This is a genomic window from Arthrobacter sp. 2MCAF15, from assembly GCF_052115605.1.
GTDB lineage: Bacteria > Actinomycetota > Actinomycetes > Actinomycetales > Micrococcaceae > Arthrobacter.
In genome coordinates, this window is sequence record NZ_JBFRGZ010000001.1 from 403,058 (window position 1) to 460,728 (window position 57,671).

At 66.4% G+C, this 57,671-nt stretch carries 43 protein-coding genes and 1 riboswitch (2 of these 44 running past the window's edge); of the genes, 28 read left to right on the forward strand and 15 right to left on the reverse strand.

All coding sequences use genetic code 11. The features are described from left to right. From wecC to AB4089_RS01810, 7 genes are all read left to right on the forward strand, one after another. Window positions 1-1,172: the 3' portion of a UDP-N-acetyl-D-mannosamine dehydrogenase gene (wecC, locus tag AB4089_RS01780; protein WP_441407603.1), read on the forward strand. 139 nt of this gene lie to the left of the window's left edge; the window shows 1,172 of its 1,311 coding nt (coding positions 140-1,311); its start codon lies beyond the left edge, outside the window; it ends in the stop codon at window positions 1,170-1,172. 13 nt (window positions 1,173-1,185) lie between these two features. Beyond that, window positions 1,186-2,001, forward strand: coding sequence for a hypothetical protein (locus AB4089_RS01785; RefSeq protein ID WP_441407604.1), 816 nt, complete (start codon window positions 1,186-1,188; stop codon window positions 1,999-2,001). A gap of 4 nt (window positions 2,002-2,005) precedes the next feature. Next, window positions 2,006-3,928, forward strand: coding sequence for a glycosyltransferase (locus AB4089_RS01790; protein WP_441407605.1), 1,923 nt, complete (start codon window positions 2,006-2,008; stop codon window positions 3,926-3,928). Between the two features lie 12 nt (window positions 3,929-3,940). Then, entirely contained in the window at window positions 3,941-6,226 is a 2,286-nt protein-coding gene (locus AB4089_RS01795; protein ID WP_441407606.1) for a glycosyltransferase family 2 protein, read from the forward strand. Then, window positions 6,223-7,206: a hypothetical protein gene (locus tag AB4089_RS01800; protein WP_441407607.1), complete on the forward strand. Its 984-nt coding sequence runs from the start codon at window positions 6,223-6,225 to the stop codon at window positions 7,204-7,206. The genes AB4089_RS01795 and AB4089_RS01800 overlap by 4 nt, the downstream gene beginning before the upstream one ends. Window positions 7,207-7,407: 201 nt before the next feature. Next, window positions 7,408-10,488 carry a glycosyltransferase gene (locus tag AB4089_RS01805; RefSeq protein ID WP_441407608.1) on the forward strand — a complete coding sequence of 1,027 codons (3,081 nt, stop codon included), beginning with the start codon at window positions 7,408-7,410 and terminating at the stop codon, window positions 10,486-10,488. Window positions 10,489-10,535: 47 nt separating this feature from the next. Further along, window positions 10,536-11,648: a hypothetical protein gene (locus tag AB4089_RS01810; protein WP_441407609.1), complete on the forward strand. Its 1,113-nt coding sequence runs from the start codon at window positions 10,536-10,538 to the stop codon at window positions 11,646-11,648. Between the two features lie 97 nt (window positions 11,649-11,745). Here AB4089_RS01810 and AB4089_RS01815 read toward each other — a convergent pair whose 3' ends face one another. After that, window positions 11,746-13,098 (reverse strand): hypothetical protein, encoded by a 1,353-nt coding sequence (locus AB4089_RS01815; RefSeq protein WP_441407610.1) that lies wholly within the window; start codon window positions 13,096-13,098, stop codon window positions 11,746-11,748. 364 nt (window positions 13,099-13,462) lie between these two features. Here AB4089_RS01815 and AB4089_RS01820 point away from each other — a divergent pair, with 364 nt between their 5' ends. Together AB4089_RS01820 and AB4089_RS01825 are read left to right on the forward strand one after the other, a co-directional pair. Further along, window positions 13,463-14,737, forward strand: coding sequence for an ATP-grasp fold amidoligase family protein (locus AB4089_RS01820; protein WP_441407611.1), 1,275 nt, complete (start codon window positions 13,463-13,465; stop codon window positions 14,735-14,737). A 207-nt stretch (window positions 14,738-14,944) separates the two neighbouring features. Beyond that, window positions 14,945-16,291 carry a UDP-glucose dehydrogenase family protein gene (locus tag AB4089_RS01825; RefSeq protein WP_441407612.1) on the forward strand — a complete coding sequence of 449 codons (1,347 nt, stop codon included), beginning with the start codon at window positions 14,945-14,947 and terminating at the stop codon, window positions 16,289-16,291. A gap of 132 nt (window positions 16,292-16,423) precedes the next feature. Here AB4089_RS01825 and AB4089_RS01830 read toward each other — a convergent pair whose 3' ends face one another. The 5 genes from AB4089_RS01830 to AB4089_RS01850 all read right to left on the reverse strand — a co-directional run bounded on the left by AB4089_RS01830 (window position 16,424) and on the right by AB4089_RS01850 (window position 20,839). Next, window positions 16,424-17,296: a glycosyl hydrolase gene (locus AB4089_RS01830; protein WP_441407613.1), complete on the reverse strand. Its 873-nt coding sequence runs from the start codon at window positions 17,294-17,296 to the stop codon at window positions 16,424-16,426. A gap of 260 nt (window positions 17,297-17,556) precedes the next feature. Then, window positions 17,557-18,279 (reverse strand): glycosyl hydrolase, encoded by a 723-nt coding sequence (locus AB4089_RS01835; protein ID WP_441407614.1) that lies wholly within the window; start codon window positions 18,277-18,279, stop codon window positions 17,557-17,559. Between the two features lie 393 nt (window positions 18,280-18,672). Beyond that, the gene (wecB, locus tag AB4089_RS01840) at window positions 18,673-19,818 is read right to left on the reverse strand and encodes a non-hydrolyzing UDP-N-acetylglucosamine 2-epimerase (RefSeq protein ID WP_441407615.1); all 1,146 of its coding nucleotides are present in this window, start codon (window positions 19,816-19,818) and stop codon (window positions 18,673-18,675) included. Window positions 19,819-19,872: 54 nt separating this feature from the next. Continuing rightward, the gene (locus tag AB4089_RS01845; RefSeq protein WP_441407616.1) at window positions 19,873-20,187 is read right to left on the reverse strand and encodes a hypothetical protein; all 315 of its coding nucleotides are present in this window, start codon (window positions 20,185-20,187) and stop codon (window positions 19,873-19,875) included. A gap of 76 nt (window positions 20,188-20,263) precedes the next feature. Then, window positions 20,264-20,839 carry a YdcF family protein gene (locus tag AB4089_RS01850; RefSeq protein WP_441407617.1) on the reverse strand — a complete coding sequence of 192 codons (576 nt, stop codon included), beginning with the start codon at window positions 20,837-20,839 and terminating at the stop codon, window positions 20,264-20,266. A 210-nt stretch (window positions 20,840-21,049) separates the two neighbouring features. On the opposite strand from AB4089_RS01850, the gene AB4089_RS01855 reads away from it, so the two are divergent. The 5 genes from AB4089_RS01855 to rsmD all read left to right on the forward strand — a co-directional run bounded on the left by AB4089_RS01855 (window position 21,050) and on the right by rsmD (window position 29,291). Beyond that, window positions 21,050-24,058 carry a hypothetical protein gene (locus AB4089_RS01855; RefSeq protein WP_441407618.1) on the forward strand — a complete coding sequence of 1,003 codons (3,009 nt, stop codon included), beginning with the start codon at window positions 21,050-21,052 and terminating at the stop codon, window positions 24,056-24,058. A gap of 152 nt (window positions 24,059-24,210) precedes the next feature. Continuing rightward, window positions 24,211-25,251 carry a thiamine-phosphate kinase gene (gene thiL / locus AB4089_RS01860; protein ID WP_441407683.1) on the forward strand — a complete coding sequence of 347 codons (1,041 nt, stop codon included), beginning with the start codon at window positions 24,211-24,213 and terminating at the stop codon, window positions 25,249-25,251. A 22-nt stretch (window positions 25,252-25,273) separates the two neighbouring features. Next, window positions 25,274-26,374, forward strand: coding sequence for a DAK2 domain-containing protein (locus tag AB4089_RS01865; RefSeq protein ID WP_441407684.1), 1,101 nt, complete (start codon window positions 25,274-25,276; stop codon window positions 26,372-26,374). After that, window positions 26,364-28,616, forward strand: coding sequence for an ATP-dependent DNA helicase RecG (locus AB4089_RS01870; protein WP_441407619.1), 2,253 nt, complete (start codon window positions 26,364-26,366; stop codon window positions 28,614-28,616). The genes AB4089_RS01865 and AB4089_RS01870 overlap by 11 nt, the downstream gene beginning before the upstream one ends. Window positions 28,617-28,655: 39 nt before the next feature. Then, window positions 28,656-29,291: a 16S rRNA (guanine(966)-N(2))-methyltransferase RsmD gene (gene rsmD, locus AB4089_RS01875; protein WP_441407620.1), complete on the forward strand. Its 636-nt coding sequence runs from the start codon at window positions 28,656-28,658 to the stop codon at window positions 29,289-29,291. Window positions 29,292-29,304: 13 nt separating this feature from the next. Here rsmD and AB4089_RS01880 read toward each other — a convergent pair whose 3' ends face one another. Both AB4089_RS01880 and AB4089_RS01885 read right to left on the reverse strand, forming a co-directional pair. Next, the gene (locus AB4089_RS01880) at window positions 29,305-30,090 is read right to left on the reverse strand and encodes a spermidine synthase (protein WP_441407621.1); all 786 of its coding nucleotides are present in this window, start codon (window positions 30,088-30,090) and stop codon (window positions 29,305-29,307) included. A gap of 2 nt (window positions 30,091-30,092) precedes the next feature. Next, a complete protein-coding gene (locus AB4089_RS01885) occupies window positions 30,093-31,304 on the reverse strand; it encodes an aminotransferase class I/II-fold pyridoxal phosphate-dependent enzyme (RefSeq protein WP_441407622.1) in 1,212 nt (403 codons plus the stop codon). Window positions 31,305-31,352: 48 nt separating this feature from the next. Here AB4089_RS01885 and coaD point away from each other — a divergent pair, with 48 nt between their 5' ends. The 5 genes from coaD (at window position 31,353) to mutM (ending at window position 34,534) form a co-directional block, all read left to right on the forward strand. After that, window positions 31,353-31,853 carry a pantetheine-phosphate adenylyltransferase gene (gene coaD, locus AB4089_RS01890; protein WP_390204783.1) on the forward strand — a complete coding sequence of 167 codons (501 nt, stop codon included), beginning with the start codon at window positions 31,353-31,355 and terminating at the stop codon, window positions 31,851-31,853. A gap of 174 nt (window positions 31,854-32,027) precedes the next feature. Then, window positions 32,028-32,552 (forward strand): YceD family protein, encoded by a 525-nt coding sequence (locus AB4089_RS01895; RefSeq protein WP_441407623.1) that lies wholly within the window; start codon window positions 32,028-32,030, stop codon window positions 32,550-32,552. Between the two features lie 36 nt (window positions 32,553-32,588). Beyond that, window positions 32,589-32,792: a 50S ribosomal protein L32 gene (rpmF, locus tag AB4089_RS01900; RefSeq protein ID WP_056738282.1), complete on the forward strand. Its 204-nt coding sequence runs from the start codon at window positions 32,589-32,591 to the stop codon at window positions 32,790-32,792. A gap of 21 nt (window positions 32,793-32,813) precedes the next feature. Then, the gene (rnc, locus tag AB4089_RS01905; protein ID WP_441407624.1) at window positions 32,814-33,536 is read left to right on the forward strand and encodes a ribonuclease III; all 723 of its coding nucleotides are present in this window, start codon (window positions 32,814-32,816) and stop codon (window positions 33,534-33,536) included. Between the two features lie 8 nt (window positions 33,537-33,544). After that, the gene (gene mutM, locus AB4089_RS01910; protein ID WP_441407625.1) at window positions 33,545-34,534 is read left to right on the forward strand and encodes a bifunctional DNA-formamidopyrimidine glycosylase/DNA-(apurinic or apyrimidinic site) lyase; all 990 of its coding nucleotides are present in this window, start codon (window positions 33,545-33,547) and stop codon (window positions 34,532-34,534) included. Here mutM and AB4089_RS01915 read toward each other — a convergent pair. Genes AB4089_RS01915 through AB4089_RS01925 form a run of 3 tightly spaced genes read right to left on the reverse strand, consistent with a single transcriptional unit; the run spans window position 34,470 to window position 39,243 of the window. Then, window positions 34,470-35,564: an NAD-dependent epimerase/dehydratase family protein gene (locus tag AB4089_RS01915; RefSeq protein ID WP_441407626.1), complete on the reverse strand. Its 1,095-nt coding sequence runs from the start codon at window positions 35,562-35,564 to the stop codon at window positions 34,470-34,472. The genes mutM and AB4089_RS01915 overlap by 65 nt on opposite strands. Next, window positions 35,561-38,227: an alpha/beta fold hydrolase gene (locus tag AB4089_RS01920; RefSeq protein WP_441407627.1), complete on the reverse strand. Its 2,667-nt coding sequence runs from the start codon at window positions 38,225-38,227 to the stop codon at window positions 35,561-35,563. The genes AB4089_RS01915 and AB4089_RS01920 overlap by 4 nt, the downstream gene beginning before the upstream one ends. Beyond that, complete coding sequence (locus tag AB4089_RS01925) at window positions 38,221-39,243, reverse strand: 3-oxoacyl-ACP synthase III (RefSeq protein WP_441407628.1); 1,023 nt, start codon at window positions 39,241-39,243, stop codon at window positions 38,221-38,223. Before AB4089_RS01925 ends, AB4089_RS01920 begins: the two co-directional genes overlap by 7 nt. Window positions 39,244-39,512: 269 nt before the next feature. Here AB4089_RS01925 and smc point away from each other — a divergent pair, with 269 nt between their 5' ends. Further along, window positions 39,513-43,127, forward strand: coding sequence for a chromosome segregation protein SMC (smc, locus tag AB4089_RS01930; protein WP_441407629.1), 3,615 nt, complete (start codon window positions 39,513-39,515; stop codon window positions 43,125-43,127). A 54-nt stretch (window positions 43,128-43,181) separates the two neighbouring features. Beyond that, a complete protein-coding gene (gene ftsY, locus AB4089_RS01935) occupies window positions 43,182-44,399 on the forward strand; it encodes a signal recognition particle-docking protein FtsY (RefSeq protein WP_441407630.1) in 1,218 nt (405 codons plus the stop codon). A 98-nt stretch (window positions 44,400-44,497) separates the two neighbouring features. Here ftsY and AB4089_RS01940 read toward each other — a convergent pair whose 3' ends face one another. Then, the gene (locus tag AB4089_RS01940; protein ID WP_441407631.1) at window positions 44,498-46,231 is read right to left on the reverse strand and encodes a hypothetical protein; all 1,734 of its coding nucleotides are present in this window, start codon (window positions 46,229-46,231) and stop codon (window positions 44,498-44,500) included. Window positions 46,232-46,368: 137 nt separating this feature from the next. Beyond that, window positions 46,369-47,619 (reverse strand): MFS transporter, encoded by a 1,251-nt coding sequence (locus AB4089_RS01945; protein ID WP_441407632.1) that lies wholly within the window; start codon window positions 47,617-47,619, stop codon window positions 46,369-46,371. A gap of 248 nt (window positions 47,620-47,867) precedes the next feature. Between AB4089_RS01945 and AB4089_RS01950 the strand changes: the two genes are divergently transcribed. After that, window positions 47,868-49,238: an ammonium transporter gene (locus AB4089_RS01950; RefSeq protein ID WP_441407633.1), complete on the forward strand. Its 1,371-nt coding sequence runs from the start codon at window positions 47,868-47,870 to the stop codon at window positions 49,236-49,238. Continuing rightward, on the forward strand, window positions 49,235-49,573 hold the full coding sequence (locus AB4089_RS01955; protein WP_028276847.1) for a P-II family nitrogen regulator: 339 nt from the start codon (window positions 49,235-49,237) through the stop codon (window positions 49,571-49,573). Before AB4089_RS01950 ends, AB4089_RS01955 begins: the two co-directional genes overlap by 4 nt. 122 nt (window positions 49,574-49,695) lie before the next feature. On the opposite strand, the gene AB4089_RS01960 is transcribed toward AB4089_RS01955, so the two are convergent. After that, on the reverse strand, window positions 49,696-51,084 hold the full coding sequence (locus AB4089_RS01960; RefSeq protein ID WP_441407634.1) for a glucose-6-phosphate dehydrogenase: 1,389 nt from the start codon (window positions 51,082-51,084) through the stop codon (window positions 49,696-49,698). A 152-nt stretch (window positions 51,085-51,236) separates the two neighbouring features. On the opposite strand from AB4089_RS01960, the gene ffh reads away from it, so the two are divergent. Together ffh and AB4089_RS01970 are read left to right on the forward strand one after the other, a co-directional pair. Beyond that, on the forward strand, window positions 51,237-52,826 hold the full coding sequence (ffh, locus tag AB4089_RS01965; RefSeq protein ID WP_441407635.1) for a signal recognition particle protein: 1,590 nt from the start codon (window positions 51,237-51,239) through the stop codon (window positions 52,824-52,826). Between the two features lie 70 nt (window positions 52,827-52,896). Further along, the gene (locus AB4089_RS01970; protein ID WP_441407636.1) at window positions 52,897-53,631 is read left to right on the forward strand and encodes an alpha/beta fold hydrolase; all 735 of its coding nucleotides are present in this window, start codon (window positions 52,897-52,899) and stop codon (window positions 53,629-53,631) included. Here the strand turns inward: AB4089_RS01970 and thiC are convergent. Next, the gene (gene thiC, locus AB4089_RS01975; protein ID WP_441407637.1) at window positions 53,628-55,448 is read right to left on the reverse strand and encodes a phosphomethylpyrimidine synthase ThiC; all 1,821 of its coding nucleotides are present in this window, start codon (window positions 55,446-55,448) and stop codon (window positions 53,628-53,630) included. The genes AB4089_RS01970 and thiC overlap by 4 nt on opposite strands. Further along, a riboswitch (TPP riboswitch) is annotated at window positions 55,444-55,551 on the reverse strand. Its footprint overlaps the gene before it by 5 nt. A 78-nt stretch (window positions 55,552-55,629) precedes the next feature. Here thiC and AB4089_RS01980 point away from each other — a divergent pair. The 3 genes from AB4089_RS01980 to AB4089_RS01990 all read left to right on the forward strand — a co-directional run. Beyond that, window positions 55,630-56,130, forward strand: a complete 501-nt coding sequence (locus AB4089_RS01980; RefSeq protein ID WP_441407638.1) for a GNAT family N-acetyltransferase — start codon at window positions 55,630-55,632, stop codon at window positions 56,128-56,130. Between the two features lie 3 nt (window positions 56,131-56,133). Continuing rightward, the gene (locus tag AB4089_RS01985) at window positions 56,134-57,216 is read left to right on the forward strand and encodes an amidohydrolase family protein (protein ID WP_441407639.1); all 1,083 of its coding nucleotides are present in this window, start codon (window positions 56,134-56,136) and stop codon (window positions 57,214-57,216) included. An 80-nt stretch (window positions 57,217-57,296) separates the two neighbouring features. Then, window positions 57,297-57,671, forward strand: partial view of a VOC family protein gene (locus tag AB4089_RS01990; RefSeq protein ID WP_441407640.1) — the start only. 501 nt of this gene lie beyond the right edge of the window; only the first 375 of its 876 coding nucleotides appear in the window; the start codon lies at window positions 57,297-57,299; the stop codon falls past the right edge of the window.

Here is a 57,671-nt window from a genome sequence, read left to right on the forward strand (position 1 = left end):
GAGAGGTTCCCTTCGTGGAACCCGACATGGGTGTGGTGGTCTCAGGAGCGGTGAGTCTCGGGAACCTCGTCGCCATGACCACCGTGCCTTCGGCCGACGCGTTCATCATTGCTGTGCCCACCCCGCTCGCGGAGGGCAACGGCGCAGACCTCTCCTACCTCCGCAGCGCCCTCGAAGCACTCGCGCCAAGACTTCGCGGCGGCGAACTCGTGGTCTTGGAATCGACGTCGCCTCCGGGCACCACTGAACGCCTGGGTGCCTACCTTATGGAACTCCGGCCGGACCTGTCGCTCGACGCTGCCCCCGGACGGAACCATGTCCATATTGTGCACTCCCCGGAGCGCGTCCTGCCGGGCCGGATTATGGTCGAAATGGTCACCAACGACCGTGTGATCGGAGGCCTCACCGAGGAGGGCGCCCAGCTGGCCAAGCGGCTGTACGAGGTGATCTGCCAGGGCGAGATCCTGCTCACGGATGCCACCACGGCCGAGATGACCAAGCTGGTGGAAAACACCTTCCGTGACGTCAACATCGCCTTCGCCAACGAGCTCTCGCTGATCTGCGACAACCTGGGCATTGACGTCTGGAAGCTGATCGAGCTCGCGAACCACCACCCCCGCGTCAATGTCCTTCGCCCCGGACCAGGCGTCGGCGGGCACTGCATCGCCGTGGATCCTTGGTTCATCGTCGACGCCGTCCCGGAGCACTCCGGCCTGATCCGGACGGCCCGCGAAGTCAACGACTCCAAGCCGCACCACGTGGTCCGGCAGGCCGTGGAGGCACTGGCCGACCAGCCTGCGGCCACCGTGGCCGTCCTCGGCCTGGCGTTCAAGGCCAACATCGACGACGTTCGCGAGTCGCCGTCGGTGACGATTGTCCAGGAACTGGTCCGGCAGTTGCCTAAGAGCACCATCCTGGTGGTCGACCCGAACGTCGAAGAACTCCCCACGGCGCTGACGGCGTCCGGCCTCTCCCGCCTCCACGGCATGGAAGAAGCTGTAGCCGCGGCAGACCTCGTCCTGCTTCTGGTGGACCACGATGAATTCCTGACCCTTGACATCCTTTCCCTGGCGGGCAAGCAGGTCATCGACACCAAGGGTATTTGGAATGAGCACGAGCTTGTCGACTACGGCCGGCCGCACACGCCCGTGGGGGCCAGCGTAAGTGGATAGGGGAAGTCACGCCGTGTCAGCGTCCATTGAAGAAGAGCTGCGCAATGCCGGCTTTGCACTCAAAGCCCTGCACGCGCCGCGGCGCCAGACTCCTCTGGTCCGGATTCTGATCCGGGCCGCGAAGGCAACGGATCTGGAGATTGCAGGGACCGTCGGGTCGCTTTTCGGCTCCGCTTGCCAGGACTTCGCCGTCGACATCCTTGTTGAGGACGGCCGCCGTCCCAAACTGGAGGAATGGCTTGCCACCGACCACCGCTTTTCGTTCCTCGGGACCGACGTACAGCACATTGCCGAGGCCGACCACACGCTGGTGCTCAGCGCGGGAACGGCCCTGGGCCTGCACTCGCTGGAGGCGATGCTCGACAGCCTGCGGCAGACGCAGGCACTGGTCCTCCGGGCTTTGGTGGACGGGCAGCCCGGCGCCATCGAACTGTGGCGGACAGCCACCCTTCGTGAGCTGCGGGAAGCCGGTGATCCTGAAAAGTCCGCGCGCAGCGCCGGCGGCGAACGCTGGGTTTCCGGCAGCGCCCTGGGCCTGCACGACTTCCGGCGGCCCAAGCCCAAGCTGCACCTGCGCAAGGGGGCCGCGGCAACCCTTGACCTCAATATCGTGGTCCGGGACCTGGCCGACAGCGCCACGCGTGTGGACTACGAACAGAAAATCCGGCTCCTCGAGGCCCGGCTGAAGAAGTCAGAAGTCGAGCGCCGCCGCCTGGAGCAGGGGCTTGCCCCGAACCGGGGCGTCTCACGCGCCCGCGCGATTGCCCGCAAGGGTCCGGCCTACATCCTTGGCCGGCTTATGGCCCGCTCAGGCCGGGCGGGGATCTAGCAGGATGCAGATCAAGAGCGTCGTCGTTGGCTCCGCCGGGCACTCCATGGCGGAGCTGGCGTTGGACCTTGGGCTGGACTATGCCCGCACGGACTGGGAGCACCGCGATCCCCGGAACGGATCCGAATGGGAACACGCCGTTCCGGCCGATCAATTGTGGTGGGACCACTACGTTGTGCAGGCGGAGTCGCTCGCCGAGGCCCGGACGATGCTCCCGTTGTTCCGCAGCGAAGGACGGGCGCAACGCTTCGTGCTGGTCGTCCGCGGACTGTTCCCCGCCGCCGACCTGCCGGTCTGGACTCCACGCAGCCTCCAGATCAAGGCCGGCACCTCGGCCATGACGGTGCCGGGGCTCGGCTTCGCAGTCGTGGTCGAAGGCGGCAAATGGGTGAACGTGCATGCTGCGGCCGTTGCCGCCTTGGGCTGCTGCTCGCCTGCTGCGCCGCGGCCCGTGCTGGGCGGACTGCGTGTGGGCATCACCGAACCCGCCGACAGCGTCTGGCTCGCCGGGGACGCACTCGGCAGCTTCATGACGGAACAGCTCCTGCAGCCAGAGCCGGACGACATCTATGCCGTCGACGTGCTGATCGGGCCCGGCGAGCTCACCCAGCAGCTCAGCCGGCAAATCGCTGACCAGCCCGCAAGGGTCACGCCGCCGGTCTGGACCCCGCCTGGAACCGTGCTGCCCCCTGTCGATACCGCCGTCGTATCGCCCATGGGGTTCCTGCCGTACCCGGACAAGCCCACGCGGGCGCTCCAGCCGGGCGACCTCGGCTATGGGGGAGACCTGAGCGAAGCCGACCTCGCCGCCCTGCGGCCGCACGACTACCTCGAGGTGGACGGAACCCGCTTTGGCGGTCTGGACTGGCAGCTGGCGCGGCGCCTGAGCCAGCTGGCCGTCGCTGGCGTCCCGCTGCTGGTGCGGGCGTTGCCCGCCCCGGTGCGGTCCCTGCTCGGCCACCAGCTGGTGGACTGCCTTCAGGCTTTCGACGCCGGTGATCCGCGGGTGCTGCGGGAATCGAAGTCGATCGAGCTGCGTCGGACGGCCCTGGACATCTACAGCCCGAAGGCCGTCTGGAACACTCTGCTCTGCCAGCTGGGCGGGCCGCTGCTTCCCTCGCCTTCCGTGAGCGTGGTCCTGGCCACCCGCCGGCCCGAGAAGCTGGCGTCCGCCCTGGACCAGCTGGCACGCCAGAGCTGGGAAGCCTTGGAAGTGGTGGTGGTCCTGCACGGCTTCGATGCCGAACTGCCCGAGGTCCGGCGCGCCGTCGAGGCGTATCCCGGCGAGCTGCAGCTGCGCTCCGTTCCGGCCGACATGATTTTTGGCGACGTGCTGAACGCCGGCGTCCGCGCCGCCAGCGGCGATCTCGTCTGCAAGATGGACGACGACGACTGGTACGGCCCGCACCACGTGCGCGACCTCGTCCACGCAAAGGACTTCAGCGGCGCCACCTTGGTCGGGGCCCAAGTCGAATTCGTGTACCTGGAAAGCCTGGACATCACCACGCGCCGGCCTCCGCTCGGCGAGCAGTACTCGGACCATGTAGCGGGCGGCACCATGATGATCGGCAGAGACGAGCTGCGTCAGCTCGGGGGATGGCGGCCCATCCATCGCGCCGTTGACCGCTGCCTCCTGCAGGCGGTCCAGGTCGCCGGGGGACTCATCTACCGCTCCCACGGCCAGAACTACATGATGCAACGCCACTCCGGCGCGGACTCACACGGCGGACACACCTGGAATCCGGAGGACAGCATCTTCCTCCAGAGCGTGGCCGAACAATGGGACGGGTTCCAGCCGCCGCCGCAGATCGGTTCCGTCCCGGGTGCCGGGGGCGGCACAAGGCTCGAGGACATGCGCAGCCACTTCGCCCGCATGCCCGATCCCGCAGCCTCCCAGTCCTCTCACACCACCTACCCGCATGTTTAGAAGGCTCAGCGAATGAAGTTTCAACAAGCTCTCCGCAGAATTGCGCGCCTGTCCCCGAAGAAGAAAGCCGCCGCCGCTTCTTTCGCCGTCCTCTTTGCCTTGGTAGTGGTGGCTGCGTACGCACGTAGCCCTTGGCTGCTGGGCCTTATGGTCGTGGTTTTCGTAGCTGCGCTGGCCGTCGGCGCCCTGTATATGGACCGGTTGCTGAAGGCATCCCGGCGAGCCACTAAGCGCGCTAAGGCGGCACATTCCAAGCTGGCTTCCACGCCGCGCCCCGGAGCCCTCGTTGAGTGGGGGGCGCGCTCCCGGATCCCGGAGGCGCGGCTTGCCCAACGTTTGACCAAGCTGCATTCCGTTGACGGGCGCGATGTCCTGGTCAGTGCGGCAACCAAGGGCCGGTGGGGCTGGCGGGACATGGCCGTTGCCCTGGAAATGTATCGGATAGGCGGTAATAGCCGACGTGGCGTTGAGCCCGTCCTGGCCAAAACACCCCGGACAGTCCTGCTGCACCTGGGCGACCTGTGCTTCCGGCAGAACATTCTCCAGGACGACATACTCAATGCCTCCACGCTGTACAAGTATGTATTCCAGCGGCTCGGCGCCAAACCGTTCCAGAACAAGCGGCGTGGGGAGTTCTTCCTCGACGCCCTGGCCAGGACCGGGCAGGGGGAGGAAGTCATCAGGCTGCAGGGTCTCTACAATGCCGACGAAATGAACGCCAACGACCTCCACCTCTACAGGGCCAACGCGGCTAACCCGTTTAAGGACAATTCCGTCGACGTCGACGATTGGCTCGCCGGGATCAACGAAATTTACGAGCGGGCTGGGCTGTCCAAGCTTTCGCTGGCCGAAGGGTCGGCCCCGGCGTTCCTCCGGCTGAAAACGGATACGCCGGATCCGGTGACGGACGGACCCCTCGTCAGCATCGTCATGCCGGTCTACAAGCCGGACGAGTACACGGATCTCGCGATCCAGTCAGCCGTCAACCAAAGCTACCGCAACATCGAAATCATCATCGTTGACGACGGCTCCGGTGGTGACGCCGCTGAGCGGCTCAACAAGTGGCTGCCCGTGGATGGGCGTATCAAGGTGGTGCTCAACGAGGCCAACTCCGGAGCCTACACGTCGCGGAATGTTGGCTACTCCATGGCTCAGGGCGAGTTCATCACGATTTTCGACGGCGACGACTGGCAGCACCCGCAGAAGATCTCCCTCCTGGTCCGGGCCGCCCTGGATCAGACGGACGGCAGGCTCGTCTCTGCTCCCTGGACGCGCGCCGATGAGGACCTATTCTTCCACTACCGCGGATGGCGTGGCGCCTTCATCACACCGGCTCATGTATCCACCATGTTCCACACTCCCACTATCAGGGAGCGCCTGGGCCACTGGGATTCCGTCCGTAAAGCGGCGGACACGGAGTTCATTCTCCGCTACCAGGCCCTCGTCAACGGCGAGGAGCCCTTCGAGGTCTGCGAGGCGCCGTTGACGCTTTCCCTCGTTGGCACGTCGAACCTTTCCATGGAAGATTTCCGCCTCGGCTACAGGTCGCCGGACCGGGTTTCATACCGTGACTCGTATGAGCACTGGCATAAGAAGATCCAGACGGGCGATCATTCCGGCTTCCTGGACTTCCCCCTTGCTGAAAGGGAGTTCCCGGCACCGCCGCGGTTCCTGCCGTCGGGTCCACAGCAGGCGGAGATGGAACTCGATATGTTGCTTGTCGGCGATTTCGGTGCTGATTCCTTAGTTTCGAATCTGATGCTCGAACACCTGGCGGCTGGGATGGGGACGGCACAAACGATAGGCCTTATGCATTATCCGAGCCTCCTTCACACAGCTGCGATCGAAAGTTCATACTCCGATGAACTCATGGACGCCTTCCATGACGGGCGACTTATCCGGGTCGAGGTGACGGACCGCGTGCGGTCTGCGGCCGTGAATATCTACGATCCCACGGCTTTCCAGTACAGCCGGGAGTTGCGAAGCGGACACGTTGCGGGCCGTGTGTCCGTATGGACGGACGAGCCGCCCTATAACTGGGAAACGGACGAACACAAGTACGAGGTTGGCACAGTGGAACGCAACCTTTTGTCCGTGTTCGGCGGTTCCGTACAATGGATTCCGCTCAACGAACGCACCATGCGGGTCATCACGGAGTCCGGACATGGTCAGAAGTCCATCGGTGACCACGTGGCGCCGAGCGACCCGCTGATCGTTCCCGACATCGCGGTGGAGGATGCTCCGCTTTCACTGACAGGCTCCACTGCGGGACGATTCGAGGCAGGAGAGATTCCGTGAACTTGCAGGACGTGACCCCGGACGAGTGTTGGGACGAGCGAAACGCCGTCGAGATTCGCCGGTATGCCTCGGCTGCCAGCATTGACCACGCGGCATCTGGGGCCTACGAATTCGTAGTGCCGGCCAGTTCCGGCGGACGTCTGGATATCACCGCACTGTACATTCCCAGGGCGTCCAAGACGCTGATCGTCAGCTTTCACGGCTCGCTGCAGCGGTCCAAGTTCACACTTCCGCGTTTCGAATGGCGGAATTCCCTTGCCTCGTTTGAAGTCGCGCAACTCTTCGTTGCTGATTCAAGCTTGCACGTCAATAGAGCCATGGCGCTGGCCTGGTACATCGGAACTTCGGAGCAGGATTTTAGCTCGGACGTGGCTGACCTCATCAAGGACATCGCCTCGGCGGCGGGGTACGAGAGGATTCTGTTGACAGGGTCCAGCGGTGGAGGATTTGCCGCGCTGGCGATATCCCGCCAGATCGACGGCTCAACGGCGGTCTGCTTCTCACCGCAAACCCGCGTGGGGGACTACCGCAACTCCGTGGTCAGAACCTTCTATCGCGCATGCTTCCCGGGGCTGGGGGGATACGCTGCAGTAGAAAAAGCTCACCGTTCACGATTTGACCTGCGCCATCTGTACGCAACGACGCCTGATAACAACTTCGTTCGGTTCGTTCAGAACACGCGGGACACCGACCACTACAGCAAGCACTACACGCCGTTCGCCGACTCGCGTAAGGTTGATCCCTCCATCGGCGGCCTCGATGCGTCCGGCCGGATCGAATTTGTGCCTCTGGCATTGCAGGATGGTCATCTGCCTCCACCCCGGGGACGGTTCCGACAGCATCTCCAAGAAGCACATGCAACGTTCTTCGGCGCAGAGCTCGCAGTTTTGGAGGAAGAGGTTGAAAAGCCCGGGATCCCTGTCTCCAGCAACGTGTATCGTCGCGGCCTTCTGAAGTTTTTGACCAGAAACAACCACTGACACAAATAAAAGGGCAACGGTTTGAGGCCACAGTCGCGGAATGAGAAACATCAGAGGGATGTCAGCGTCACTGGGGAGGATGGCAGCCCTCAAACTCGCTGATTGCGAAACTCTCAGCGAGTTCATAGTTACTTGTGTTGACCGCTTCGTCCCATAAACGGCTGTCGGCAACGATTAGATCAAATGAAGGAAATGCGACAAATGAATGCTTCGACCCAGGCGCTTGCCCCTATTTCGGCCCGCAGTCAGCGGTTAATCAACACAGAAGTGTTTGATGCCGAGTACTACGCCGCGGAAAGCGGGAAGGACTTCGAGACTAAGCAGGCTGCTGCTCGTCACTTTGTTCAATATGGCATGAAAGCCGGTCTCAGCTTCCACCCCTTGTTTGACCTTGGAATGTTTCCAGCGCCCGTTCGTGATCGATACAAGGCTGGGGATGTCGAGTTTCTACTCTCTTACCTGCGCAGTTCCGAGTCGCGGGAGCATGTCTGGTCTTGGTTGTTCGATCCTGCCGGCGTCAAAGAGCCGGGTGCAGAAGGGTCATTGCTTCTATCCAGATACCGTGCCGGGAAAATACGAGACCTTCCGGTGCCGGACAAATTGCCGGGTTCCGCCCCTGCGTGGCTAGACGTGCGGGCACTGATGATTGCCCACGCCCACGCTTCTAAGGCATACGAATTGAGCAAGAAGCCCCTGCGCTTCACCTCGTGGTCGGAGACCGTAGAACGAAAGTGGCTTCAAAACGTCCAGAATGTTCCCGCAGCTACTACCGGGACGGCCACCGTCGTGAGCATTGTGATGCCCGCATGGAACCGGGAAGTGGCGATTCGAGGTGCCATTGACTCAGTGCGCCAGCAGAGCCTGGGGTCTTGGGAACTCATCGTCGTCGACGACGGCAGCACGGATGGGACCCGCGATGTAGTGCGCGACTACGCACGCCTGGACAGCCGGATTCGCTTGGTTGAAGCGGATCACCTGGGCGTCTGCGCAGCCCGTAACCGGGGTATTGAAGAAGCTGCGGGCGAGTTCCTGGCCTTCCTGGATTCCGATAACACCTGGCGCCCCGATTTTCTCACGAATATGTGTGCGGGGCTGAATGCCAGTGGTGGCAAGGCCGCCTACTCTGCAATCCGCATGCTGAATGCCCGCGAGGAATTCACGGGCCAGCCGATCACGACCAGCCAGCTCCTGGTACGGAATTACGTAGATCTCAATGTTCTCGTGGTGAAGACCTCATTCATCCGAGAACTTGGTGGTTTCGACAATTCCCTCCGCCGGTGGGTCGATTATGACCTCGTCTTGCGAATTGCCGAGACAGCCAGCATCGAGTACTTCCCCTTCATCGGTTGCGATTACGTCGACGATCACAACGAGGACAGAATAACGCGCAGGGAGTCGGCGAACTGGGAATTCGCGGTACTTGGCAAGAATGTGCTGGGCCGGTTTGTCCCGGATTCCGTCACTGATCGACTGCAAGCGCCGTCCCTGTCGGTCGTCATGCGCATCACTGAGAGCATCGACGTGGCTATTCGGAATATCCGCAGAATCCAGGAGACCATCGACGCCGACGCGATCGAACTGATAGTTCTCGACGAAGTCCAGGGTTTCCGCACGTCGCTTCGTCTGCGTGCAGCTCTCGCCGGCCTGCCCGGCTTGAAGTACATCAAACTGCCGCGACGCTACACAGAAGCAATTGCCTACAATATTGGCTCCGTCCACGCCGCCGGCTCGAATCTCTTGTTCATCAAGGAAAGTGTTGAAGTCCGCGCCGGCACAACGGAAAAGCTCGTAGAGCAGCTTAGCGACGCATCAGTAGCTGCTGTGCAGCCGCTCCTGACCGATCCCGCAGGCGTCGTCGTCTCCGCCGGCGCCGGAATTCATCGCAATAGCCTCGCCATCCCCCTGTTCCGGGGCCTGAACATCGCCGATGCCCGGCGCCACAGCGGCCGGGGGGTGGACGAATTGGCAGCTGCCGCCTTCATGGTCCGCACGGAAGCCTTTGAGCTGCTGGGCCGCTTCAACGCGATCTTTGCCGGCGAGGCGGCAGTCACCGATTTCGTGCGGAGGCTCAGCCGCGCCGAAGCCGGAGAGTTCGTCGTCGTGGGCGCCGCGGTCGCAGTAGATCATTCGGCGGATGCATTCGCGGAGCACCCTTCACTGGCCGCAGCGGATGTTGGTTGGCTGAGTGCGTCCAAGGAACCCACCACGCCGATGGATGCCCACTACAGGGACATCGGCCTGGACATCCTTGCATTCGTTGCGCCACGAAACCCAAGGCTCCAGCCTGCGGCGCCGATTGTCGCCAGACGGACCTCCGGGTCGGATCCCGCGGCGAGCTTGCGCTGGGCAATCAAGATCGGCGCCGAGTTTAGTATTGGCGGAGACCGGTGGGGCGACGTTCCGTATGCGGCCGACCTTGCAGCGGCCCTGACTGCCCGTGGCCAGGAAGTTGTGGTCGACAGGGTTGGGGCCCTTGCCCGTCCTTCAAACCATTTGGACGACGTAGTGGTGGTCATCCGCGGCCTGCACCGCTGCGATCCCCAGCCAGGTAAGACAAATATCCTCTGGGCCATCAGCCGTCCGGACTTGATTGACCGGGAAGAACTCCTTGAGTTCGACGTCGTGTTTGGTGCGTCCCGAATCTGGTGCGAGTATGTCCGCAGTGAATGGGGGATCGAAGCCCAGTACCTGCCGCAGGCCACGAACCCGAGTCGGTTCCACCCGACGGCCGCGACCGAGGAAAGCCCACGGTACGACCTTACGTTCGTTGGGGGACCGCGGAAACCGATTGGGCGCAAGATCGTCGCCGATTGCGTTGAACTTGGCCAGAATGTCAGCGTTTGGGGCCCACGCTGGGAGCAGTTCATCCCGGCAAACATGGTCGTGGCCGATTTCATCGACAACGACGAACTTGCTGCCGTGTACAGGTCGTCCGCGGTTGTCCTCAATGACCACTTCGAAGACATGGCGCGGTGGGGGTTCGTCAACAACCGACTCTACGACGCCGTGGCCTCAGGCGCACGGGTGATCAGCGATGACGTTGACGGCATCGATGAGATCTTCAAGGGAGCGGTCCGGACATATACTTCGACGGAGCAGCTTGCCGAAATCCTGGCCGATCCGAGCGGTTTCCCGGATGATTCGGAGATGGCTGCCATCAGCCAGATGATCCGGGACGAACATAACTTCGACAAACGAGCCGAGACTCTGCTTGGGGTAGTCCGGGAACACAGGAAATCGGCGTCGGATAGTGCCAGAAACGATCTCACGCCTGCGCTGTAGATACGACTATTCTTTAGGGCTACGGGAACCAATGGAGAGACCCGCACATGAATAACAACACATCGCCGCTTCCGCACGTCTTCATCTCCCAAGCCCATTTGGTAAGTTACGGCGGTTCGGAAATGGTCACCTTGGAGCTTGCAGAGCATTTCGCTGCTGAGGGCTCTCAGGTGACCATCGGAACCTGGAGCATCGGCAAGCCTGTCCTATCGCATTTGACGGATCGTGCCAATATTGCCTACTTCGATATTGACGACGACCGGCTTTCAAATCTGCTGCAGAGCAATCCACCGCAATTGGCATGGATTCATCACCAGATCGTCCCTCAATGGCTCCTTCGGAATCCGGGTAAAACGGCGTTTGTGTTCAATCACATGTCGTCTGTCCACCCATTGGAATCGTCATGGTCCGCGGTCGTTGAGGGCAGGCTTGCGGGCCTGCACCTGTATAACTCTGCAGAGACGCTTGAGGCGCATCTCGCCGACGGCGCAGCAGCGTTTGACCCGGGACGCTTGAAGGTGTTTGCCAATCCCGCTCCTGACGACTTTGGGGCAGTGGCCAGGCCGGGCCGGGGGCGGACGCAGTTGATCGGCGTCGTCTCCAACCACGTCCCTGACGAGCTTGGCGTCGTGATGGAAAACCCTCCGGCCGGCGTGGAATTCCTGCCGATAGGCAGCGGTGGGGTGGTAAACTCGGTCGCCGCCCGCGTCACTCCTGAGACTCTGGTTGCCCTAGACGGCGTGGTAACAATCGGCAAGACCGTGCAGTACGCGATGCTTGCTGGCGTGCCTGTCTACTGTTACGACAAATTCGGTGGCCCCGGATGGCTTGACGCGAAAAACTTTGACTTGGCGGAATTCCACAACTTCTCGGGCAGGGGCTTCTCCGTCAAGAGTCCGGAAGAGATTGGAAACGAACTGTCCGGTGGTATTGAAGCGGCGAGCGATTTTGCCGTCGAGTTGAAATCCCGGGACCTGTCGAGATTCACGCTGTCGTCTGCCCTTCAAGATGTGCTGTCCACGTTGGATCAACGACCGGCGCAGACTTCGAGGCTGGAAGCAGTCGAAGCGATGGCACATTCCCGGCAGCAGAAGCTGGTCGGACACTATGTGAGGAACTGGCTCCGGGCAACCCAGAAACTTGCCCAAAGCACGAACTAGGCCCTTAGCGAGTCCCCGCAGCAAAACGGGATCTACCTTTGCCATCGTTACCGAAGACCCCGACAGATTGAACCTGCCGGGGTCTTCGGCTTCATGGCTAGTCGGTGCCTGGAATCCGGGGCGGCCGTACGAGGAACCGTTCGATTGACTGTGCGATGACAAAGTCAGGACGGACGTCCCTGACGTATTCCATGTCGACAGTATTCTCCCACTTGAAGTGGTACTCGCTGAATAGCCTGGCGAACCACCAGCTCAACCGGGTGGGGCTTGTAACACTACCGAAGAATGAGTTGCCAAAGACCACCACTTTCTTCTTGATCGGCGCGCTCTGGTTAGTCCAGATGTTGTGAGAACCCACGAAATTTCCCGGGCTGTGGGAGAATACAAGTTCGATCTCTGGATCCCCCAACGTTCCAGGGGCAGGAATATGCTGTTTGTCCCAGAGCGGGATATCGAAGAACTTTGGGGCCAGATCGCCGTTGCGGTAGATGGTTCCCGTCAGTTCGACTCTATCAAGGATGGCTGGATCGCAGCCCGGGAGCCGATCCAGAAGCAGGCGTGTCATTGCCAACGTGCCGGCCGGCGAACAGTGGGTGTCGTTCCGCTGCCAGGCTTCTAGGTCATCGGACCAGTCCTCGAACATGCTCAGGAAACTCAGGTAGTTGGGTTCATTTTCCATGAGTTCATCGAGGCGACGGTACAACGGAGTCGGGCCGGTTACTGCCAGAGGTGCGAGGTGCCGCAGGGCAGTCAATTTCTCAGGGATGACGACCTGAAGGAACGGGATTCCCAGATCGTCCAGGACGGCGCTGTTGGCGCGGATCGCCGAGGCCCACATCGCGGCCCTCTTTTCCAGTAGTTCCGCCTCCGCTGCGTCTTTGGGCCCCCTGTACTGGTCGCGCAGCGCGTTGCTGCCGCCCGTGAGGAAGAGGTGGCCATCCTTGCCAATCTGTCCGACGTCGTCACTGGACCGCAACCCGACCGGAAACCCAAGATAAGAGAGTTCGCCGGCCTCCGACGACGCCCTCACTTCCGCGAAGTGCTTTGACAGAGTGCGTTCTTTGACCTCCAGGGCCTCAAGGATCACCTCTCGTGATCCCCTGACATTGGCGGCCGCGGTCCGGACGAAATCTGCCAGCAAGTGGTGGTAGGCGCTGCCACCCAGCGGAATGAAACTCCTTACACCTTCGGCCGCCGCGGCTACTTGGTGGGCGTTGGCCAAGACGTTCTGACTCTGGAGAGGTGTCTCAAGAGTCAGGGTGAAGGACCTGTTGGCCAACCCCAGGGCAGAACGGACATCCGCGCGCTCGGCGCCGAAGACAGTTGTTCCAGTTTGTTTGCCATCGAGATCGAGCCAGAGATCCGGGTCTTCTCCGTCCTCTCCGACTTGAACCCAGCCAGTGAGCGACAGCTTGTCCGGTGAGATTGAATCGACGTAGCCTTTGAGCATTTTTCCTCATCACTGTTTTTCAGGATTCGATTGTTCCACACCAACGGTGGGCCACCGGCCTGGCGACGGGCGCTCCAGCCGCGGCCAGTGTGCCGCTAACATGCTGGGGCGCCACGGCGCGCCTGAGTGCCTGCCAGGCGCGCGCACAACACGTCCGCCGTCAGCGTAGGATATGCGTTGAGATCACGCCGATAGTCTGATGGGTCAATTCCGTCCAGTACTCTGCTCGGATGCTCCGCCACCGCCGCATCGCAGGGAGATCCTGATGACCGCACCCAGCGCAGAGTGCTGGTTGACACTCCTCCGAACGGCGGTCGGCTGCACACTGTCCGCCTGCGCACGAAAGTAAGAGAAGGAACTGCACATGGACGGGATTTCGTTCCTGGGTCTGATGCGCCGAAGGTTTAATCAGCGAAATGATCCTGGATTGGATCCTGTGCCGTGGGAACTTGATGACAAGGAAACGGCGTACAGGTACGTGGAGCAGGCCGGATATGCCGTCCCCCGGTATGTGCGGACGAGCAGCGCGGCCGAGGCATTGGCAGCAGGGGAACAGTTCGGGGACCGGTTCGTCATCAAACAGCCGAACCGCCATTCGGCTTCCGGCGTCTACGTACTTGAGAAGCTCGGCGAGGGCACCTACCTCGACCTCCTGAGGATGAAGGTCTTGGCTGCTGCCGATATCAAGGCAGTGGGTGACACGCCCGAATACTGGCTCGCGGAGGAATGCATTCCGTCACTGCCGGCGGGCAAGCCCGTTCCGTTGGACTACAAGGTCTACGCCTTCCGGGGACAAATCAGCCACATCACCCAGATCGACCGGAATGTCTTCCCGCCACGGGTTGCCCTGTTCGACGGAGCATTTATCCCACTCGAGCTGGGGAGGGACTATTCGATTGACGAGAATCGATGGTTGACTGAGCAGCACGTCCTCCCACGATTCGCGGGGGCCATCCTGGAAATGGCGTCAACGCTGTCCCAGAGCCTCGACACGCGTTTTGTTAAGGTGGATTGTTACGACGGGCCTGACGGTCCCGTCTTCGGAGAGTTCACCTTCGCCTCCGGCGGTGATGACACGGGCATGCTCCGGTACAGCGAACGCATCATTCGAGCCCTCGATGCCGCTATGCTGACCGGCCGTGTTGCAGCCTTGTCCGGGTTCGACATCGACCTCAACAAGTTCCGGGAGGATCTGTCCCGAAACGCGACGTTGGTGGCCGACGAGCACCTCCTGACGAGGCTCTCCGGCGGTGCGTCGCAGGGCGACGCCCGCTATGCACAACTTTTGCCTGCTTTGCTTTCGCAGGATTCAACAAGGGCCGTGTTTAGCTTGGCGGCTTACGTTATCGGTCACCTCAGCGGCGATGGCAGGCAGGCATTTAACATCCAAGCGGCTCTCCGTCGCGGCGGCAGGCATATATATGGAACGCACCGGCTGGCTGAGTTCGAGGAAGCCGCGATCGCCTTCCACGATGAGCGGGCAGCAGGAAATCCATGGCACGCCGCGCGGGCCGCGGAAGTCCGTTTGGCCTCGGGTGACCAGTCGGCACTGGAAACTCTAAGGGCCCTCGCAAGTGGCGGTTACGAACACGCTCGGCTTGTTGTGGCCCGCCATACGGCCGCGCACGCGACAGCATAGACCGAAACGCTAAACCCATCACATTGAACCGAGACACCGAACTGGAGTGCCTCCGTCTGCGGCGTTTCGCAGAGCCCATGTTTGTGACATTGATCACCGGTAGAGTCGCGACGAGACCCTTCCTGCGTGATGACGATATAGTGGTCGCGTTTGGTCGCGCCATCTGCGACCAAGACAACGACATTTACTGCAGCTACTGGGGGACTAGTGACACTTCGACTAACCGTTATCGGTACGGGATACCTCGGCGCGACCCATGCGGCATGCATGGCTGAACTGGGATTCGAAGTCCTGGGCGTCGACGTTGACAAGGAAAAGATCGACAGCCTCAGCCGGGGCGAATTGCCCATCCACGAGCCCGGCCTGCCGGAGCTTCTGCGCAAGCACACGGAATCCGGCCGTCTGCGCTTCACCACCTCGTTCGAAGAAGCCGGCGCGTTCGGTGACGTCCACTTTATCGCCGTAGGCACCCCGCAGCGCGCCGGAGAGCACGCTGCGGACATGACTTACGTTGACGCATCCGTGACGGCGATCGCCCGCGCTGCCACGAAGGACTCCCTGATCGTCGGCAAGTCCACCGTTCCTGTCGGTTCCGCACGTCGTCTCAAGGGCCTCGTGGCCGAAGAATCGCGCGACGGCGTAACGGTCAACTTCGCGTGGAACCCCGAGTTCCTGCGCGAGGGCTTCGCCGTGGAAGACACTCTGCGGCCGGACCGCCTGGTCATCGGAACCGACTCCGAAGCTGCCGAGGCCACGCTGCGCGAAGTCTACGCCGACGCCATTAGCCGCGAGACCCCTTTCATCTCCACGGACTTTGAGACAGCGGAATTGGTCAAGGTGGCCGCAAACGCCTTCCTCGCGACCAAGATCTCCTTCATCAACGCATTCTCCGAGGTCACGGAGACAGTTGGCGGCAATATCCGCACGCTGGCTGATGCCATTGGCCTCGACGCCCGGATCGGCCGCCGCTTCCTCAACGCCGGCATCGGCTTCGGCGGTGGCTGCCTGCCCAAGGACATCCGCGCGCTCCAGGCACGGGTCTCCGAACTCGGCCTGGACAGCACCATGCGCTTCCTGAACGAAGTCGACGAAGTCAACCTCCGCCGTCGTGACCGTGCGGTCCACGTTGCCGAGACGCTGCTGGGCAACGTGGAGGGCAAGCGGATTGCCGTGCTGGGCGTGGCGTTCAAGCCCAACAGCGACGACGTCCGCGACTCACCGGCGCTGGATGTAGCAGCCAGGCTCTTCAACAGCGGAGCCGACGTCAGCGTCTATGACCCCGCGGCCAACGCCAACGCCGCCAAGCGGTACCCGCGGCTAAACTACGTGGACTCCCTGGCCACGGCCGTGGCGGACGCCGACCTGGTCATGCTCTTGACCGAGTGGCCCGAATTCGTGACTGTTGATCCCGTGGAGCTGGCGGCAGCGGTTTCGCACAGGCGCATGTTTGACGGCCGCAACGTCCTGGACCACGAAAAGTGGAACACTGCAGGCTGGGATATCGTTTCGCTCGGCCACAAGAGCGAACTGCTGGAGCTTGCCGCAGCTAACTAGTGCGACTGTAGCCACCCAGACGAAGACTAAGCCCGGTCGAATGAATCCGTTTTCATTCGACCGGGCTTAGTCTTTTCCCTGCTGGTAGGCGATGTGGAGGGTCCGCAACCTCTGCGGAGGCTCTTTAGCGCGTCACAGAGACGCGTAGAGCCTGCCGGTGGTGGTTAGGGAGCCGTTCGTGTGGAACAGGGCTGAGCAGCCCATTTTCGGGTCCCCAGCGGGCCTGGTTTTCCACGCAAATCGCTCCACGAAAGGCATCGCACGCAGGCCGGCGACTGTGGCGCGCATGAAGTCTTCAGTCTGGGACCGGGAGTAAATGCTGGGCCGGGTCGATGTGGCGTTCCAGTCGGCCACTGCGTACTCAGTCACCCAGACCGGCTTGCCGTACCGCTCATGCAGTTCCGTCACCTTGCTGAGGAAGTCGTCCGCCTTGGGCCAGGCATAGCGATGCATGGTCATAAAATCGACCCGCAGCCCCTTCTGCTTGGCCTTCGCCATGAACTCCGCAAGCCAAGGGCTCGCCGTACCMGCAGGCGCCGGGGATCCGAGCCTCAGCCCGGTCGCCTGAAGTTTGGGCCACAGGCGGATGGCCTCATCCACGGACATGTTGGCTTGGGATCGGTTGTCGGGCTCGTTAAAGCCCAGGAGGTGCTTGGTCTTCGTTTGGGTCAGTTGACGCGTGACCCAGCCGATGGCGTCCTGCTCCAGCAGGGTCCTTGCGCTCTTGACCATGGGGACAAAAGGTGGGTTGGTGGTGACGTTGTAGTGCGATCCCCAGGTGTAGTGCCAATCCAGCTTGAGGCTCTTGATTTGCTGAAGCGCCAGGGCGTCTTTCCCGCCCCACCCAAACCCCTTGAGCGTGTCAGCGGGCAGAGTGACGGCCGGGACAGTCGGGATTCCAGCCGGGGCCGTGGCTGCCTGTGCCGTTCCGGCGTTGGAGGCCAGCAGGGCACCCGGCGCAGCCATTGCGGCCAAGGGGATGGTGAGAAACTTACGGCGTTCCATGAGTTCCTTTCGAGGAAGGTTTGGCGGAGGTCCACGGCTGGTGCAGTGACAGGAAGGCCAGCAGCGGGTGCGTCACGGTGGATTTTGCTCACGCAGCGGCGGCGTCGACCGGTGACTGCTCTGGCCCGTGTGGTCCCTGCTTCAGTTGTGGCTGGTGTCAACCTAGCACGGGAAATGCTCAGGAAAGTCGCGGTTTTACACAGCAAATACGCAGGTTTCCGTCCGCCCTGGGGCGGCCCTCTGCGCAGGGGAGAAAGATGCTAAAGGGACCGGTAGAGCTCGCCCGTGGGGGAAAGAGCCCCGTTGCTCCGGAACAGGGCGGAGGCTCCCATAATGGGATCGTCATGGGCCCGTGTTTTCCAGGCAAAGCGCTCCACGAAGGGCATTTCCCGGAGCCCGGCGACGCTCTCACTCATGAACGCCAGAATTTCCTTTTCCGTGTACCGGGTGGGCGACTTTGCGGTGGCCTTCCAGTCGGCGACGGCGAATTCGGTGATCCAAACTGGTTTCCCGTAGCGTTCATGCAGTTTCTGCACCGTTTTGAGGAACGAGTCTGCGCGGGGCCCCGCATAGTGATGCATTGTGACGAAGTCCACTCGCAGGTCCTTGGCGGCGGCGCCATCCATGAACTTTTTGAGCCAATCGCCGAGGGCCTGAACAGGCGACGGAGACCCGAGCCTGAGACCGGAACGTTCCAGTTGGGGCCACAGCTTTAGGGCGGCGTTGGCAGACATATCCGCCTGGCCCTCATGGTCGGGTTCGTTGAAGCCGAGGAGATATTTAGCCCCCGTCCACGGCACTTCAGACCGCACTTGCTCAACGCCTTTCCGCTCCAAGGATCCCCGCCCCCAGATCATCGGCACAAATTCAGCGGTATGGGTCGAAGCTGGCCGGAGGGGCGGATAACCCGGTCCCCAATTGTAAAACCAGTCCAAGTCCAGGGAATTTAGCTCCTCGAAGCCGAATCCGTCGAACCGCGGCATCCCCATGCCCTTGCCGGCATATCCGGGCCGGGGCCGACGGGTTATTGGTGTGGACGGCGTCGGTGTGGAAGTAGTTGGTGCGGACGGCGTTGGTGTGGACGGAGCTACGCTCGGGGTTGACGGCGGTTGGGGCCCCGGGAGCGTATTCGGGGTGCACGCTGCCAAGGCGGCGGCGCCGACGGCGAGGGGGACAGTGAGAAAGGTCCTGCGGTCCATGTGCACCCCCTGGCATCGTGGCGGAATCCGGTCAGAATCCAAGGAAGCCAGAGCTGCAGGAGGAGAACGCAATTCCATCAACCCGCATCCTTGCCCGCTGAACACTCATTCTTCCACGAATGATCGACCAGGTTCGACTCGCCGTCCGAGATCCGGACCCGGTGCGGCCGGCGGCCGCTACGCCCCGCTGAACTCCGCGGTCCGGTAGCCGACGCCGAGTAACTCCTCGATCGCTGCCACCGTCCGTGCGGCGGCCTTGCCATCGCCGTAGGGGTTCACGGCGTTGGCCATGGCGGCAAAATGCGCGGAATCGTGCAGGAGACGGGTCACCTCGGTGACAATGCGCTCCTCGTCCGTGCCGATCAGCTTCACGGTGCCGGCGTCGAGGGCCTCGGGCCGCTCCGTGTTGTCCCGCATCACCAGGACTGGCTTGCCGAGGCTGGGGGCTTCCTCCTGCACTCCGCCGGAGTCCGTCAGGACGATGTGGGCCCGGGACAGCATCCGGGTGAATTCGCCGTAGGCCAGCGGCTCCGTCACCAGCACATTGGCCTTGCCCTCCAGCGCGGGAAGCACGGCCTCGCGCACTACCGGATTCTTGTGGACGGGGAGGAGGACCACGAGGTCCGGTTCGGCGTCGGCGATCCGGGCCAGCGCCCGCCCCACGCTGCGCATTGATTCGCCCTGGTTTTCGCGCCGGTGCGTGGTGACCAGCAGGATCCGGCGGCCGCTGGCGTCCAGTTCCTCCAGCCGCGGATCCGTAAAGGGGAGTTGCTTGTCCACCGTGGTGAGGAGTGCATCAATAACGGTGTTGCCGGTCACCACGATGTCCTCGGCGCTGATGCCTTCCCGCAGCAGGTTTTCCCTGCTCGTGGAGGTGGGCGCCAGGTGCAGGCGGGTGATCTGGCTCGTGATCTTGCGGTTGGCTTCCTCGGGGAAGGGCGAGAGCAGGTCACCGCTACGAAGCCCTGCCTCGACGTGCACCACCGGGATGCCGTGGTAGAACGCCGCGATGGCTGCGGCCGTGGAGGTAGTCGTGTCGCCCTGGACGACGACGGCGTCTGGACGGGTGGTGGCGAACAGCTTTTCCAACCCGTCGATGGTCCGCGTCATAATAGCCGACAGCGACTGCCCCTGTTGCAGGATGTTCAGGTCGTGGTCGGGAGCAATGCCGAACAGCTCGTTGACCTGATCCAGCATTTCGCGGTGCTGGCCCGTGACCGTCACGATGCAGCGGAATAGTGGAGACTCCTGCAACGCGCTGACGATCGGCGCCATCTTGATGGCCTCCGGCCTGGTTCCGAAAATCGGCATGATGCTGTGCATGGATGTTCCTGTTCCCCAAGGGTGTGCGAGCGGTTGGAATGGTTATTGGCGGATTCAGCCGAACAGCAGGGCCAGCAGGATGACCGGCACCGCGATGGCGACAAAGACTACGGCCAGGAGGGCCACCCGCCGTTTGCGCCGGTTCATGTGGTCACGGACGAGCTGCTGGGCTTCTTTGTCCTGTTTGGCGTCCTGGTTGGCGGTTTCCTCGTCTGCAGGAGCGGGCTGAGGCGGTGGAACGGAGACCGGGATCGGTTCCGCGCCCGGCACCAAAAAGGTGTCCGGGATCTCCGTGTGCATGCGCCGCCTGCGCAGGTGCCGGGGGGCGGCAACCAACGGGGGAGCGCCGTGGGGAGAGTGTTCCAGCATGTCCTCCTCGCCTCAGTCAGATGCCTGAACCGGCTGACCAGTTCAATCGGATGAGGTTCAATTGTTACATTTCCGCTCACTGATTCGCGCATTCCGGCCTGAGGGAAACGTCCAAGAGGCCCCCCGTTTCGATCACAAACCGCCGTATCCATTGGCCCGCGTCAAGGTCCGGATGTGAGGCAACCATCTGTACATCCGCGCCCGTGCACTGTTTGATTAGCCGGCCTGCGCGGGTGACGTGGTAGCTCGAGGTCACAACCGTGACAGACCTCCAGCCGTTGGCCTTGATCAAGCGGGAGATGGCCTGGGCCTCGCCCCGTGTGTCCATGTCCGGGGGGCGGAAGCAGATGACGCTGGGGTTCGGAAAGGCTGTGGAATTGCACGCCTCATCCGCCGCACGGTTGCCGAACGTATCCGTGTGCGAGATCACCAAAACCGGGATGTTGTATTCAGCCTGGATCTGGCGGGCCACCGGAAGGCGTTCGCTGGCTGCGCCGCCCAGCATGATGACGGCGTCGGTCCGGTGGACGCTGAGCGGATCCACGTTGACGAAGAGTTGAACGGCAATGACCAGGTACAGCATGAGGCCACCGACGGCGAAGGCAAGCACCCTGCGGGTGGCGGTATTCACCGCGGTGACTGAAGGAGGCACGGCTAAGAGTTTGGCACGCGGTTTTCGGGTGGCGAAATGATGCGCAGATCCTGCGCAAGAACTTACTAAGAAAAATGCGTGATGCAGTTGTGATTACAGGGATCAAAGTTAGTGGGGTGACAGACGTGAATTGGCGTTTATGCTATAGGCACCTTCCGTCGCTCCCACCGCCAGGTCACCACCTGAGGTCCCACCCCTAAGCGAGCAATCTTGCGAAAACTGAACATAGCGGCAACCGTGATTGCCGCCGTGATGCTGGCAGCAGCCTTGCCTCAAGCCGCTGGGGCCGCCGTGCAGATACCGGCCGCCGCGGCGTCGGCGGTACCGGCGTCGACCGCTGCGCTTTCCTCAGTCACTGCGTCGGTGGGCGCTTTTCCGGCGGTGTCGGACCCGAGTCCCCAGGGACAGGCGGTGGATGACTTTGTCCGGCCCGAGCCGCCGGCCAACCGGGCGAAGGCGGAATACACCTACGTCAGCGCTCCGCTGGCGGGCACCTTGAAAACCACCCTGGTGACCGTGCAGCTTGCCGACAAGTCGGCCGCCGAAACGGACGCGGCAGTTCCGATCGCTGCGGCGAAGGCTTCGCTCAGCGCCGCCAACCGCTACTGGGCCTACGCCACGGCCGGCCGGGTGGACATTGCGCTGACGTCCTCACGTCAGCTGCACAAGTCGGCCGCCACGTCCAAGCAATCACCGTCGCAGATCGTGGACATCGTTTCCCAGGAGCTGGGCTGGACGCAGAGTTCCTACACTGCGTTGGTTATCTTCATCCCGGGTTCGTACCTCACAAACGGTGCCGCGGGCATGACGTACAGCAACGGCAACATTGGCGGCCGCATTTTGATGCCGCAGGACAGCAGGCTCTCAACTCCTGTGCTGACGCATGAGTTCGGGCACGCCTTGGGCATGGATCACGCCAACAGCCTGCTGTGTGGCAGCGGGGCCATGGACGTGGCCTCCGGCCCCTTCGCCGGTTTCGCGGATCCCACCTGCAGCATCAAGACCTACGGCGACAACCTGGACCTCATGGGGATCTCGCACTGGGACATCATGCCAGAAATCAGTGCCAGCTTCTGGGAAATGGGGCGGTTCGGCAACGGCAATGAGATCGCCAACTTGGGCACTGTGTCTGCCCCCCGGACGGTAAGCCTCAAGCCGTGGGCAGGAACCGGTGCCAACCGGGCCGCGAAATTCACGGACCCGAAATCAGGGGAAGTCTATTTCCTCGAGCTCCGCGCGCCCGTGGGCTATGACGCCGTGGTTGCCCAGGCCGGGAACCGCGGGGTGAAGATCACCCAGCAGGGCGGAGGCAATTCCTCGATCCTGCTGCCGCCCGATACCCGCGCATCCGCCTTCAACGGTTACTACAGCAACACGCAGGCCTGGCAGGCCGGACAGACATTTGTCACGCACGCCGGCACCAAGGTGAGCATCGACGCGGTCAGCGACACCGCGGCCACCGTGACCATCCGTCCGCCCGGGGCCCCCGCCAAGGGCTCTTTCGACAGTGCCACGCTCGCCATCACCTCTTCCGGTGCCAACCTGAACGTCCGCGGATGGTCGGTGGATCCGGCGTCGACGTCCACCTCCACCCAGGCGCACGTTTACATCACGGCCCCCGACGGGAGCACAAAAGGCTATCCCTTCAATGCTGACAAGCCGCGCGCCGACGTCAACACGGCACTGGGCATCAGCGGAAACCACGGTTTCCAGGAATCGATCCCCGTCAAGGTGCCAGGCACATACCAGGCCTGTGCCTATGCCATCGGCACCTTTGACAACACATCCCTGGGCTGCCGGACCCTCACTCTGGCCGGCACTCCCGCGCCCGAGGGATCCCTGGACGAGGTCAGCACCGCAATGGTGTCCGGCAGCCCGTCCATCAAGCTCCGGGGCTGGGCCCTTGACCGGGGCAATGCCAGCGCCTCCATCCCGGTCCACGTCTACGTGACCACTCCTTCGGGAACAACCACCGGCCAGGCGTTCACCGCCAACGTGCAGCGCCCGGACGTCAACAAGGCCCTGGGGGTGAGCGGGACGCACGGCTTTGCGATCTCCGTCCCGGCTGTTGAGACCGGCACGTATCGGGTCTGCGCCTATGCCATTCCGGTCGCTCCGCTAGCCGCGGGCAACACCACCCTGGGCTGCCGGAACGTCCCCGTGGCCGTCAGCGACCCGCCGACCGGCTACCTGGATTCCGTATCCTTCATCAACTCCGGTTCGTCGGCCCGGTTGGACGTAGCAGGCTGGTCCTACGATTCGGGCGTCCCGTCGGCGTCCATTCCCATTCAGCTGTATGTCACGTCCCCGGACGGCAGCACAAATGTGGTGAAGACCACGGCCAATGCCGCCAGGAGCGATGTCAACGCCGCCATGGGGATCGGCGGATCACACGGCTACGCAGCGTCCATCAACGTCACGAAGGCGGGGACGTACCGCGTCTGCGCCTACGGGATCGCGGTGGCCAACCTTACCAAGGGCAACGGCATGCTGGGATGCAGCAACGCCACAGCGGTGGCCGCCGCGGCGCCGGTCGGCTACTTGGATTCCATCGTCGTGGAGACCAAAACGCCGTCCGCGGTGATCACGGCAGCCGGCTGGAGCTACGAACCCGGCACGCCGGCGGCCTCCAACACAGTCCACATCTACGTCACGGGCCCCGACGGCAAGACCAAGGGCTACCCCTTCACCGCGAACGGGATACGGCCGGATGTCAATACCGCTTTCTCGCTGACAGGCAAGCACGGGTTCCAGAACAGCATTCCCATCACACTCTCTGGCAAGTACCACGTGTGCGCGTACGGCATTTCGGTCAGCCCGCTCAGTGCAGGCAACACCCTGCTTGGCTGCCGGGATGTGGTGGCGCAGCCTGCCGCTCCGGTCCGGGGCTACCTCGACACCGTCCGCCTGGCCGGAACGAGTACCAGCAAGTCCGTCATCGCGACCGGCTGGGCCATGGACCCCGGATTCACCAGCCGGAGTGTCCCGGTGCGCATTACCGTAAAGTCCCCGGGCTCGATCTCCACGAGCTACAGCTTTACGGCCAACGTCTCCCGGCCGGATGTGAACCGCGCACTGAACGTGACAGGAAACCACGGATACCGGGCCACCATGCCCGTCAAGGCCCGCGGCAAGTACACGATCTGTGTCTCGAGCGCCGGAACGGGCGTCCTGCGCACCGGCGTGTCCGGCCTCGGCTGCCAGTCCCTCACCTACTAACGGAACGGATGCATGCCGAAAGGCTCCCGCGAGCCTGCCGGCCCGGCTGTGTCGGCCCCTCGCGGTAGCGTAGGGCTGTGCCCGATACTCCTGTGCCCGAAACCCCTGTGCCCGAAACCCCGCGTCCCCAATCCCCGACGGCGGACACCGCCTTGACCGTTGCGGAACTCTCGGAGTCCCAGCTGCTGGAGCGCATCTTCCCGCGCCTCASGGCCGTGGAWCCCGCCWTCTCSGAGTCCACCGGCGCGWCGGAGCCGGMGGCGTACCTGCTGCTGGGGCCGGGGGACGACGCCGCCATTGTCGCCGCGCCGGACGGTAGGACCGTGGTGAGCATTGACACCCAGGTGGTGGACCAGGACTTCCGGCTCGAATGGAACAACGGCTACCGGACCACCGGGTACGACGTCGGCTGGAAGGCCGCCGCCCAAAACCTCAGTGACATCAATGCCATGGGAGCCCGGGCCACGTCCCTGGTGGTGAGCCTGACCATGCCGCCGGAAACCCCCGTCTCCTGGGTGGAAGATTTCGCCGACGGCCTCATGGCCGGAATCAGGGGGCTGGGTGCGGAAGCCTGCGCGGTGGCCGGGGGAGACCTGGGCCGCGGCCGCGAACTGGCCGTCAGTGTGGCGATCCTGGGGACCCTTGACGGCGGGGAAGCCGTGCTCCGGTCCGGAGCCCGGCCCGGCGACACACTGGCCCTGGCAGGAACAGTGGGCCGGGCCGCCGCCGGGCTGGCGCTGCTGGAATCCGACATCCCGGTGGGGGACCTGACCGCCGGCCAGCGCTCCCTCATGGACACCCAATGCAAGCCGCAGCCGCCGCTCGCGGCCGGACCCCTGGCGCGTGAAGCCGGCGCAACGGCCATGATGGACATCTCGGACGGACTGGTCCGGGACGGAAACCGCCTGGCCGCCGCCAGCCACGCAATGCTGAACCTGGACGCCGCCGCCCTCAAGGAGTTGGCCGTTGCGCTGCTGCCTGCGTCGGAGTTGCTGGGAGCAGACCCGCTGTCCTGGGTCCTCGGCGGCGGCGAAGACCACGGGCTGCTGGCCACATTCCCCCAGGAGGTTCAGCTCCCTCCCGGTTTCACTGCGATAGGCTCGGTAGAGGCCCCTGCACCAACCGAAAGCACGGGAGTAACGATCGCGGGCAGGCCCGCTGACGCTGTGGGATGGGATCACTTTGCAGACTAAGATTGCCGCCAACGCGCAAGCGATGAAGCGGTGGTTGGGCAAGGCGGAGACAACGCTCGGGAACCACAGCGACCGCCTCAACGCCATCAACATCTTTCCCGTGGCAGACGGTGACACCGGCACAAACCTCTACCTCACCGTCCGTGCAGCGGCCCACGCCGCGGACGCCGTCGTCGAAGGTGGCGCAGCCCCGACGTCGGCCTCGGCCACTGCCCAGTCCCACCACGCGGCACCGGACCCGTCCCTGCATGACGTTGGCGCCGTCCTGGCGCGGGCCGGCCAGGTTGCCATGGAGCAGGCCCGCGGCAACTCGGGAACCCTGTTCGCAGTGTTCCTCTGCGCCGCCGCCGAACCCCTGGCCGGGCACACCCGGATCAGCTCACCCCTGCTGGCTGCGGCCCTGAACCGGGCCCAGATCCGGGCCTGGTCCGCGCTGAGTGATCCGGTGCCCGGCACCATGCTTTCCGTCATGGAGGCGGCCGCCCGGGCGGCGGCCGCCGTGGATTCCGCGCACGACGGCGATGACAGCAACCAGACCCTGGGCCTGGCCCTAGATGCCGCCGTCGAGGCGGCCCTGGCCGCCGTGGTGCGCACCGAAGAGCAGCTCGATGCCCTGCAGGCCGCCCACGTGGTGGACGCCGGCGGCGTGGGCATGCTGCTGATCCTGGACTGCCTCCGCTCCGCTGTGCTGGGCGAGGAACTCCAGAGCGAGCTGCTGGACGGACTGCACGGCTATGACGTCCAGGATCCGCATATCCACGTCGGCATGCCGCGGGACGAGGGCGTCGAAGTCATGTGCACCATTTCCCTGTCCCCGCTGGACGCGGCCATGATGCGCCAACGGCTCGACGAAATGGGCGACTCGGTGATCATGAGCCAGGTCGGCGGCGGCGCGGATGAAGCCGGGCTCTACCGCTGGCGCGTCCACGTCCACGTCCTGGATGCGGACCTCGCCGTCGCGCTGATCCGTTCCCTGGGCGAGCCCACGGACATTTCTGTGAGCGAGCTCGCAGTGCCGCGCGACCCGGAGGCGCCGGCCGCCACAGTTGCCGCCACCGTTGACGCTGCAGTTGGTCCTGCGAGTGCCGCCGAAACCCGAAACCCCGACGGATATGCACGCTGAACTTGAACTGGGTCTGGAGCGCCGCATCGGCAAGCGCTCCGCGGCTGTCATCGAAAAACATCTTGGCATCACCACTGTCGGCGGGCTCCTGAACTATTTTCCCCGCCGCTACCTCAGCCGCGGCGAGCTCACGCCCATCAGGGAGGTCCCGCTGGATGAGGAAGTGACCCTGATCGCCCGGGTGGTTTCCAACAGCACCCGTTCCATGCGCGCCCGGCGGGGCTCGCTCACCGACGTCGTGATCTCCGACGACGCCGGCGGTGCCGCTTCCACGCGGGCCGCCGGCGCACCGCCGGGCACGCTCAAGGTCAGCTTTTTCAACGGGTTCCGGGCAAAGGCCGAGCTGCAGCCGGGCCGGCGCGCCATGTTTTCCGGCAAGGTCACCCGCTACGGCGGATCGCTCGGCCTGACCAACCCGGATTTCCTGCTGCTCGACGAGGACCCCGACACTCCCGGCATGGATCCGGAGAAGCTCGCCGCCATGCCGATCCCGGTGTACCCGGCCACGGCGAAACTGACCAGCTGGTCCATCCAGAAGGTCATCTCGACGCTGCTGGACACCGTCGAGCTGGAGGCCCTTGGAGACCCGCTGCCCGCCGAAGTGGCGGCGCGGGAGAAGTTCCTGCCGGTCGCGGACGCCTACCGGCTGATCCACGCCCCGCAAACCCCGGCGGACTTCCAGCGCGCCCGCGACCGGTTCCGCTACCAGGAGGCCCTGGTGCTGCAGGCGGCCCTGGCGCGGCGCCGCGCCCAACTGGCCGCCGAGGAGGCAACGGCCCGCCGCCCGGCAGCGGACGGGCTGCTGCCCGTCTTCGACCGCCAGCTGCCGTTCACCCTGACCGCCGGCCAGGCCGCCGTCGGCAAGACGCTCTCCGACGAGCTCGCCCAGGACTCGCCGATGAACCGGCTGCTCCAGGGCGAGGTGGGCTCCGGCAAGACGATCGTGGCGCTGCGCGCCATGCTGCAGGTGGTGGACGCCGGGGGACAGGCTGCCCTGCTGGCCCCCACGGAAGTCCTCGCGGCCCAGCACTATGAATCCATCCGGCGCACGCTCGGACCGCTCTCCCGGGACGGGCTGCTCGGCGGGTTCGGCGGGGACGCCGTCCAGGTCACGCTGCTCACCGGCTCCATGCCCACCGCGGCGCGGAAGCAGGCCATGCTGGACGCGGCCTCCGGGACGGCGGGAATCGTGATCGGCACGCACGCCCTGCTCAGCGAGAACGTCTCCTTCTACGACCTCGGGCTGATCGTGGTGGACGAACAGCACCGCTTCGGCGTGGAGCAGCGCGACGCCCTCCGGGCCAAGGCGAGCAAACCGCCGCACCTGCTGGTCATGACCGCCACCCCGATTCCCCGGACCGTGGCCATGACCGTTTTCGGGGACCTCGAAACCTCGGTCCTGGACGAACTTCCCGCCGGCCGCGCCCCGATCTCCACCCACGTGGTGGGGCTCGCGGAACACCCGGGGTGGGCCACCCGCATCTGGTCCCGTTCGCGGGAGGAGATCGACGCCGGCCACCAGGTCTACGTGGTCTGCCCCAAGATCGGCACGGACGACGACGGCGACTTCAGCCCGGGCGAGGCCGAACCGTCCGCCGCGGACCTGGAAGGCGAGAACGGAGCGCGGGAACTCGCCTCCGTCACCGGCGTCGTGGACCACCTCCGGGACGAGCCGGCGCTTGCGGGGGTGATCGTGGCGCCGCTGCACGGCAGGCAGGACCCGGTGCTGAAGTCCGAGACCATGGCCTCCTTCACGGCCAACCAGACCAAGCTGCTGGTCTCCACCACGGTCATTGAAGTCGGAGTGGACGTGCACAACGCCACGCTCATGGTGATCCTGGACGCGGACCGTTTTGGCATCTCCCAGCTCCACCAGCTGCGCGGCCGGGTGGGCCGCGGCGGGCTGCCCGGGACCTGCCTGCTGGTCACCACGCTGGAGCCGGGTCATCCGAGCCGGCGCCGCCTCGACGCCGTAGCTGCGACCACGGACGGCTTCGAACTGTCCCAGGAGGACCTCAAGCTCCGCAGGGAGGGCGACATCCTGGGCGCCTCGCAGTCCGGCGGCCGGTCCACGCTGAAGCTGCTGCGCGTGCTCGAACACGAGGACGTGATCGCGCGGGCCCGGCAGGACGCCCAGCGGATCGTGGCGGCCGATCCGTCGCTGGCGGCACAGCCCCGGCTCGCCGCGGCAATTGACGAATACTTGAACCCCGAGAAGGAGGCGTTCCTTGAACGCGGCTAGGACCACGAGCCAGGCAAAGACGTCCGCGGGGGTCCGCGCATGAGCCGGATCATTGCCGGTGCGGCCGGCGGCAGCACGCTGAACAGCGTGCCCGGGAACCTGACACGGCCCACGACGGACCGGGTCAAGGAGGCGCTGTTCTCCAGGCTGGACGCCTTCAACGTCATTGCCGGCGCCCGGGTCCTGGATCTGTACGCGGGCTCCGGCTCACTCGGGGTGGAGAGCGGCAGCCGCGGCGCGGACTCCGTGGACCTGGTCGAATTCGATGCCAAGGCAAGCGCCGTCTGCCAGCGGAACGCGGACCTTGTCAACTCTGTCGCGGGCCGAAAGGTGGTCTCCGTGCACCGTTCCAAGGTTGAATCGTTCCTGGACCGGGCCGCCGACGACGCGCGCTGGGACCTGGTGTTCCTGGACCCGCCGTACCCCCTGGATGAACCGGCCCTCGGCGCCGTCCTGGCCAAACTGGTGCCGCACGTCTCCGAGGGGGCCGTCGTGGTGGTGGAACGCTCATCCCGGTCTCCCGAGCCCGAATGGCCCGAGAACATGGAACGGTTTGCCGAGAAGAAGTACGGCGAAACCCGGCTCTGGTTCGCCGAACCCGGCGTGGACGCCGCAGAAGCCGTGGTCGCCGCGGAAGCTGGGGGAGCGGCGGACGCCGCGGCCGAAAAGGATTAGCCGGCCAGAAGGACTAGCCGGCCAGTACGTCCAGCTCGACGCCGGCGAGCAGTCTGGCCGGATGCGGGCCGCGCGCCGTGAGCGCCGCCGTCCAGACCTCCGGCCAGGGCCCCTGGGTCCCGGTCAGGATGATGTTGCCGGGGTACCGGCCGGTGAACATGCCGGCCTCCGCGAAGGCCGAGACGTCGACCATGGCGCGGCGCATGGCCGCGACCTGGCTGCGGACCAGGGTCAGCCCGGGTTCGTCGCCCACGTTGACAACCAACACCCCGCGCGGCGTCAGCCTCGCCGCGGCCTCCTGGTAAAACTCAGTGCACGCGATGTGTTCCGGTGCCTCCGGCCCGGAGAAGATGTCCAGGATCACGACGTCGAACCGCAGTTCCGCCGCAAGCCCGGCAAGGGCGTCGCGGGCATCACCGATTACAGTGTGCAGCTGGGTTCCCTCCGGCAGGGGCAGCTGGGCCAGCACGAAGTCCAGCAGTTCCCGCTCCAGCTCCACGGCATACTGGACCGAGCCGGGCCGGGTGGCCTGGATGTAGCGGGCCAGGGTCAGGGCGCCCGCGCCCAGGTGAAGCGCGGTGATCGGCTCGGCCCAAGGAGCGGCGAGGTCCACCACATGCCCGATCCTGCGCAGGTATTCGTAGAAGATATCCGCGGGATCGGCCAGGTTGACGTGGGACTGTTCCGCGCCGCCGATGCTCAGCACGAAGCCGCCGTCGGTAAAGGGATCAGGCTCGATGGTGGCGTGCTGTCCGGTGGTCCGCAAGAAGCGCGAGGCCCCGGGGTGCTGCTCCGCCATGCTCACAGCCTGTCGCGCAGGGTCGCCAGCCGCTCGGCGGCCTCCTCCAGCACGTGCAGCTGCTTGCAGAAAGCAAAGCGGAGCAGGCTGCGGGTGCGTTCGGCGCCGTCGGGGTGGCAGAAAACCGGTACCGGGATCGCTGCGACGCCCACGAGGGCCGGAAGCCGGCGGGCCAGTTCCACGGAGTCCGTGATCCCCAGCGGTGAGGTGTCCACGTTCACGAAGTAGGTCCCTTGGGGGGTGAGGACATCGAGGCCGGCCGCGCGGAGTCCCTCGCTGAGGATGTCGCGCTTGTATCGGAGGGTGTCGGCAATACCGGTGTAGAACTCGTCCGGGAGGCCCAGCCCCACTGCGATCGCTGCCTGGAAGGGAGTGCCGGAACTGTAGCTCAGGAACTGCTTGACCGTCCGGGCGGCGGCCACGAGGTGCTCCGGTCCGGAGACCCAGCCGATTTTCCAGCCGGTGAAGGAGAAGGTCTTGCCGGCCGAGGAAATGGTCAGCGTGCGTTCCGCCGCGCCGGGCAGGGTGGCCACCGGGATGTGCCGCACGCCGAAGGTCAGGTGCTCGTACACTTCGTCGGTGACGATCACGGCGTCGTACTTTTCGGCCAGTTCGACGACGCGCTGGAGCACCTCGCGGGGGAACACTGCGCCGGTGGGGTTGTGCGGATTGTTGATCAGCACCACCTTGGTGCGGTCGCTGAACGCGGCCTCCAGCGCGGCCAGGTCCGGCATGAAATCCGGGGCCAGGAGCGGGGCGGTGACGTGCGTGGCGCCGGAGAGCCCGATGATGGCGCCGTAGGAGTCGTAGAACGGCTCGAACGTGAGCACCTCATCTCCCGGGCCGACCAGCGCGAGCAGCGAGGCGGCAATGGCCTCTGTGGCGCCGGTGGTGACGATGATCTCGGTGTGCGGGTCGGGGGTGAGCCCGTAGAACCGCTGCTGATGGACTGCGATCGCCTCCCGCAGGGGCAGGATGCCCTTGCCGGGCGCATACTGGTTGGCTCCGGCGGCGATGGCGGCCTGGGCCGCCTCCTTGATCTCCACGGGCCCGTCCTCGTCCGGGAAGCCCTGGCCGAGGTTGATGGCGCCCGTGCTGAGCGCCAGGGTGGTCATCTCCTCAAAGATTGTGACGCCCAGGGAACCGTCGGGGGAGAGCAGGTTGGCGCCGGTCGCGGCGCGCTGCCACGGGAATTGGGGAGGGAGCTGCGACATTCAGCCATGTTATCCCGCCCCGCTGCGCCCATACGGTAGGTTCGGAGCATGAGACGCGCTGTATGCCCTGGCTCCTTCGACCCCATTCACAATGGACACCTGGAAGTCATCGCCCGTGCCGCGGGCCTCTTCGACGAAGTGATCGTGGCCGTGTCCACCAATTACGCCAAGAAGTACCGCTTCAGCCTTGAAGAGCGGATCGACATGGCCAAGGAAACGTTCGCCTCCTTGCGCGGGATCGTGGTGGAACCCGTGGGGGAGGGGCTCCTGGCCGAATACTGCCGGCAGCGCGGCGTGTCCGCGATCGTCAAGGGCCTGCGCTCGTCCTCGGACTTCGACTACGAGCTGCCGATGGCCACCATGAACCGGCAGCTGACCGGCGTCGAGACGGTGTTCCTGCCGGCGGAAAGCCACTACCTGCACCTGTCCTCCACCCTCATTAAAGAGGTCTTCGCCCTGGGCGGGGACATCTCGGACTTTGTGCCCCGTTCCGTGCTGAAACGGCTGGCCCCGGGCGAGCCGGTCCAGAACCGGGCGCGCAAAGTGTAAGCTTGACCGGTACTCGGCGGCCTGCTGCCGGTTGCGCGGCCCGAATCCAGGCCCGTTTGTGGTGAGAACCGCAGGCGTGCCCCCGGTTTGAGTCCGTCCGGAAGTTCAGGCTAAGATGGTACGTCGGTCATATGTTCAACAGGAGTTCTCATTAAACGAGATGCTAGTTCGCCCTTGGCGTTCGACGTCAAGGACCTCGGACGCAGTCCGGGAAGCATGCGAACGCTGACGGAACATGTACCCGCGCCAAGGGATCTTGGCGTGGCGCTCATTGGCGTGCAGGAAGGCTCGGATGTCGAGCTGGACCTGCGGCTTGAGGCCGTACACGAAGGAATTCTGGTATCAGGAACCGCGCTCGTTGAAGTAACTGGCGAATGCGGCCGATGCCTGGATCCCCTTGCGTATGACCAAGAGGTCGATGTGCAAGAACTTTTCTTCTACGAGGACGCTGTGTTCTCCGACGAGGAAGACGAAGAAGAGCAACGTCGAGTCGAGCACGATCTGATCGATCTTGAGCCGGTGTTGCGGGACGCAGTTGTCACCATACTGCCGTTCCAGCCGGTGTGCCGGGAAGACTGCCAGGGCCTTTGCTCCGAATGTGGAGTACGCCTGGAAGACGAGCCGGGGCATCACCACGAGGTCGTAGATCCTCGCTGGGCCGCCCTGGCTGACTTGGCTAAGCCTGACCGGCAAAACTGATTTGTAAGTGTTTTTCTAGAGAGAAATGAGTTAGCCGTGGCTGTCCCGAAGCGGAAAATGTCTCGCTCGAATACCCGCGCCCGCCGCTCCCAGTGGAAGGCAACTGCCCCCCACCTGGTGAAGACCGTAGAGAACGGCCAGGTTGTTTACAGCCTGCCGCACCAGGCAAAGGTCGTTACCGACTCGGCTGGCACCGCGCTGTTCCTTGAATACAAGGGCCGCAAGGTCGCAGACGTCTAATCCGCCGACAGGCTGAAAAAGATGTCTTCAACTGAAGAGCTTCTGAAGCGTCTCGGTGTCACTATTGACGCCGGGACGCTTCGTCTTGCGCTCACACACCGCTCCTACGCCTACGAAAACGGCGGCATCCCCACCAACGAACGGCTCGAGTTCCTGGGCGACTCCATCCTGGGATTCTCCGTGACGGACGCGCTGTACCGCGACAACCCCACGCTGCCCGAAGGCGACCTGGCCAAGCGCCGTTCCGCCGTCGTCAGCACGCGGGCCCTGGCCGGCATCGGCCGCAGCATCGGGCTGGGCGACTACATCTACCTCGGGCAGGGCGAGAAGCTCACCGAAGGCAAGAACAAGGCCTCCATCCTGGCGGACACCATGGAGGCGCTGATCGGCGCCACCTACCTCTCCAACGACATCGAGACGGCCCGGCAGCTGGTCATGCGGCTGGTCGGTCCGCTGTTGAAGGACGCGGCCGCCCTCGGCGCGGGAACCGACTGGAAGACCAGCATCCAGGAGCTGGCGGCCAGCCGGCAGCTCGGAACCATCAACTACGCGGTGGACGGCTCCGGACCGGACCATGCCCGCACGTTCGAGGCCGTGCTGCGGATCGGCGGCACCGATTACGGCACCGGAACCGGCAACTCCAAGAAGGAAGCCGAGCAGGAAGCCGCCGCCGACGCCTGGCGCCGGCTCACCGCACCCTCCGCGCCCGATCCCCAGCAGCTCCAGCCCCAGACCGGGAGCTAGGCAGCGCCGTGCCTGAACTGCCCGAGGTCGAGGTGGTCCGGCGCGGCCTGGTGAGCTGGGTGCGGGGCCGGACCATCACCTCCGTTGACGTGCTGGATCCGCGCTCCCTGCGCCGGCATGCCCTTGGCCCGGAAGACTTTGCCGGCAACCTTGAGGGCGCGCGCGTGCTGGACGTGGTCCGCCGCGGCAAGTTCCTCTGGATGCCGCTGGCGGGCCCGCCGGCCCCGCCCGGCATGGATCTCCCGTCCGGCATGGATCTCCCGTCCTCAGGGCCTGCCCCCGCCGTCGCCCTCATGGCCCACCTTGGCATGTCCGGCCAGCTGCTCATGCAGGACCCCGGCGTCCCGGACGAAAAACACCTGAAGGTCAGGCTGCGGCTGAGCCCCTCCGAGGGCATGCCCGAGCAGCTCCGGTTCGTGGACCAGCGCATCTTCGGCGGCCTGTTCCTGACCTCGCTGGTCCCCACCGACGACGGCGGTCCGGGCGGCCTCGCGGAATCGCCGCTGCCGCTCATCGCCGAGGAAGCCTCGCACATTGCCCGGGACCCGCTGGATCCCTGTTTTTCCTTCGACGACTTCTATCGGCGCCTGCGGTCACGCAAGACCGGGCTCAAGCGGGCGCTGCTGGACCAGGGCCTGGTCTCGGGGATCGGCAACATCTACGCGGACGAGGCCCTCTGGAAGGCGCAGCTGCATTATGCCCGGCCCACGGACACCCTGCGACGGGCCGACGCGCTGCGGGTCCTTGAGGCCGCCCGCGAGGTCATGACCGATGCGCTGGCCGCCGGCGGCACGAGTTTCGATTCGCTCTACGTCAACGTCAACGGAGCCTCCGGGTACTTCGACCGCTCGCTCAACGCCTACGGCCGGGAGGGCCTCGAATGCAAGCGCTGCGCCGCCGCCGGCCGTCTCAGCCTGCTCAAGCGCGAACAGTTCATGAACCGTTCCTCCTACACCTGCCCTGCCTGCCAGCCGCGGCCGAGGAACGGCCGCTGGTAGGGGAGCCCGGGCGCTGAACCCCCGCCGCTGAAAAACCCGGCGCTGAAACCCCGGCGGCTGAAAGTGGACCGTAGTGCTCCGCCAGCTTGGCCAGGCCCTCGTCCAGCGAAACGGCGGGCGTCCAGTCGAGGAGCTCACGGGTTTCGCGCTGGTCGAACCAGTGGGCGGTGGAGAGCTGCTCGGCGAGGAACCTGGTCATCGGCGGCTCCCCGGCCCGGCCGGCCCGGGACCAGACCTTCTCCACCACCGATCCTGCCGCCCGTGCGAGCCCGCCCGGCACCGTCCACGACGGCGCAGGGACGCCGGCCGCGGCGCAGATGCCCGCCAGCAGTTCGCCGACCGGTCGGGGTTCGCCGTTGCTGACCACGAGCGCCCGCCCGTGGACGTGCGCCATGCGGTGCAGCGCGGCGACGATGGCCGAGGCGGCATTGTCCACGTACGTGGTGTCGATCAGGGCCGCCCCGGCATCGAGCAGCGGAAGTCGGCCGCGGCTGGCACGCTCCAGCACCCGTTCCACCAGTTGCGTGTCCCCGGGGCCCCAGACGATGTGCGGGCGCACCACCGCGACGCGGAAATCCGGCGAGTCCGCGGCCAGCGCCAGCAGTTCGGCCTCGGCCTTGGTGCGGGAGTAGTCGCCGTGCGCGCGGACCGGGTCCGCCGGCTCGGCACCCAGCCCGGCGATGGCGGCGCCGGAGTTGGCCACGGACGGGGAGGAAACGAACACCAGGTCCCGCGCACCGGCTCCGCGGGCGGCACGGAGCAGGCGGCGGGTGCCTTCGACATTCACCTCATCGAAATCCGCGGCGCGGCCGGTGAAGGAGACCTTCGCGGCCAGGTGAATGACACCCTCGGCGCCCGCTACGGCGCGGCGGACGGCATCGTCGTCTGTGACGGAGCCCAGGACGTCCGCGGCGCCGTCGACGCCCGAGGGACGGCGCTGGAACGTGGTGACGGCGTGGCCCTGCCGGACCAGCAGCCGTGCCACTTCGCCTCCGAGCAGGCCGCTCGCGCCGGTGACCAGGACCCTCACGGCGTGCCCGGACGGCCGCCGGCCAGCACCGCCGAAGCCCACCGTGACAGGCGGGTCCTGTCGATCTTGGCGTTGTGGCGGATATCGGTCGGCTGGGAGGGGACGGCCAGCACGGCTGAGACGCTGACGCCGGCCTGACGGGCCGCGTCCCGCACCCGGCCGGCGAGCTGCGGCGCGGCGGGCCCGGCCCGGCGGGCGGGCGGAACAGTCTCGACGACGGCGACGACGGCCTGGGTCCCGGACGGACCGACCCCGACGACGGCGGCGAGCCCGACGTCGTCCAGGCGTTCGATGGCCTGCTCTGCGCCGACGGGCGTCACCACGGTGCCCGGCGCCGTCACGACGTGCACAAGGCGTCCTTCCACCCAGAGCCGGCCGGCGGCGTCGAAGTGCCCGACGTCGCCGGTGCGGTGCCACCCGGCCGTGCGGACGCTCTCGCGCTGGGTCAGCCAGAGCCTGTCGTAGGTTTCCTTCACATGCGGGGCGCTGACGAGGATCTCGCCGGTCACTCCTGCCTCCGTGACGGGCTCGTTCCCGGGTGCGGTGCCGTCCGCGGCGAGCGGGATGACGGCCGCACGGGCCCCGCGCACCGGCCAGCCCACGCATACGCCGTTGCCGGCCCCCGCCACGGTTCCGGCGGCGGCGTCGGCCTCGGCGGCGCGGATCTGTTCGAGGCTGATGTCGGTGACGGGGAGCGCCTCGGTCATCCCGTACGGGGTGTGCAGCGAGGCCCGGGGCAGCAGCCTCTGCACTTCTGCGAGGAGGGGTTCGGGGACGGGTGCGCCGGCGGAGAGCAGCAGTTCCACGCGGCCCAGGACCTCCTGCCCGGCCAGGCCCACGCCGCCCTGGGTCGCGAGGACGTTGCGCAGCGCCGCTGGCGAGGCGAAGATCACCGTGGCGTCGATGGCCGCCGCGGCGTCCGCCAGAGCGCGGGCCGTCAGGGTGCGGGGCACGGTGACGTCCATGGCGGGCGTCACCGAGACGGCCCCGAGCGCCGGTCCCAGCAGGGCGAACGGCGCGAAGCCCGCCACCAGGCGTGCGCCCGGGCGGATTCCCAGCGTCGCGGCCACGGTATCCCGCATCGCGGCCAACTGCCGGTGCGTGTACAGCACCCCCTTGGCGGGACCGGTGGAGCCGGAGGTGAAGAGCACCGCGGCGTCGGCATCCGGGTCCGAGGCCGGACCCCGGTCCGGAAGCTCCGGGCCGGGGTCCGCTCCGCGCCGGGCGAGGGCGGCGAGGGAGGTCTCCACGGCGAGGAGGCGGCGTCGGGCGGCCGGCAGGTCCCGCACACTGATGCGCCGCCCCGACCAGCCCAGGACCGAGGCAGCCGCCAGCGCCCTGTCGATTCCAATCAGGAAATCCGGGGTGGCGCCCTTCACCGCGCGGCTCAGGCCGCGGGTGCCCAGGCCGGCGTCGGCCACGACCACCACCGCGCCCAGCCGGAGGCAGGCATAGAGGACCACGGTCAGGTCCACACCTGGCGGAACCATCAGGCTCACGCGGCTGCCGTGGCCTACGCCGGCTTCCGCCAGGCCCGCCGCGAGGGCGGCGATGTTCCGTTCCAGCTCCTGCCAGCTGAGCGAGCGGGCGACGCTGCCGTCCGCGGCCATTTCCGCGACGGCGGTGTCCCCGCCGTCGGGGCCGGCCGCCAGTGTGGTGAGCGGCGCCCAAAGGGGCGGGACTTCATTGCCCGGACCATCGGTGCCGTGCCCCGGGGGCTCGGTCGGGCTGTCCCGGCCGAGCCCGGCAAGCCACTCGAAGACCGGAGCGGCAATATCCCGGTCTTCCGCGACCARGTGGCCGGCACCCTCGAAGCGGTGCACTTTCGCCTGCGGCAGCCGGCCGATGAGGTCCTTGAGGTACCGGTCCGAAAAGATCGGGTCCCGCGGACCCCAGAGCATCAGGGCCGGCACGCCCAGCCCGCTCAGCCCAGCGGCGACGCGGCTGAGCGCCGGGAAGCTGGGGTGGGACGCGTCGGCGGGGATGTCCGCGACAAAGTTCCCCACACCGGCGCGCCGGGCGGCTCCGCGGTAGGGGGCCATGAAGGCCGTGCGGACGTCCGTGGCCAGCGGCGGGTGGGCCAGGGAATGCGTCACCCGCAGGAAGGTGTCCGACGTCGTCGTTCCCCAGCGGTGCACGGCAGGGTGCAGGGCAAGCCGGAGCGCCGGCGGGATGCCGGCGCCGGCGGGCTGGTGGACGGCGGTGTTGGTCAGCACGACACCTGCCAGCTGCTGCTGATGCGCCAAGGCCCAGCCCAGGCTGATCACCCCGCCCCAGTCGTGGCCGACGGTGACCACCGGCCCGTCCAGGCCGAGGGCAGTGGTGAGATCACCGAGGTCGTTGATCCGGTCCTCGAGCCGCCGGAACGTGCCGGTGCGCTCGGAATACCCCATATCCAGCTGGTCCACGGCGACCACGCGCCACGGATGCGCGGGGTCCGAACCGGCGGCCAGCAGGGTGCGCCACAGATAAGACCACGTCGGGTTGCCGTGCACGCACAGCAGGGTGCCGGCGGGAGTCAGGCCGCGGCGCGAGAGCTGGGCGCCGTTATCGAGCACGTGCCAGCGGCGCACGGCCCCGGACCCATCCGCGGCGGAGGTGGACGCCACGTCGATTTCGCGCGACCACTCGGGGTCGACGCCGGGCCAGTCGGCGGCTACCAAGCGATTTCCACCATGGCAGTGTTCAGGCCGGAGCCGACGCCCATGCACAGCACGCGGTCCCCGGTGACGAGGGTCTGCGCTTCGGCCGCGAGTGTCATGGGAAGGGAGGCCGGGCCAACGTTGCCCCAATGCGGGAACGTGATCGGAACCTTGTCCGGGTCCAGGCCGATCGCGTCGATGATGGCCTGGGTGTAGGCGTTGCTCACCTGGTGCGTGACGTAGCGGTCCATCGAGGCCCAGTTCCACTCCGGCTGGGCCTCGTGCCAGGCGTCGAGGACGAGCTGCAGTCCACCGTCCAGAAGGCCTTTGGTGTCGGTGGCCATGCCGTCGATGCCGCCCACGCACAGTTCATGGTGCTCGGTGCCGGCACGCATCACGCCGCCAAGGATCCGGTGCGCCCCCGGGTGCTCGTCCGCCGGGCCCAGGACGGCCGCAGCGGCTCCGGAGCCGAGGGTGAGGGTGGCGAACTCGCGGTTGAAGTCCTCGCGGGTGGTCTCGGGCCGCTGTAGCCGGGCCAGAGTGGCCTCCTGCGTGGCCTGGGCGTCCTCGCCGTTGACGATCATCGCGTACTTGATCTGGCCGGAGTCGATCATGTTGGCCGCCAGCGTCATGCCGTTGACGAATCCGAGGCAGGCGTTGGCCAGATCGAAGTTCATGGCCGAGGACGGCAGGCTTAGTCCGTGATGGATCTTCACCGCGACGGACGGTTCGAGATTGCGCCGCGTGACGGAGGTGTTGATCAGCAGGCCAATCTCGGACGCTTCGATGCCGGACTCGGCCAGGGCCTTGGCGCCGGCCTCGATGGCTGCGTCGTCGAACGATGTCCCGGGGGCCCACCAGCGCCGGTGCGTGATGCCCGCGACCCGTTCGAGCAGCTTCGGGGGGACCTTCAGCCGACGCAGGGTCGAAGCCAACCGGTGGTCGAAATCCATGGAACTGACGATCGTCGGAGCTTCGACGCTGCTTACCGAGAGTAAGGCGGTGTTGCTGTGCCRGAATGTTGCATTCCCTACCAAAATCAGGCCCCTGTTCGTGTCCGTACTGCGCTCCCGCGGCTGGCCGCACCTTCAAGCGCAGGCCCAAGAGCTTAACTATGCCCCGTGCAGGCCAGTTCCCGCATTTTTCCGCCGCCAACTGCGGCGGCTTCGCGCGGGTTCTGCGCGGAATGACCGCCGCGGCGCAGTAGATTATAGGTATTAGGGGCCGCCCCGAACACCCGGGTCCGTTCCGAACCGGCTACGTCGAACAGCGGGCCCAGTCCGCCGAGCAGGAGACCCGAAACACCTTGCACCTCAAAAGCCTGACCGTCCGGGGATTCAAGTCGTTCGCCTCAGCGACGACCTTCGAATTCGAACCGGGCGTCACCGCCGTGGTGGGCCCCAACGGTTCGGGCAAATCCAATGTGGTGGACGCGCTGGCCTGGGTCATGGGCGAACAGGGAGCCAAAACCCTCCGCGGCGGCAAAATGGAGGACGTGATCTTCGCGGGCACCTCGGGCCGCCCGCCCCTGGGCCGCGCCCACGTCTCGCTGACCATCGACAACAGCGACGGCGCCCTCCCCATTGAGTACAGCGAGGTGACGATCTCGCGCACCCTGTTCCGGACCGGCGGCTCGGAGTACGCCATCAACGGCGCCGGCTGCCGGCTGCTTGATATCCAGGAGCTGCTCTCCGATTCGGGCCTGGGCCGCGAGATGCACGTGATCGTCGGCCAGGGCCAGCTGGACAAGGTCCTGCACGCCACCCCCGAGGACCGGCGCGGCTTCATCGAGGAGGCCGCCGGCATCCTCAAACACCGCCGCCGCAAGGAAAAAACGGTCCGCAAGCTCGAGGCCATGCAGGCCAACCTGTCCCGGCTCAGCGACCTCACCGGCGAAATCCGGCGGCAACTGACCCCGCTGGGCAAACAGGCGGAAGTGGCCCGGCGTGCCCAGAGCGTCCAGTTCGAGGTCCGCGACGCCCGCTCACGCCTCCTGGCCGACGACCTGGTCCGGCTGCAGTCCGCGCTGGCGCAGGACGTCGCGGATGAATCCGCACTCAAGGCACGCCGCGCCGTCGTCGAACGCGAGCTCGACGCCGGCCGGCAGCGCCAGGCCGCCCTGGAACGGCTCGCGGCCGAGGCCACGCCGGCGCTGAACGCCGCGCGGGAGAACTGGTATGCGCTCTCCACCGGGCGCGAACGGCTCCGCTCGCTCGGCTCCCTTGCCGAGGAACGCCGCCGGCTGCTTGGCTCCGCGGATGTGGTTCCGGACACTGGCCGGGATCCGGACCAGCTGGAGAAGCAGGCCGCCCGTGTCCGTGACGAACAGGCCGGGCTGGAACAGCAGATCCTGGACCGGACGGCGGCCCTGGACGCCGCGACAGCCACCAAGCAGGACGCCGAACAGGCCGCCGCCGCCGAGGACAAGCGGCTCGCGGCACTGCTCCGGGCCGCCGCGGACCGGCGCGAAGGCCTGGCCAAGCTCGCCGGACAGGTCGGTGCCGCACGATCCCGCGTCGAGTCTGCCCAGTCCGAGCTCGGCCGCCTCCGCGAATCGCAGAAGGCGGGCGAGGAACGCCGCCGGCAGGCGCAGAGCGAGTTCACGGCCCTGGAAACGCAGGTGGCGGGGGTAGAGGACGGCGAGGAATCGCTCGACGCCGATTACGAGGCCGCGAGCACAGCCCTGGACGCCGTGATCGCCGGGATCGCCGAACTGGAAGCGGCCGAGCGTGAGGGGGAGCGGGAACGCGGCGCCCTCGTGGCCCGTCGCGATGCCCTCCAGCTCGGCCTGAACCGCAAAGACGGTTCCGGGCACGTGCTCGGGGCGGCCTCCGGGGAACTGGGCGCCGGTGTCCTGGGATCCCTGGCGGCCATGATCACGGTGGAGGCCGAATTCGAGGCCGCCGTCGCCGCCGCACTCGGCAGTGCCTCCGACGCCGTGGTGGTCCGGGACCAGGAAACGGCCGCCGCGGCCGTGCGGCTGCTGCGGGAGGACGACGCCGGCCGCGCCGCGCTGCTGCTCGCCGACGGCCCGGCGGGGACGCCGCCGCGCGGCGGGGCAACTTTTCCAGCTGCGCTTCCCGCCGGCGCGCGCTGGGCCGCCGAGCTGGTTACCCACGCGGATCCGGACGCCGCCGGCCTGCCGCTTCCCGCCTTGCTGGCGGGCATCGCCGTCGTCGACGATCTGGAAGCGGCGGCGCAGCTGATTGCCGAGCATCCACAGCTCACCGCCGTGACGCGGGCGGGGGACGTCTTGACGGCCCTCGCCGTGACCGGCGGCTCCGCGTCGGCGCCGTCGCTCCTGGAGGTCCAGGCCGCCGTCGACGACGCCGCCGCGAAACTGGCCACGGTCACCGCCGGGCTCGAACGCAACCGCTTCGCCCTCTCCACCGCCCGGACCCGGCGCGCCGAAGCCCAAGACCGTGCGGACGCGGCCCTCGCAAAACTGCACGACTCCGACGCGAAACTCGCCGCCGTCGCCGAACGCCTGGGCCATCTGAACGCGGTGCTGCGCAGCGCTGTCGGGGAGAGCGACCGGCTGGCCGCGTCCCTGGCCAGGGCCGAGGCGCAGATTGCCAGCGAGCAGGCCGCCCTGGAAGCCGTGACGGCACGGCTTGCCGCTGYCACCGAAGCCCCCGAGGAGCAGGAACCCTCCCCGGAGCACCGCGACGCCCTGGCCCTGGCCGCCTCGCTGGCCCGCACGGCCGAAATGGAGGCCAGGCTCGCCCTGCGCAGCGCCGAGGAACAGCTCACGGCCACCCGGAACCGGGCGGCATCGCTGGAACGGGCCGCCGCCACCGAGCGCCGCGCCCGTGAGGAAGCCGCGGAACGGGCCCGCCGCCGCCGGCTCCAGGCCGGACGCGCCGCCGCCGTCGCCGATGCCGTGCAGCAGGTGACCGGGTTCATCGACGTGTCCGTGGAACTGGCCCGGCGCGATCGGGACGGCGCCGAGGAACACCGGGAGGCGATGGAGCGTGACCTTGCCGGGGTCCGCAGCGGCAACGACGTCCTGGCCCGCGAGCTGGCCGAACTCACCGACTCCGTGCACCGCGACGAGCTTGCCCGTACGCAGCAGCGGCTGCGGATCGAGGCGCTGGAACTCAAAAGCGTGGAGGAGCTCGGCCTCACTGCCGAACAGCTGGTGGCCGACTACGGTCCGGACCGGCCCGTCCCGGTGCCGGCCGACGACCCGGCGGACAAGTGGGCCGCCCTGCGCGCCCCGGTGGACGAGGATGGCCGCGAAATCGCCGAGGGCAAGCCCTTCGTCCGGGAGGAGCAGGAGAAACGGCTCAAACGCGCCGAACGCGACCTCGCGGCCCTCGGCAAGGTCAACCCGCTGGCGCTCGAGGAGTTCGCCGCGCTCGAGGAGCGCCACCAGTTCCTCAGCACCCAGCTCGAGGACCTGAAATCCAGCCGCAAGGACCTGCTGGACATCATCAAGGAAGTCGACGACCGCGTCCAGAAGGTCTTTGCCGAAGCGTTCGAGGACACCTCCCGGCAGTTTGTCCGCGTCTTCGCCCGGCTGTTCCCCGGCGGCGAGGGCCGGCTGGTCCTGACCGACCCCTCCGACATGCTCACCACCGGCATCGAAGTGGAAGCCCGTCCGGCCGGCAAGAAAATCAAGCGCCTCTCGCTGCTCTCCGGCGGGGAACGTTCCCTGACTGCCGTGGCGCTGCTGGTGGCCATCTTCAAGGCGCGGCCCTCGCCTTTCTACGTCATGGACGAGGTCGAAGCCGCCCTCGACGACACCAACTTGGGCCGGCTCATCACCATCTTCGAAGAGCTCCGCGAATCCAGCCAGCTGATCGTCATCACGCACCAGAAGCGCACCATGGAAGTCGCCGACGCGCTGTACGGCGTGACAATGCGCGGCGACGGCGTCTCCACGGTGATCAGCCAGCGGCTCGGTGCTGAGGTCTAAGCAGAATGTAATCGCTGGCCACGGCCCATTTGGGGTTTGTGAGAAGCTAGGGGAGTGAACGACATCCTCCCCATTATTCTGCCCATTCTCGCTGTCCTGGTGGTCCTCGGCCTGCTGATCCCGGTGCTCATGAAGACCCGGAAGACCACCAGGAAGTATCTCGGCCCGCGGGACGAAAACGACCCCGTGCAGGCTCCGGGGGCCGGAACCCTGGTGGAGGACCGTCCCGCGTCTGGCCCGGCGGCACCGGCAAGGACCGCGCCGGACTCCGTCGGGCTGGACGAAACCGAAGTTGTCGAGGTTCCGGACGACGCCGCCGGCCTGGAAACCGTGCCCGTCGAAACCCCGCTGCCGGTGGCCGGACGCCTCGCCCGGCTGCGCGAGCGGCTGGTCAAGTCCAACAACGTCCTGGGCAAGGGACTGCTGGCCCTGCTCTCGGCGGACAAGATCGACGAAAACGTCTGGGATGAGGTCGAGGAAACCCTCCTGCTGGCCGACCTCGGCACCGAGCCGACCATGCAGCTCGTGGACGCCCTCCGCGAACGCGTCAAGGTGATCGGCACGCGGGACCCCGAGCACGTCAAGGCCCTGCTCCGCGAGGAACTGATCAAGCTCGTGGACCCCACCATGGACCGCAGCCTGAACATCGAGCGGCATGACGGCAAGCCTGCCGTCATGATGGTGGTGGGCGTCAACGGCGTCGGCAAGACCACCACCGTGGGCAAGCTCGCCCGCGTGCTGGTAGCCGAGGACAAGGACGTGCTGCTGGGCGCCGCGGACACCTTCCGTGCCGCCGCCTCCGAGCAGCTGGCCACGTGGGGCTCGCGCGTCGGCGTGCCCACCGTGAAGTCGGACATCGACGGTGCCGACCCGGCCTCGGTGGCCTACGAGGCCGTCAAGGCCGGCATCGACCAGGAAGTCGACGTGGTCATGATCGACACCGCGGGGCGCCTGCAGAACAAGGTGGGCCTCATGGATGAGCTCAGCAAGGTCAAGCGCGTCATCGAAAAGCTTGCCGAAGTGGACGAGGTGCTGCTGGTCCTGGACGCCACCACCGGCCAGAACGGGCTCAACCAGGCCCGGGTGTTCTCCGAGGTGGTCAACATCACCGGGATCGTCCTGACCAAGCTGGACGGCACCGCCAAGGGCGGCATCGTCGTCGCCATCCAGAAGTCCCTCGGCGTCCCGGTGAAGCTGATCGGCCTGGGCGAAGGCGCGGACGACCTCGCGCCGTTCGATGCCGAAGGCTTCGTGGATGCGCTGCTGAACTAGCTCGCTGGGCAACAACACGCTGGGCAACAAAGAGTGCCCCGGTCCTTCAGAAGGACCGGGGCACACTTTATTTCCTTGAAGTAATTGCCTTGTAGCGGCTAGTACTTGAAGTTCAGGACCGTCACAGTTCCGGCGGTCAGCTTGAACTGCTGCGCCTGGGACTTGTACGCGAACCCCGGCACCGTGGCGCGTTTGGCGACGGGCGTCGGCTCGGTCTTGGCGCCGTCGATGACGGTCTTGTCCTCGGCACCGTAGCTGGGGCCGCTGAGCTGGGTCATGGTTCCGGTCACCGGCTTGCCCGGCAGGTTCAAGGTGACGTCGGTCTGCGCGGCCTTTTCGGGGTCGTTTTCGTTGACGATCACCACGCTGGTGCTGCCGTCGGCGTTCTGCAGCGCGTAGCTGAACACCAGGCCGCCTCCGGAGCTGTTCAGTTTCATGAACTTGCCGGACTCGAGCTCGGCCACCATGGAGAGTCCGAAGAAGTTGGCCCGGCCGGACATCTGGCCGTTGCCGAAGGGGTAGGCACCGGCGCTGCAGATGGCGGACAGCGGCGGGCCGCCCTTGCAGGTCTGCAGGGAGCTGTGGAACCCGATCCGTGTAATGCCCAGCTGGGCGGCATTGAGGGAATAGTCAGCAGTCCACAGGGCAGAGGCGTGGGTGCGGGAGGTTTCGTTCGAGCCGGGGCAGGCCGCGATCCCGGTTTCCGGGAGCCACGTTTCCAGGCCGGCCGCCTGGCCGACCTTGACGGCTGCCTTCTGGTAGTCGGCGGCACGGTCGTGCATCAACGGGCTCATCAGGTTGGCCAGGGTGGGTGAGGCCTTGGGGTCACTGCCGTCACAGCTGTAGAGGGGGTAGTTATGGAACGAGAGGATCTTCTTCTGCGGAATGTCCGCATCGATGAACGGCTGCCACCACTTCTGGTCATAGGCGCCCGGGCCGGAGATGGGCACGTTGGGCGCCACAGCGTAGATGGCGTTGGCGTAGTCCTTCAGTTCCCGGACGTACTGCTCGATGCTGTAGCCGCTGCCGGTCTTGACGTCGTTGAAGACGTAGCCGTTGGGCTCGTTGCCCACCGTGATGCTGAGGAGCCGGTCGCCGAGGATCTGCGAGGCGTTCTTGGCAAAATCTGCCGCCCGTGCAGGGTTGTAGTGGCCCAGGTCCACTGTGAGGCTGACCTTGGCGTCCCCGGCCTCAAGAAGCGTCTTCAGCCGGGCCAGGTCTGCCGGGCCAACGGCCTTGACCGGGCGCGTTTTGTCTCCCTTGTAGTCGGCGGGGACGGCCTCGCCGGTGGACGTCCAGAAAAAGCGCCGGTCCACGGAATTGCCGCCAAAGCGCAGCACGGGCTGGTCGATCTCCTTGAGGAGCTTGACCATCGTCGCGTTGTCGCCGCTGAGGTCCGGATCGGCAAGGTCCGTGGCCTCCAGGGAGATTCCCGTCATGCCTTTGTTCAGGGACGTGCCCACGAGGTCGCTGGAGACGTCGACCTTGAGGGGCTCAACTTTTTCCAGCGGTGAACCGGCCGGCGGGCCCGGCTGCTGATAGTAGGTGACCGGAGGTCCCACCTCGGCGGGGGTGGGCGCCGGCGCAGACGCGGACGCGGTCTCGGAAGCGGCTGGCGGGGCCGCCGTCGGGTTGCCGAGGGTGAGTGGAACCAGCACCGCCGTTGCGACGGCGACGATTCCGGCGCCGGCGATCAGCAGCGTGCGCTTCCTGTGGCCCGCGGATTTTCCCGTGGGCTGTCCCGGTGTCTTTCCTGGTGGTTGTCCGTCATTCGCGGGATCGGCGGGGTTGGGGCTGTCGGCTTTCCCGGGGGAAGAGTCGAATCTGGCCATGGGGGATTACCTCCGGAAGTTTGTGGCGCGTGCCCCCAGCTTAGCCAAGGGCGGCCGTCGCCGCTGACCAGACCCTGCTGGACATCCGTCACGGACGCGGCGCAGCGCACGCCGGTCCGTGGCGGCAACGCCGCAGGTCAGGCGCGTTCCTGGGCCGGCCGGCGGAACGTTTCGCGGGCCGGCAACCACACGGCGGCGGCGGCCAACAGCATGCCGCCCGTGACTCCGAAGGCCCATCCGTAGCCCAGCCGGTCCGCCAGCAGCCCCGCCACCACTGGCCCCACGATCGCCCCGCTGTCGGAGGCCATTTGAAAGACCGCGAGGACGCGGCCGCCGGAGCGCTCGTTGCCGATCACGTCCGCGATGGCGGCCTGCTGGGCCGGGCCCAGCAGCCCGGAGCCAATCCCGGCGCACGCGGAGGCGAGCAGGAACCAGGGCAGCTGGTGCGTGAACCCGATGGCCGCGGTGGCCGTGCCGGTGACCAGCAGCCCGGCCAGCAGCAGCGGCTTGCGGCCCAGGGTGTCCGCGAGGCGGCCGGAGAACGTCAGGGCCACCGCGTTTCCGCCGGCAAACACGGCCAGGGCCCAGCCGGCCGATTCCGGGCCCGCGCCGAGCGCCGCGACGGCGAAGAGCGGCACCGTGGCCATCCGCACGCCGAAGGTGGCCCAGCCGTTGGCGAAGCTCGAAAACAGGCCGGCCCGGTAGGCGCTGTCCCGCAGCGCGTCCTTGAGTTCCATCGCCGGGGCCTTCGCTCCGGCCGGGCGCGAGGCGGCCGGGACGTGGCTGAGCTGGGTCTGCACCACGAGGGCTGCCAGCACCAGGGCCGCCGCGTATGCAAGGAACGGCACCCGCAGGCCAAAACTGGCGAGCAGGCCGCCCACGATCGGGCCGCAGACGTTGCCGATCAGGAACGCCGAGGCGTAGGCCCCGGAGACCCGGCCGCGGCTTTCCGGCGGCGCGAGCCGGACCACGAGCGCCATCGACGCCACCGTGAACATCACCGAGCCCGCCCCGCCCAGACCGCGGAAGACCAGCAACTGCCAGTAGTCCTGGGCGAACGCGCACGCCGCCGTCGACGCCGCCACGATCAGCAGGCCCGCGACGTAGACGGGCCGCTCGCCCAGCTTCACGATCAGGGCGCCGGCGGCCGGGGCGAAGACGAGCCGCATGAACGCGAAGATGCTCACGATCACGGCGGCCGCCGTCGCGCCGACGTCGAACGTGGTGGCGAACTGCGGGAGAACGGGTGCGACGAGGCCAAAACCGATGGCGATCAGGAACGCCGCTACCAGCATCACCTTGATGTCCCGGGGCAGCCGGGAGCGCCCCGGGTCCGGGGAGGGAACCGTGGCTGCGGCTTCGCCGGCGGGGCGGGAGGTGTTGCTCATGATGCGTTCGTCCTTGGCTGATGCGGGGCCGGCTGGCGGCGGGTCTTTCAAACGCGGAATTAAAACGATGAAACATAACCGTAACAAGTGTGAGATGCACCATTTACGTCCGGGAGGTTCTTGTAACAACCCGGCAATCTAAATCCTCCGCCAGCGAAACACAGCCCCGCGAAACTCGTTGTAGAACGCAAATAATGCGTTGGGACCGGCGGACTAGTCCGCACCTATTGCAAGAGAGGACGTAGACCATGGAACTCACCGCAGGTCTCGTTTGGCTCCTGGTCGCCGCGGCACTCGTGCTGTTCATGACCCCGGGCCTGGCATTCTTCTACGGCGGCATGACTCGCGCCAAGTCGGCTTTGAACATGATGATGATGAGCTTCGTCGCCATTGGAACCGTGGGCATCATGTGGGTCCTGTGGGGCGCTTCGATGGCTACGAGCAACGAGGACAACTTCTTCCAGATCTTCGCCAACCCGTTCAGCCACTTCGGCCTGCACGGGTTCACCGAACCTGCTGATCTGCTCAAGGTCGGTTACGCAGCCACCTTCGCGATCATCACGGTGGCCCTGATCTCCGGCGCCGTCGCTGACCGCGCCAAGTTCTCCGCCTGGGTGGTCTTCACCCCCATCTGGGCCACCCTCGTCTACGCACCTCTCGCGTTCATGGTGTGGGGCGGCGGGCTGTTCTCCGCCAGCGGCTGGTTCGGCCAGACGTTCGCGCCGGTCATCGACTTCGCCGGTGGCACCGTGGTCCACATCAACGCCGGCGTCGCGGGCCTGATCCTGGTCCTGATCATTGGCAACCGCAAGGGCTTCGGCAAGGACCCGAACCACCGCCCGCACAACATTCCGTTCGTCATGCTCGGCGCCGCCATCCTGTGGTTCGGCTGGTTCGGCTTCAACGCCGGCGCCGCTGCGACCGTGGAGCAGGCCGGCCTGATCTGGATCAACACCCTGGCCGCCCCGGCCGCCGCCATGCTCGGCTGGCTCGCCGTGGAACGCTACCGTGACGGTCACCCGACGTCGCTCGGTGCCGCCTCCGGCGTGGTCGCCGGCCTGGTCGCCATCACCCCGGCCTGCGCCAACGTCTCCCCGCTCGGCGCTATCGCCCTCGGCGTCGTGGCCGGTCTGGCCTCCGCCCTCGCCGTCGGCCTGAAGTTCAAGTTCGGTTACGACGACTCGCTCGACGTCGTCGGCGTCCACCTCGTCTCCGGTGTCATCGGCACCGTGGCGATCGGCTTCCTCGCCACCCCGACCCAGGGCGCTGCGGGCTTGTTCTACGGCGGCGGCACCACGCAGCTGGTTGCCCAGACCCTCGCGGCCCTGATGGCCATCGCCTTCACCGCCGTCATGACCTTCATCATCGCCTTCCCGATCCACAAGCTCATGGGCTTCCGGGTTTCGCAGGAACAGGAAGTCGTCGGTGTGGACCTGAGCCTGCACGCAGAGACCGCTTACGAGTTCGGCGTCGGCGGGCACGGCGGCAGCTTCCAGCCGCTGCACGAACTGATCACCGGCAAGCCGCAGGTGGAAGAAGGCACAGTCTCCGAAACGCCGGTGGACGTCTCGTCCAACGGCAAGCACAACGCAACGGGTAAGGAAAGTGTGGGGGCATGAAACTGATCACGGCAATCGTCCGTCCGGAAAAGCTTGAGGCTATTCGCGAAGGCCTGGAGGCCTACGGTGTGCAGGGCCTCACGGTCAGCGCAGCCAGCGGCTACGGCCGGCAGCGCGGCTACACCGAGGTGTACCGCGGCGCCGAGTACAACGTGGACCTCCTGCCCAAGATCCGGGTCGAAGTCCTGGCCACCGACGAACAGGCAGACGACATCCTCGATGTCATCATCGCCAGTTCGAATACCGGCCGGGCCGGCGACGGCAAGGTCTGGACAATGGATGTGTTCGAGGCTGTCAGGGTCCGCACCGGAGAGCGCGGTTCGGCAGCGATCTAGCTGCTCCCCGCTCCGCCCCGGTACTGGGAACAGATAACGCGGCGCTGACACTGCGGGCCGGATGCCTGAGGCATCCGGCCCGCTTTGTCGTGTCCGCTGCTCTGCTTAGTTGTTCCTAACTGCTAGGCCGGCCAGCCGTCCGGGCCCGCGGTCCCGGCCGGGTATTCCTCCAGCGGGACGTGCCCCGCGGTCCAGGACTTCAGCACCGGCGCCAGGATGCGCCAGCAGTCCTCCGCCGTATCGGCCCGCACCGAGAGCAGCGGGTCACCGGTCAGGACGCCCTCGAGCACTTCGCCGTAAGGGAGGAGCCCGGAGGCGCTCAGCTCGGCCTGCAGCGTGGCCCGGTCCAGGCTCAGGACATCGCCCGGGCCGTTCACGTCGACGTCGAACTGCAGGGTGTCCGGGCCAAAACCGATCCGCAGCTGGTTGGGGGCGTCCACGCCGGTGAAGCCCTTGGGCAGGTGCGGCACCGGCCGGAAGGTCACCACGGCCTCCTTGCGCTTCTTGCCCAGTGCCTTGCCCGAGCGGAGGATGAACGGCACGCCCTCCCAGCGCCAGTTCCCGATCTGCACCTGAACCTCGGCCAGGGTCTCGGTGCCCCGGGCCGCGTCCACGCCGTCCTCCTTGGTGTAGTCCGGAATTTTCCGGCCGTCGATCGAACCCGCGGTGTACCGTGCCCGGCGAGTGCTTTGGCGGTACGGGGCCTGGATGCTGCTGGCCCGCAACACCGTGGCCACGGCATCGCGGAGGTCGCGTTCATCCACGGAGGCCGGTGGCTCGATGGCCATGAGCGCCATGATCTGCAGCAGGTGGCTCTGGATCATGTCGCGGAGGGCGCCGGCGCCGTCGTAGTAGCGGGCGCGGCCCTCGAGGGCGAGGTCCTCATCGAAAATGATCTCGATCTTTTCGATGTGCTGCCGGTTCCACACCGGCTCCAGGAAGGTGTTCGCGAAGCGCAGGCCCAGGATGTTCAGGACCGTGGCCTTGCCGAGGAAGTGGTCCACCCGGTGGATGTGGTCCTCCGGGACCAGTGCGGCCAGCGTCCTGTTCAGGTGCCGTGCGGACTGCTCGTCCGAGCCGAACGGTTTCTCCATGACCAGCCGGGTGCCCGCAGGCACGTCCTCCGGCACGAGCGCCTCGCACGCGAGCTGGCTGACGCGCGGCGGGAGGGCGAAATAGACGGCCACGGGGCCCTCCAGCCGGGCCAGCAGCGCGGCGAGCTGGCCCTCGGCCGTGACATCGAGCTGGTGGTAGGTGCTGTCCTGGCGGATCCGTTTGAGTTCCCGTTTGCCGTGGGCGTCGGCCTGGGCGTCCTCGTCCGCGAAGCAGTCCTCGACGCGGCCCAGCCACTGCTCCGGCGTCCAGGGGTCCGATCCGGCTCCGGCCAGGGTGAGACCGTCGGCGCGGCCCCGCGCCACCAGGCGGGCCAGCCCCGGCAACAGGAGCCTGCCGGTAAGATCGCCAGAGGCGCCCAGGATGAGCAGGGTTTTTACAGTTGTTTGGCTGGTCACCTAAGCCAGCATGCCATCTTGAAGGCGCATCTTGGTACCCTAGATAGTCGAGTCCTGTTGTCGTGGCGGTTCGCTCAGGCGAACACCAGTCGCGACGCTGGCGTGCCGCACCGGCCGCCACCTGTACATCCACTGAAAGAAGTGCACGGCGCGTGTTCAATTCACTCTCTGACCGGTTGACAGCAACCTTCAAGAATCTGCGTGGCAAGGGCCGCCTGACCGAGGCGGACGTTGACGCCACAGTCCGCGAGATCCGGCGTGCCCTCCTGGACGCCGACGTCGCCGTGCCCGTGGTCCGGGAGTTCACCGGCCGCGTGCGCGAGCGTGCCCTCGGCGCCGAGGTCTCCGGGGCGCTGAACCCGAGCCAGCAGATCGTGAAGATCGTCAACGAGGAACTCGTCGAGATCCTCGGCGGCGAGACCCGCCGGATCCGCCTGGCCAAGACCGGCCCCACCATCATCATGCTGGCCGGCCTCCAGGGTGCCGGTAAGACCACCCTGGCCGGCAAGCTGTCCAAGTGGCTCAAGTCCCAGGGTCACAGCCCCATGCTGGTGGCCTGTGACCTCCAGCGCCCCAACGCTGTCACCCAGCTGCAGGTGGTCGGCCAGCGCGCCGGCGTTCCCGTGTTCGCCCCGCACCCGGGTGCCACCTCCACCGAGCTGGACCACCCCGCCGGTGACCCGGTCGCCGTCGCCCGTGCCGGCGTCGAGGAAGCCAAACGCACCCTGCACGACGTCGTGATCGTGGACACCGCCGGCCGTCTCGGCGTCGACGCGGACATGATGGAGCAGGCGCGCCAGATCCGCCGCGCCATCGTCCCCAACGAAGTCCTGTTCGTGATCGACTCCATGATCGGCCAGGACGCCGTCAACACCGCCCTGGCCTTCGACGAAGGCGTCAACTTCACCGGCATCGTGCTGTCCAAGCTCGACGGCGACGCCCGCGGCGGTGCCGCGCTCTCCGTCGCATCGGTGACCGGCAAGCCGGTCATGTTCGCGTCCACCGGCGAAGGCGTGGACGACTTCGAGCTCTTCCACCCGGACCGGATGGCCTCGCGCATCCTGGACATGGGCGACGTCCTCACACTGATCGAACAGGCCGAGAAGTCCTGGGACAAGGACGAAGCGGCCCGGATGGCGAAGAAGTTCGCCGACCAGGAAGACTTCACGCTCGATGACTTCCTCGCCCAGATGCAGCAGATCCGCAACATGGGCTCCATGAAGAAAATGCTCATGATGATGCCGGGTGCGCAGAACATCCGGCAGCAGCTCGAGCAGTTCGACGAGCGCGAGATCGACCGGGTCGAGGCCATTGTCCGCTCAATGACCCCGCACGAGCGCGTGGCCCCGAAAATCATCAACGGCTCGCGCCGGGCCCGCATCGCCCGCGGCTCGGGCGTGCACGTCTCCGAGGTCAACGGCCTGCTGGAACGCTTCGCCCAGGCCCAGAAGATGATGAAGAAGATGGCTGCCGGCGGCGGCATGCCCGGAATGCCGGGGATGCCCGGGATGGGCGGCGGGGGCGGTGCCCGCAAGGGAGCCAAATCCGCGCCCAAGAAGAAGGCCCGCTCCGGCAACCCGGCCAAGGCTGCGCAGGAACTGCGCGACGCCGAGGCCCGCCGTGCCGCCGGCGCCAAGGCCCTGCCCACCGGAGCGTCGTTCGGCCAGCAGGGCGGCGACTTCGATCCGTCCCAGCTGAACCTGCCCAAGGGCTTCGACAAGTTCCTCGGCGGCAGCAAGTAGCTGCAGCTGCTGATGCCGCCGGGACTGTGTCGCCGGCGGCATCAGCACTGATGTGCCATAGGGTTAGACAATGTTCAAGCAGCGCGTAGTCTTCGTCCACGGGGATGGCAGCTTCGGCGCCGCCGCGTGGCCCAAGCAGCACGGAATGGCGCTGGACTACGACGCCCTGTTCCTGCGGCGGCACGGTTTTGACGCCGTCGCGGAACCGCTGGAAACCAATTTCGCCGCCGACGCCGCCATCGTGCTGGCGTCGCTGGCGGACGATGGCCGCGGCGAGGCCGGCGGCCATGTGGTGGCCCATTCGCAGGGCGCCATAGCCGCCATGATGGCCGCCGTCGAACGGCCCGACCTCGTCCAGTCGCTGACCCTGGTGGAGCCGGCCTGCCTGTCCTTGACCGCGGAACTCCCGGCCACCGCCGCCCACCGGGCCCTCATGCAGCCGCTCTACGATGTCCGGCACAACCTCAGCGACGAGGACTTCCAGCGCGAATTCATCCGCCGCGCGTTCGCGGCCGCCGCCCCGGGGGCCACGACGCCGGAGGCGCTCCGCGCGGCGCGCCGGCTGCGGCTGCAGGCCCCGCCGTGGGAGGCGCCGCTGCAAATCGTGCCGGGCGTGCCGACGCTGGTCCTGACCGGCGGCTGGGAACCGCTGTATGAGGAAATCGCCGGCTACCTGCGCGAGACCGGCGCCCTGCACCGCACGGCCGCGGGCGGGCACCGGCCCCAGGATTCAACGGACGGCGACCGGATCATCCGATCGTTCATCGCCGAGGTCAGCCGGCACCAGCACGCCCGGGCCTGCTAGCACGCTGCCGGTCCGCCCACGGCAGGCTCCGGCAGGTAGACCTTGCCGCCGGAGGCCAGGAACTCGTTGCTCTTCGCCTGCATTCCGGCCGCCATCTGCGCCAGGGCAGCCTGGGAATCCGCCGAACCATAGTTACCGGTACCGTACTCATCCCGGATGTCCTGGCTGATCCGCATGGAGCAGAACTTCGGCCCGCACATGGAGCAGAAGTGCGCGGTTTTGGCCGGCTCCGCGGGAAGCGTCTCGTCATGGAAGGCCTCGGCCGTCACCGGGTCCAGGGACAGCGCGAACTGGTCCCGCCAGCGGAACTCAAACCGCGCCTTGGACAGGGCGTCGTCGCGTTCGTGGGCGCCGGGGTGGCCCTTGGCGAGGTCGGCGGCATGGGCGGCGATCTTGTACGTGATCACCCCGGTCTTCACGTCATCCTTGTTCGGCAGCCCGAGGTGCTCCTTGGGCGTGACGTAGCAGAGCATGGCGGTGCCGTAGCGGGCAATCTCGGTGGCGCCGATCGCCGAGGTGATGTGGTCATAACCGGGCGCGATGTCGGTGACCAGCGGCCCGAGCGTATAGAAGGGTGCGCCCTTGCAGAGTTCCTGCTGGCGTTCCACGTTTTCCCGGACCAGGTGGAAGGGCACGTGCCCGGGGCCCTCCACCATGACCTGCACATCGAACTCCCAGGCCCGCTGCGTGAGCTCGGCCAGTGTGTCCAGCTCGGCGAACTGCGCCGCGTCGTTGGCATCCGCCGTCGCGCCGGGCCGCAGCCCGTCACCCAGGGAGAACGCGACGTCGTAGTTCGCGAAGATTTCGCACAGCTCGTCGAAGTGGGTGTACAGGAAGTTCTCCTGGTGGTGCGCCAGGCACCAGCCGGCCATGATGGAGCCGCCGCGGGAGACGATGCCGGTGACCCGGTTGGCTGTCAGGGGCACATAGCGCAGCAGCACCCCGGCGTGGATGGTCATGTAGTCCACGCCCTGCTCGCACTGTTCGATCACGGTGTCCCGGAAGATCTCCCAGGTCAGGGCGTTGGCCTCACCGTTGACCTTCTCCAGCGCCTGGTAGATCGGGACGGTGCCGATGGGCACGGGGGAGTTGCGGATGATCCACTCGCGCGTGGTGTGGATGTCATCTCCGGTGGAGAGGTCCATCACCGTGTCCGCGCCCCACTGCGTGGCCCACTGGAGTTTGTCGACCTCCTCGGCGATGGAGCTGGTCACGGCGGAGTTGCCGATGTTGGCGTTGATTTTCACCAGGAACGCCTTGCCGATGATCATCGGCTCCGATTCGGGGTGGTTGACGTTGTTGGGAATGATCGCCCGGCCCGCGGCCACCTCGCTGCGCACCAGCTCCACATCGCAGTTCTCGCGCAGCGCGACGAACCGCATTTCATGGGTGATGACGCCGTCGCGCGCATAGCGCATCTGCGTGACGGTCCGGCCCTCGACGGCGCGGCGCGGCACGGGGCGCCCGCCCTGCCATTCGGCCGACGCCGCACCCCGGCGGACCGCCGACTTGCCGTCATCGAGAAGCGCCCGTTCCCGGCCAGCGTAGGGTTCGGTGTCCGCCCTCGCCTCGATCCAGGGCGCCCGGAACGGCTCCAGCCCGCGGACCGGATCGCTGCCCGGGCCGGCAGTGCGGTAGACCCGGAACGGAGCGTTCGCGACACCGCCCGGGGAGGGTTCCAGGGCGATCTCGGTCACCGGGACGCGGATGCCATGCTCCGGGTCCGCGGTGAAGGCCAGCGAGTGGGACTTCAGCGACTGGGTAGTGACTGCTGACTTGTTTTGGGCAGGGCTGTGCTGTGTTTCTGTGGTGCTCAAAGGATTACTCACTTCCTTCGCCGGCATTACCCGGACAGGTTCAACGGTCGCAGGCTGCGCTAGCCCGATCTCAGCCCCTGCAAGGGCACCCGTGTGGTCGTAGACGAAGCTACCACAGGCCCCCCGGAAGCCTGCCGAGTGTGACGGCACGGGCGTCAGACGGCAGTGTTAGCGTGGAATTGTGACTCTGCCCAGGGCCGTGCCCCGCACCAGGACGGCGACGCCGGAAGACCTCGCGGCGCTGCCGGTTCTCGAGGCCGCGGCCGACCGCCTCCTTGAAGCGGCATTGGGGCACCAGGCGCTCCCGTCCCCGGAAATGGCGACGCCGGTTGAGCCGCTCTTCGTACTGGTCGCCGGAAGCCCGCCTGTGGGATTCGCCCGCGTGGACGAAGTCGGCGGCCACGCCCACCTGGAACAACTCTCCGTTCATCCCGACTCTGCCAGGCGGGGGATTGGGCGGTCCTTGGTTCACGCGGCCATCGACGCGGCCCGGGGCCGGGGCTATGCATGGATGACGCTGTGCACTTTCGCGGACGTTCCGTTCAATGCCCCGTTTTACGCAAGCTGCGGCTTCGAGGAACTCGCCGAGCCGGGGCCGGCATTGGCCGCCCTGCGGATCCACGAAACGCAGCTGGGCCTGGATGGGCTGGGCCGCCGGATCGTCATGCGGATTAGGCTGTAGGCCATGACCAGCATCATCGAGTTCACCGGCCCCATCCTCACCGCGGCGGACCAGGAACGCCGCGGGCTCTGGGCGGTGGACGGCCTGCTGGCCTTCGACCGTCCCGCCGGCGCGCCGGACCGCGTGCTGGACGGCTGGGTCATGCCCGGGCTTGTGGACGCACACTGCCACATCGGCCTTGGCCCGGGCGGGGACGTCTCCGAGGCCACCGCGGAATCCCAAGCCCTGGTGGACCGCGACGCCGGGACGCTGCTGGTCCGCGATGCCGGCGCCGTCCACGACACCCGCTGGCTCCAGCAGCGCCAGGACCTTCCCCGGATCATCCGCTCCGGCCGGCACATCGCCAGGGCCCGGCGCTACTTGCGCGGCCTGGCCGTCGAGGTCGAGCCCGGCGATCTCGTCGAGGCCGTGCGGAAGCAGGCCCGTGCCGGCGATGGCTGGGTCAAGCTGGTGGGGGACTGGATCGACCGCGACGCCGGCGACCTCGCCGCCAGCTTTCCGGCCCGCACGGTCAAGGACGCCATCCAGGCCGCCCACGATGAAGGGGCCCGCGTCACCGCGCACTGCTTCGCCGAAGACACCCTGGATGACATGCTCGACGCCGGGATCGACTGCATCGAGCACGCCACCGGGCTGCTGCCGCGGCACCTGCCGCGCTTCCTCGAACAGGGCGTCCCGATCGTGCCCACCCTGATCAACATCGCCACGTTCCCGGACATTGCGGCGCGGGCGGGGGCCAAGTTTCCCCGCTATGCCGCCCATATGCGCTCGCTGTGGGAGCGGCGCGCCGAGCGGGTCCTCGAAGCCCACGAGGCCGGGCTGGCCATCTATGCCGGGACCGACGCCGGCAGCGTCATTAGCCACGGCCGGATTGTCGACGAGATCCAAGCCCTGCACGCAGCCGGCCTTCCCGCCGCTGCCGCCCTCGACGCCGCCAGCTGGTCCGCGAGGACCTGGCTCGGCGCGGACTCCATCGGCGAAGCCGCAAGCGCCGATGTCCTGGTCACCGCCGAGGATCCGCGGAAAAATCCGGCGACGCTGCGGCAACTTAGGCATATTGTGTTGCGCGGCCACCTCATCCGCTAGGAATAAATTGAAGCTTCAAGTAATTTAACTCTATGAGAGGTCACCGAGAGCCGGTGGCCCTAGAACACCGGAGCGTTTCAATGACCGCAGAAGCCAGCACCCAGGACCTCCTCCCTGCCGAACTCACCATGGGCACTGTGATGCTCAAGGTCGGCGACATGAAGCTCATGACCGATTACTACCAGCGCGCCCTCGGCCTGGAGACCGTGGCCGAACAGGACGGCGGGCTCTACCTTGGCCGCCGGCAGAAACCGCTGGTCCATCTGGCCCCCGCGCCGGGGCTGAACCTTCCTTCCCGCGGCGAAGCCGGGCTGTTCCACACCGCCCTGCTCTTCGAGGACCAGCACTCCCTGGCAGCCACCATTGCAAGCGCCGCCCAGTACGAGCCCCAGTCCTTCACTGGCAGCGCGGACCACCTCGTCAGTGAGGCCTTCTACTTCAATGACCCCGAAGGC

Bases quoted from the DNA above. Each gene is read 5' to 3' on its own strand.
- AB4089_RS01790 (WP_441407605.1), top strand. From the start codon at position 2,006: ATGCAGATCAAGAGCGTCGTCGTTGGCTCCGCCGGGCACTCCATGGCG.
- AB4089_RS01795 (WP_441407606.1), top strand. From the start codon at position 3,941: ATGAAGTTTCAACAAGCTCTCCGCAGAATTGCGCGCCTGTCCCCGAAG.
- AB4089_RS01805 (WP_441407608.1), top strand. From the start codon at position 7,408: ATGAATGCTTCGACCCAGGCGCTTGCCCCTATTTCGGCCCGCAGTCAG.
- AB4089_RS01810 (WP_441407609.1), top strand. From the start codon at position 10,536: ATGAATAACAACACATCGCCGCTTCCGCACGTCTTCATCTCCCAAGCC.
- AB4089_RS01815 (WP_441407610.1), bottom strand. From the start codon at position 13,098: ATGCTCAAAGGCTACGTCGATTCAATCTCACCGGACAAGCTGTCGCTC.
- AB4089_RS01820 (WP_441407611.1), top strand. From the start codon at position 13,463: ATGGACGGGATTTCGTTCCTGGGTCTGATGCGCCGAAGGTTTAATCAG.
- AB4089_RS01835 (WP_441407614.1), bottom strand. From the start codon at position 18,279: ATGCCGCGGTTCGACGGATTCGGCTTCGAGGAGCTAAATTCCCTGGAC.
- wecB (WP_441407615.1), bottom strand. From the start codon at position 19,818: ATGCACAGCATCATGCCGATTTTCGGAACCAGGCCGGAGGCCATCAAG.
- AB4089_RS01845 (WP_441407616.1), bottom strand. From the start codon at position 20,187: ATGCTGGAACACTCTCCCCACGGCGCTCCCCCGTTGGTTGCCGCCCCC.
- AB4089_RS01865 (WP_441407684.1), top strand. From the start codon at position 25,274: ATGAAGCGGTGGTTGGGCAAGGCGGAGACAACGCTCGGGAACCACAGC.
- AB4089_RS01870 (WP_441407619.1), top strand. From the start codon at position 26,364: ATGCACGCTGAACTTGAACTGGGTCTGGAGCGCCGCATCGGCAAGCGC.
- rsmD (WP_441407620.1), top strand. From the start codon at position 28,656: ATGAGCCGGATCATTGCCGGTGCGGCCGGCGGCAGCACGCTGAACAGC.
- AB4089_RS01880 (WP_441407621.1), bottom strand. From the start codon at position 30,090: ATGGCGGAGCAGCACCCCGGGGCCTCGCGCTTCTTGCGGACCACCGGA.
- AB4089_RS01885 (WP_441407622.1), bottom strand. From the start codon at position 31,304: ATGTCGCAGCTCCCTCCCCAATTCCCGTGGCAGCGCGCCGCGACCGGC.
- coaD (WP_390204783.1), top strand. From the start codon at position 31,353: ATGAGACGCGCTGTATGCCCTGGCTCCTTCGACCCCATTCACAATGGA.
- rnc (WP_441407624.1), top strand. From the start codon at position 32,814: ATGTCTTCAACTGAAGAGCTTCTGAAGCGTCTCGGTGTCACTATTGAC.
- AB4089_RS01940 (WP_441407631.1), bottom strand. From the start codon at position 46,231: ATGGCCAGATTCGACTCTTCCCCCGGGAAAGCCGACAGCCCCAACCCC.
- AB4089_RS01945 (WP_441407632.1), bottom strand. From the start codon at position 47,619: ATGAGCAACACCTCCCGCCCCGCCGGCGAAGCCGCAGCCACGGTTCCC.
- AB4089_RS01950 (WP_441407633.1), top strand. From the start codon at position 47,868: ATGGAACTCACCGCAGGTCTCGTTTGGCTCCTGGTCGCCGCGGCACTC.
- AB4089_RS01955 (WP_028276847.1), top strand. From the start codon at position 49,235: ATGAAACTGATCACGGCAATCGTCCGTCCGGAAAAGCTTGAGGCTATT.
- AB4089_RS01970 (WP_441407636.1), top strand. From the start codon at position 52,897: ATGTTCAAGCAGCGCGTAGTCTTCGTCCACGGGGATGGCAGCTTCGGC.
- AB4089_RS01985 (WP_441407639.1), top strand. From the start codon at position 56,134: ATGACCAGCATCATCGAGTTCACCGGCCCCATCCTCACCGCGGCGGAC.